Raw genomic sequence first — 54,449 nt, forward strand, 5'->3', positions numbered from 1 at the left:
TCTCCGTGATCGGCCTGTTCGGCCTGGCCGGGCTGGCCGGGGCACTCGCAGCGCAGCGGGCGGGACGCCTCCACGACCGGGGTTGGTCACGGCCCGCCACCGGCGCAGCTCTGGCGCTGGCGCTGATCGCATTCGGCATGGCCGCCACAGCCCGCCACTCCGTCGTGCTCGTGATCGCCGTCGTCGTCGTGCTCGACGTGGCCGTCCAGGCATTGAACCTGCTCAACCAGGCCCGGCTCCTCGCCGTCTCCCACGAGGCCCGCAGCCGCCTGAACACCGCCTTCGTCGCCTGCAACTTCATCGGCGGTGCCGTCGGATCCGCCGCGGCGAGCCTGCTGTGGGCACACGGCGGTTGGAACAGCGTCTGCGCCGCGGGCGCCACCCTGAGCGTGCTCGGCCTCCTGACCTGGGCTGCGGGCCGCCATGCACTGAAGACACCCCCCAGGGGATGACGGCCGAGGGTCCGGGAAGGGATTCGCCGACCCAGGCACTCACCCCCTGCACACAAGGAGCAATCATGCGATATCGCACACTCGGCAGCTCGGACCTTCAGGTCTCGGAGATCTCGCTCGGGTCCTGGCTCACCTACTCCGGCGGCATCGAGGCGGAGGCCACCCGCGCCTGCACCGAGGCGGCCTTCGACGCCGGCATCAACTTCTTCGACACCGCCAACGTCTATGGGCAGGGAGCCGCCGAGACGGCGTGGGGCGAGATCCTCTCGGCCCACGCCCGCGACTCCTACGTCCTGGCCACGAAGGTCTATTTCCCGATGTCGGACGACCCGGCCGACCAGGGCCTGTCCCCGGCGCAGATCGCCAAGCAGATCGACGCCTCCCTCACCCGTCTGAAGACCGACTACGTCGACCTCTACCAGGCCCACCGCTTCGACCCCTCCGTCCCGATCGAGGACACCGTCGAGGCCTTCCAGAAGGTCGTCCAGCAGGGCAAGGCCCGCTACCTCGGCTTCAGCGAGTGGACGCCTGAGCAGATCCGGGCCGCGATCGACATCGCCGGCCCCGATCTGTTCATCTCCTCCCAGCCGCAGTACTCCATGCTGTGGCAGGCACCCGAGGCCGAGGTCTTCGGCCTGTGCGCCGCCAACGGCATCTCCCAGATCGTCTGGTCCCCCCTCGCCCAGGGCGTCCTCACCGGCAAGTACAAGCCAGGGCAGCCCGTACCCGAGGGCAGCCGGTTCGCGTCCGCGGACATGGCGGTCTCGAAGGACCTCGTCTACAGCGACGCCACCCTGGAAGCGGTCCAGCGACTCGTCCCCATCGCCGAGGAAGCCGGGATGAGCATGCCTACCCTGGCGCTCGCCTGGATCCTGCGCCGCGCCGAGGTCGCCTCCGCGATCACCGGGGCCTCCCGCCCCGAGCAGGTCCACGCCAACGCCGCCGCCTCCGGTGTTCAGTTGTCCGACGACCTGCTGACCGCCATCGACCAGGCCCTCGGTGACGTCCCCGTCACCGAACCCACCCTCGCTCCCGGCGCCCAGGCCGGCATCAAGCACCGCTGACCCGGAACCGACGCCGTCAGGCCGGCGTCTCCCTCACGAGGACCTCGGCTCCGCCGGGGGACGGGGACTTGGCCCGCGACACCTTTGGCCGCGGTTCGGCGCAGCGAGCGAGTCGTGGGACGGTCACGGGGGAGGGGGCGGCCGTCGACGGTCCAGGCGTGACCGCCTCCGGCCGCCTCCAGGCGTCTATGTGAGCGCCCAGCCGCTGAACTCTACGGTGCCGCGGGCCCCGCTACCGCCGTTCGTCGCCGTCATGAACAGGCCCACGTCCTGCGCCGCAGCCGCGCCGGGCACCGACACCGTCGCCACGGTCTGCCACGTGGCCCCGCCGTCCGTGGAGCACGCACCGGTGTACGCGCCGCCGGCCCGGCTCAGCCGCAGCAGCACGGGTGCCTTGATCCCGGTGATCCGCTTGTAGGTGTCCAGCGTTCCGTCACCGTTGGTGTCGTACGACAACACCACCCCGTTCGACGGGGTCACCGACAGGTTCACGAAGCCCGGCGACCCCGGCACGTCGAGACGGTCGCGGACCACGATCCCGGCCCGCGCCCACGCGCCCGTCACCGCCTGCGCGTCCACCCGCAGCACCACCGACGCACTCTCCCGGAAGGCGCCCTCGCGGTACGCGGTGCCGAACTCCGTCGTGGCCTTCCACAGGTCGGCGCCACCGCCGTCGATCGCGAACCGGTCCGCCAGCTGTCCGAAGACGGCCTCGTTGTTGCTGTACGTCCGCCAGCCCTCGGCCAGCGGACCCGCCTCGAACAGCGTGCCCCGGTGCTGGGTCGTGACCCGCCTCTCGCCCTGCGGCCCGTACCGCACGTCGATCGTGTACGGCAGCGGGCGCAGCGGCTGGTCCAGCGGCGCGGCCGGTGCGCTCGCCTGCCAGGACACCGTGCCCTGGCCGGCCGCTGCCACGCGCGGCAGGGTCGTGCCGTGCTCGGGCGCCGCGTCGACGCCCTTGAGCATGAAGTCGACACGGCCGGTCGCTCGCAGCCCGTTGACGTTGTGGAAGGTGGCGGCCAGGCGCGCGTGACCGCCCGGCGGGAACGCGGACGGCTCGGCCGTCACCGTCACGGTGCCCTGGTAGGGAGCCCGGGCGAGCACGTCCCGCACCCGCGAGGCCGTCCGGTACGCGTCCCCGTACGGCCGCAGTGGGTAGTCCTTGCGCTGCCGCGTCCACGGCTCCTCGATCGCGAACCAGTCGACGGCCTGCGGCTCGCGCCCCGAGGAGAGCGCGTCCTGCAGCTCGTCCAGCCACTTCTGCCAGCGCGGCAGGTAGAAGTCACCCATCAGGCCCTGCCACTCGCGGTTGGCGTACTCGTGCAGATTGCCCGCGTCGGCGACGGACCGGTCACCCCACACCGTGATCAGGACCTTGGCGCACCGCTCGAACTCGGCGCGCTCGGCATCGCTCGTGCCCATGGTCCGGGCAGCGTGGATCCACGGGCCCAGCAGGAAGTTCGGGTCGGTGCCCGTCACCTCGTCCGACAGCCGCATCAGCGTCAGCCACAGCGTGGCGAGCTCGTTGAAAGCGGCCCGGTCCTTGCCGTCGTACGCGGCCCGCAGCTGGGGCAGCAGCTGGCGGCTGCGGTTCGCCAGAGCCTGCCGGGCCACGTCGACCAGATCGTAACGGTATGCGGTGCTGCGCCTCAGGTCCCCGGCCACCTCGAGCAGTCCGCTCAGCGCGGCGTCGAAGCGGCCCGGGTCGAAGGTGAGGGCGCGCGGCCCCCAGTAGTTGGCGCGGTCCGTGGTGAGGTCGGGACGAGCGGCGAACAGCGAGTCGTGCGGGTCGGAGTGCTCGACCGCCGTGTGCTGGTACGCCGTCTCGTACAGCGCACGCCAGGCGGCGCGGGCACCTTCGTCGCGCCGCCCGTAACGGAAATCGGCGTACCCGGCGAACCAGTCGGCGCGGTCCACCGTCCGCTCGGTCCAGGCCAGTTCGGACCACAGTTCGAAGGCGGCCGGATCGCGGTGCGTGGCCTCCGGCATGTAGGCGGTGCCCACGAGCGCGCTGCCCGGCTTGTCGCGCCAGGCGAAGAACTTCTCGTTCCAGATGTGCGCGCGGGCACCGATCGTGGTGCGCCCGCCGAAGTTGGGGATGGTGCCGATCGCGTACGGGGTGCCGCCCCAGTCCCTCTCACGGTCGGTCACCGACGCGTAGCGGTCGGAGACGCCGTCGACGATCAGCATCTTCTTCTTGTCGACGGCGTTGAGCAGCGCGGGCAGCGGGTTCGTCTGCCAGCCGAGGATGACCCAGGTCGCGCCCGGCCGGTTCTTCTGCAGGGCCGCCTCCACGCCGCGCGCGGCGCCGTCGATCGGCACGTCGCCGGCGGTGCCGCCCTCGTGCAGCAGATCCATCTTGAAGGCGTCGATCTCACCGAACAGGTCCCGCTGGTGCCCGTAGAACGACTCGGCGACCCGCGCGAAGGACGTGGTACGCGGATCGAGCCAGTCGGGCCGCTCGAACCCGCCCGACCAGGTGCCCTGCGGCACGACGTGCGCGTCGCCGCCGTTGCGTTCCACGAAACCTTTGGGGACGTGGCCGTAGTAGCCCGGCAGGACGGGTCTCATCCCCAGCGCCCGCAGCCGGTCGACGATCCTGCGGCCCAACCCGGCGCGCTCAGCGATCAGCTCGGGCGAGAGCGGGCCGCCGTAGCCGTACAGGTTCTGCAGCAGCCACCAGGGCTGGTGCGTGGGGGCCGGGAGCCAGGCGCGCGCCTCCGCGTCGCTGTACCCGAAGTCCTGCAGCACGCGGTGGTAGACGGCTTCCGCGCCCGGGGTGATCAGCACCTCGTTGCAGCCGTGCAGCGCGAGCACGTCGATCATGCGCTCCCAGTGGGCCCAGGTGGCGAACGGCGCCGTGTAGCCGTCGTTGGTGTCGTTGAGCGCGAACCGGTGGGGCAGCGTCGTCGACCGCTCCAGGGTGCGGCTCGGCGCGGGCAGCGTACGCGGCAGCTCCAGCTGGCTGCCGGTCCAGGAGATGTGCGCCCCGCACACGTACTTCAGATACCAGTGGACCCCGGTGAGCAGGACCGCCGGGGTCGTTCCGTACACCTCGACGCGGCCCCGGGTTCCGGATACGCGGAAACGGTCCGTGCCGTCGTTCGAGTCGATCAGGCTGAGCTGGAACTGGTCTGCGTGGTAGGGAAGTTGCCTGTCGAGCGCGGCCAGAGCCTGGGCCGTGTCGAAGCGTGTGCCGGAGTGTGCGGCGGGAACGTCCAGGGCGCCCAGCGCCGTGCCGAGCCCGAGGGCGCCTAACGTGCCGATGACCGTGCGTCGCGTCGGTGCGGACATGTGTGTAACCCCCATGCGTCGCGGATGGTGCGGCGCACGGTATCCGGGGGGCCTGCTTCCACTCAACGGTGCGCGGCTGTCGGCGAGGCGAACGGCAGCTGACCGCGGGCCCGTCAATGCCCCGCCGGACGCGATGGCGACGCTTGACGCCACGCGCTGGAGCAGCCGCTACGGCGCGGTCGCGTCGCCCGCCCATGGGCGCCGCTGGGGAGCTGGAGCACTCCGCCGGCACCCACCACGGTCGGCGCGGCACCGGGGTCCATCTGATCGTCCCGGCGGCGAGGGAGCACGACGCCGTGCTCCCGAACCCGCCCGTGTGTGGACCGTCGAGCTCCTGGTGCGGTTGCGCAGCGACCGTCGGTGATCCGGCGCGAGCGGCCTCGCCGCGGGAACACGTCCGGTCAGGGCTTTTCGGGCTTGCGGGCCAGCAGGCAGGCGTGCGGTCTGTTCGCCCGTCCGCCGGGCTCCTGCTCCAGCCTCGCGGTGACGACGAGTCCGGCCTGCTCCAGCAGGCCGATCATGCGGTCCAGGGGCAGGAGGTACGACTCGTAGGACACCGGACGGCCATAGCCCTGGGTCGGTCGCAGCCGTTCGTCGCCGACATAGTCCCCCCAGAGCAGGTAGCCGCCGGGGGCGAGCGTGCGGTGGAACTCGGCGAACACCACCGGCAGCCACTGCGGGGGCGTGTGGTGGGTGGAGTACCAGGCCAGGATGCCCCCGAGGTCGTCGTCCCTCATCTCCAGCGCGGTCATCGAGCCCTCGGTGAACCGCAGGTGCGGATAGGCGTGCCGGGCGAGGCCGAGCATCTTCGGTGACAGATCGACGCCGAAGGCGGGCACCCCCAGTCCGGCCAGGTGCGCCGTCACTCGGCCGGGGCCGCATCCCAGGTCCGCGACCGGCCCCGGACCGGCCGTCCGCACGAGTTCGGCGAACCCGGCCAGCATCGCGCGTGACAGCGGGTCCATCGCGGCGGGAGGCGGGACGCGCTCGACGTAATCGGCGGCGACCGTGTCGTACGACTCGCGGACGGCGGTCAGAAAGGAGGGCTCGGCCATGCGGGCGACCCTAGACCAGAGGACTGACAGGCCCTGCCATGACCCTGAGTTGACCTGCGCGAATCCATTGCCGCAGACGCTCGGCCATCACGGCGCTCCGGTGAGCGAGCGCTCCGGCGAGGATGCTCTCCCCCAAAGATGTGGACGGGGCGTTCATATTCTGGTTATATGGACTCAGCGTTCATATCGAGCGGAAGAGAGAGGCCCATGACCACCACCTCCAGCACCACTGTCCGTGTCGCCCTCGTCACCGGCGCTTCCGGCGGCATCGGCAAGGCCGTCGCCGAACGGCTCGCCAAGGACGGATTCGCCCTCGGCGTGCACTACGCCGGCAACAAGGCAAAGGCCGACGCCGTCGTCGAGGAGATCACCGCATCCGGCGGGCAGGCCATCGCCGTCGGCGGGGACGTCGCCGACGAGCACGCGATGGAAGCGGCTTTCGACGCTGTCGAGACCGCGTTCGGCGGCGTCGACGTCGTGGTCAACGCCGCCGGGATCATGGTGCTCGCCCCGATCGCCGCGCTCGACCTGGACGACCTGGACCGGATGCACCGCACGAACATCCGCGGCACCTTCGTCGTCTCCCAGCAGGCCGCCCGCCGCGTCCGTCCCGGTGGCGCGATCATCAACGTGTCCACCTCCGTCACCCGCACCCAACTGCCCACGTACGGCGCGTACGTGGCCAGCAAGGCCGCCGTGCAGGGCATCACGCTGATCCTCGCCCGGGAACTGCGCGGCAAGGACATCACCGTCAACACCGTCGCCCCCGGCCCGATCGCCACCCCGCTCTTCCTCGAGGGCAAGGACGAGGCCACCATCGCCAACTTCGCCAAGGCCACCCCGCTGGAGCGGCTGGGCGAGCCCGAGGACGTCGCCGAGTCGGTCGCCTTCCTGGCCGGTCCCGCCCGCTGGGTCAACGGCCAGGTCCTCTACACCAACGGCGGCCTCGCCTGACGGCCCGGAGCCGGAACCACGACCACCACCCCGCGACTCGAAGAAGCCACCTCTGAAGGGAACCTCCCATGTCATCCGTCGTTCTCATCACCGGTGCCGCCACCGGCATCGGCAACCTCACCGCACGTGAGCTCGCCGCCGCCGGCCACACCGTCTACGCCAGCATGCGCGACGTCCGTGGCCGCAACGCGGGTCACGCCGAGGAACTCCTGGAACTGGGCCGCCGCGAGGGCCAGGACGTCCGTGTCGTAGAACTCGACGTGCAGTCCGAGGCCTCGGCCGAAGCGGCCGTGGCGACCGTCCTCGCCGAGGCCGGCCGGCTCGACACGGTCGTCCACAACGCCGGGCACCTCTACGTCGGCTACGTCGAGGCGTTCACCCCCGAGGACATCCAGCGCCTGCTGGACGTCAACGCGGTCGGCATCCAGCGCGTCAACCGGGCTGTCCTGCCGCACATGCGCTCACGCCGCTCCGGCACTCTCCTCTACGTCGGCAGCACGACCTCGGTGGTGGTGCCGCCCTTCCTGGGCCCTTACGTGGCCTCGAAGTTCGCCGCTGATGCGCTCGCCCAGGTCACGGCGTACGAGGTCGGTCAGTTCGGCATCGAGACGACGATCGTGATGCCGGGGCCCTTCACCCAGGGAACGGAGCATTTTCCCAACGCCGGCCACGCCGGAGACAGAGACCGCACCCGCGCCTATGCCGCGCTGGATGCGATGGTGGCCCGCAATGAGGAGGCCACGGAGGCACTGTTCCCGCCCGGGGTGGACGCCCACCCGCGTGCCGTGGCCGAGGAGATCGCCCGTGTTCTCGCCCTTCCGCCCGGCACTCGCCCCTTCCGGACCGTCGTCGACTTCAGCCAGGCCGGTGTCGAAGAGGTCAACGAGGTCATGCGCCGGGCCCAGGAGCACTTCGTCACCCGTCTCGGCTTCGGTGAACTCCTCCACGTCAAGGGAGCACTGTCCTGACTGCTGACGAACGGCTTTCTACACTGATCCGGTCCGAGAACGACCGAGGGAGAGACATCGTGACGAAGCAGGCCAAGGGCGCCGACGAGCGCCCGGCCCGCGGGCGCGGCCGCCGCCCGGCCGACGAGGTCCGCGCGGACGTCTTCCGCGTGGTCGGGGAGATCCTCCTGCGGGAGGGAATCGCCGACCTGACCTTCGAACGGGTGGCCCGCCTGTCCGGTGTCAGCAAGACGACGCTCCACAAGTGGTGGCCCTCCAAGGGCTCCCTCGCCCTGGACGGCTACTTCCACGCCGTCGAGGAGACCCTCGCCTTCGAGGACACCGGTGACATCCGCGCCGACCTCATGAGCCAGCTTCGTGCCTTCGCTCGCATCATGACCCGCACACCGGCCGGCCGGGTGGTGACCGAGCTGATCGGCCAGTCCCAGACGGACGAGAACCTGGCCACTGCCTTCCGCTCGCTGTACTCCTCCGAACGGCGACGGCTGGCGGGCGAGCGACTGCGGCGTGCCCAGGAGCAGGGCCAGATCCGGGACGAGGTCGACGTCCAGGTCCTCGTCGACCAGCTGTGGGGCGCGGTCTACCACCGCATGCTGATCCCGGACGAGCCCGTGACCGACGACTTCGTCGTCGCCCTGGTCTCCAACCTCATCGACGGCATCACCCCCTCCGCTGGGGCCTTTTGAGCGGGTGCCAGCCGGCTGCTGCCGTTCGGCCCGGGGTGCACACCGTCCTCGCGCCGACCCGCCCCAGCGCCCGGCCGAAGAAGCTCGTCCGCTTCTCCGGCGCCCACCGCCGCCGCCACGGAATGATCGCCCTCACCAACGTGTTGCCCACGGGTATGAGCGAAGCAGTAGTGGCGAGCGCATACGGCGGTCCCGAGGCCCTGTCGGTGATCGACGTCGAGGTTCCGGAACCCGGGCCCGGCGAGGTGCGCATCGCGGTCCGAGCGGCCGGTGTCAATCCCTTCGACCACAAGATGTACAGCGGCGCCTTCGGAGCCGATCCGGCGAAGCTGCCGATGCGGCTGGGTGCCGAAGCGGCGGGAGTCGTCACCGCGGTGGGCGTCGACGCGACCGGTCCGGCAGGTCCCGTCCGGGTGGGCGACGAGGTGATCGCCTACCGGGCGCCCGGCGCGTACGCCGCGGAACTCGTCGTACCGGCCTCGTCCGTGGTGCCGAAGCCCGCCGAACTGTCCTGGGAACAGGCCGGCGGGCTCATGGTTGCCGGCGCGACCGCCGTACACGTCCTCGAAGCGATCGGACTCGGCACGGGCGATACGGTGTTGATCCATGGGGCCGCGGGAGGGGTCGGCCTGGTAGCCGTCCAGCTGGCCGTGGCACGCGGCGCCGACGTCGTCGCGACGGCAAGCCCGGCCAAGCACGAACTGCTGAGGGAACTGGGCGCGATCCCGGTCGCCTACGGGCCGGGACTGGCGGACCGCGTAAGGGCGGCGGCGCCGGAGGGGATCCACGCGGCGGCCGATCTGGTGGGCACGGACGAGGCAGTTGACGTCTCTGTGGACCTCGTGACCGAGCGCTCCCGCATCGCCACCATTGCGGGATTCGAGCGCGGCGCCAAGGCCGGCATCAAGCTCCTCGGCGGCGGGCCCGGCGCCGACCCCGGCACCGGGATCAGGCAGGCCGCCCGCCTGCAGCTCACGGAAGCCGTGGCAGCGGGACGTCTGCGCATCCTGATCGCATCCAGCCACCCGCTGCGTGCGGCCGCCGCGGCCCATCGCGAGAGCATGGCCGGTCACACCACCGGGAAGATCGTCCTGGTGCCGTAACCCATCTTCGATCAGCCCCTAACGGCCCGCAAGCCGACTACGACACAGCGGACTTCGCGGTTCAGCGGCGTGGAGGAATTCTTCCGCAGCAGGGCGACGGTGGTCGTCCACGGCCCTTGCGGAAGCAGCAGAAGGAGTTGACGGGGCCAGGTCCATCCGTCGGGAAAGAGCCTGGCCTGACGCGGTGGGGGAGGCTAGGTTCAGACGATGCGGATCTTGCATCTCTCTGACCTCCATCTCGACGAGGCGGGTGCCCCGGACGCCGACGGGGCCGACGGCACTGCGGCGCTCCGTCTTCTGCTGGGCGAACTCCGCTACCTGGACGACCTCGACGTCGTGGTCGTCACCGGTGACGTTGCGGACGACGGCTCCCGGAAGGCATATGCGCGGGTGCACGAGCTCCTGTCCGAGTACGCCGGTCGGCGAGGGGCCCAGGTCGTGTACACCACGGGAAACCACGACGACCGCAGCGCGTTCCGCGAGGTACTCGGCAGTGGCCATGGGCAGCCCGAGGCCGTGTACGAAGGAGTGGCGGGCGAGCGGGCGGCGGTGACCACCGTGGGTGGGTGGCGGTTGATCACGCTGGACACGCTCGTGCCGGGCAAGGGCTACGGCCGCCTGGATCGCGGTCAGCTCGACTGGCTGCGAGAACGGCTGGCCGAGCCTGCCCCGTCGGGCACCGTCCTGGCTTTCCACCATCCGCCCGTCGCTCTGGATGTCGAGGTCCAGCAGGTACTGGGTCTTGAGAACTCTGCCGACCTGGCCGCGGCGATCCGCGGGACGGACGTCCAGCTGATCTTGTGCGGGCATTTCCACCTGCAGATTCTGGCGCGGCTGGAGCATGCGACGGTGTGGGTGACCCCCGGGGTCGTCAGCCGCATCGATCTGACCGCTCAGCCGGGCACCGAGCGTGCGGTTCATGGGCCTTCGGCGTCACTTGTCCGTCTGGGGGTGCCGCATGGGCCGCTGATCCATACCCTTCACGCCCGCGATCCGCGCATGGGCCAGACGGTTTACGAGGCCACCGAGGCGGAGATGCGTGACGTCATCCGGCGGCTCGGTCCTGCGCAGCACTCCTGAATCTGTGGTCGTGGAAGTCGTCGCGGATGCGCCGGGGCCGCTGCAGGCCGGCGGGCGTACCACTTGGCCAGACAGCGGCGGGCGACTCGGCGGCCGCGTTCACGGAGAGCCCTGGGATCTCAGGGCCTCCGCGTGAGCGGTTGTGCGTGACGTCAGCGTGCGAACTTTTCGATGGCCGCCGGGGTGACCGGGGTGAAGAAGTTGACGAGGTTGCCGTCGGGGTCGCGGAACAGCAGCGACCGGTTGCCCCAGGGCATGGTGGTGGGCTTGTTGACGAAGTCGGTGACGAAGCCGGTCAGGTTCTGGTGGACGCGGTCCACGTCGTCGACGAGGAATTCGGTGATCACGCTGTGGTTGTCCGCCGGGCGGGCAGAGCCCGGGGCGAACAGCGGGACCGTGCGGGTGCCGGCGATCGCGAGGGTGGCGCCCGCGGTCCTGAGTTCGGCGAAGTCCTCGGTGGCCCATGTCGCCCGCGCCCCGGTGGCTCGCTCGTAGAAGTCGACGAGGCGCGCCACGTCGCTGGTGATGATGCGGATCGAGACGAAGTCCATGGGAATCTCCTTGGCTGTGCTGGAGGCGTGCACGTCGCAGGCTAGGAGAAATAGTGGACAGAATCGGTCCTGTATTCGCGTTAGGCTGCGGACATGCCTCGACCCACCGGCCGCGTGCTGACACTCCTGGAGCTGCTGCAGTCGGGCGGTACGCGAACGGTGGCCGAACTCGCCGAGCGGCTCGGCGTGGAAGGGCGCACCGTGCGCCGGTACGTGGACCAGCTGATCGAGCTCGACGTGCCCGTGGAATCGGTGCGCGGCCGCTACGGCGGCTACCGGCTCGCCCCCGGGTACCGCTTGCCTCCGCTCATGCTCAGCGACGACGAGGCGCTGGCCGTGCTGCTCGGTCTGGTCGCCGGCCGCCGGGCAGGGCTGACGACGACGGAGCGCACGGCGAACGAGACGGCGTCGGCGAAGATCCGGCGGGTGCTGCCCAAGCACATCGCCCGTCGGCTCGACACCCTCCTGGAATCTCTCGCCTTCACGGATGAGCCGGGCGAGTTCGACGCCCCGGACGCCGGGGTCCTCCTCACGATCGCTGACGCCGTGCGCCACCACCGACCGGTCTCGATCCGCTACACCGACCGTGACGGGCGGCGCAGCGAACGCACACTGCACGCGTACGGGATCGTCGCCCATGCGGGCCGGTGGTACGTCACGGGCAGGGACGTCCAGATCGGCGAGGACCGGACCTTCCGGCTCGATCGCATCGCGGACACGCGGACGCTGCCTGGCTCATTCGAAGCGCCGGTGGGTCCCGGACCGGCACAGCGCGTGTTGTCCGGGTTCGCCACGGCCGAGTACCGGCATGAAGTGACCTTGCGGATCCACGGGACGGTTGAGCAGATCCGCGCCCACCTTCCGGCCGGCGTCGCGAGCCTCGAGGAGCACGCGTCCGCGGCCGGTGAGGACCAGGCGACCGAGCGCTGGCTGCGCGTCGAGCTGCGGGCGGAGCGGCTCGACTGGTTGCCTCCGGTGCTCGCCGCACTCGACCGGCCGTTCGTCATCGAGCGCCCCGATGAGCTCCGCGACCTCGTCAGCGCGCTCGCCGATCGGCTCACGTCCTACGCCCGCCGAGCCTGACCGCGAGAAGCGAGCGACCGGACCACCAGCCGATCACGCCTCCGACAGCCGAAGATCATTCGTGGGACCGTCCGGCCTCGTGGTCGCGAAGGTCTCCACGTGGTCGATGGCCGTTTGCAACGCATCCTTCAGCGGAGAGATGTCCCGGGCGACCTGGGCGAGGAGCATGCCGCCCTGGAAGGCGGCAAGGAGCAGGTTGGCCAACTGCGTGGGATCCGCTTCGGTGCTCATGCGGCCGAGTCGCTGCATGCGCTGGATTCCGTCGCGGAAGATGCCTCTCCACTGGTCGAACGAGCTCGCGAGTTCATCATGAACGTCGAGGTCGGTCTTGATGATCTCGCTCGCGAGGGAGCCGAGGCTGCAGCCTTCCTGGTACGCGCGTTCGTAACCGACGTAGAACGCCGCCCACTTCCGGAACGTGTCGAGGGTGTCGAAGCCGGAGAACTGCTCACTGCGATGGAGCGCCAGCACGCGCTCCGCCTGCCATGCGATCACCGCCAGGACGAGACTCTCCTTGGTCGGGAAGTAGTGGTTGAGCTGTGATCCGCTGACGCCGGCGGCGCGACGGACCTGCTCGTTGTTCGTGGCGTGGACGCCGTTGGTGTAGATGAGCTCCGCGGCGTGCTCCAGGATTCGGGCCCGCGTGGCCTGTCCCTTGTCGGTGAGCTTGCGAGGCTCCCGAGCTCCCTTCGTGGGCTTCATGCTTCACACGATACCGACATTGGGCTTGACAGCCCAGTCTGGGGCAGTGTTCACTCTAAAAGTGGGCTGGCTAGCCCAGAAAATGCCGACAGGGGTTCGCGGACACCACAGGGACCTGGACCTGGACCTCTGAGGCAGTAAGAACCGACCTGGGCTCGACGCTGACCCCTCAGACATTCACCGGAGGTTGATTCGCCATGTCACGACTGAACGTTCCCTCTTTCGACGACGTCCCCGACGGGGCGAAGGGCGTCCTCGACAACGTCGGCGCACAGTTCGGCTTCGTCCCGAACATGTTCGCGACTCTCGCGTCGAACCCGACCGTCCTCGACGTCGTCATGACACTGCAGGGCACCTTGAGCCGGGTTCTGGACGCCAAGACGCGGCACACCATCGCGCTCGCCGTGTCGCAGGCCAACGGTTGCGACTACTGCCTGGCGATCCACACCTACGTATCGTCCGAACTCGGTGGCATGTCGAGCGACGACATCGACTTGGCCCGGGCCGGGAGCTCGATCGATCCCAAGCGCGCCGCGGTCGCTCGTTTCGCTCAGCAGGTGGTGGAGAGCCGGGGTCGGGTGAGCGACGCCGACCTCGCGGCTGTGCGAGGCGCCGGGTACACCGACCCGCAGATCCTGGCCATCGTCACGGTGGCGGTGCAGGTCCTGCTGACCAACTTCATCAACAACGTCAACCAGACCGACATCGACATCCCCGCCGTCACCGCGGCCGGTACGCCCGGCTGATCGCCGGGACGCCCGTCGCCGCCGCGTACACAGCCGGTAAACCCCTCACCGCTCCAGAACGATCACTCGGGAAAGGTTCGCTATGCCGGGCTCCGAACTCTATGAGACGTTCATGGCACTGCACACCCGCGACGGTGGCCTCGTCATGCCCAACGCATGGGACGGCCTCTCGGCGCTCATGCTGGCCGATGCCGGCTTCGAGGCGATCGCAACGTCGTCAGCGGCCCTCGCCGCCACGCTCGGCCGGTCCGACGGGCGTCACAACATCACCCGCGACGAGCACCTCGAGCATGCGCGGCTGCTCGCCCGGCTCACCGGGCTGCCCGTCAACGGAGACTTCGAGGACGGCTACGGCACCACGCCCGAAGACGTCGCGGCGACCGTGGAGGCCGCCGTGGCGTCCGGCCTGGCCGGTATCGGGATCGAAGACACCTCGGGCAACCCCGATCAACCGATCCGCGACTTCGACGAGGCGGTCGACCGCATACGCAGCGCCGTCGGCGCGGCCAAGGGACGCATCGTCGTCACCGGCCGCACCGACAACTTCATCCAGGGGCGGCCCGATCTCGACGACACCATCCGGCGTCTGACGGCCTTCGCCGAGGCCGGCGCGGATGTGGTCTACGCCCCTTACCCACCCGACCTCGACGCACTCGTCGCGATCGTCACCGCCGTCGCGCCCACACCGGTCAACGTCCTCATCTCGCCGGCGGACAAGGTGCTGACCGTCGCTGAACTGCGGAAGGCCGGGGTCAAGCGCATCAGCGTGGGTCCAGCGCTCTACACCCACGCCATGGAGGCACTCCAGCAGGCCACCAAGGCTCTCGTCGAGGGTGACCTCACCACCGCGACGACAGGAATCGGCTTCGAGCGCATCAACGACCTGCTCGCCCGCGGCACGAACTGATACGAACCCTGCGCACCACGGTTCCTCACCCGATCAACGCAAGAAGAAGGCAGATTCCCATGAACCTCGACAAGCTCATGAGCAAGCACCTCACCAGGTATTTCGACCCCGGCAAGACCATTCCGGAGGAAACCCTCCAGCAGCTGCTGAGGTTCCTGCGCTCCACACCGACATCGGTGAACGTACAGCCCAACCACTTCTACGTCCTCGCCACGCCCGAAGGCAAGGAGCGGCTCGCCGACAACCTGGGCGAACGATTCCGGGACAACGCCGAGAAGGTCCTGAACGCGTCGCACACCATCATCCTCACCACCAGGGCGGATCTGCCCGACACCCACCTCGATGCGGTGTTCGCAAAGGAGAGGGCCGACGGCCGGTTCCCCGACCCGTCCAAGCAGGAGCTCTGGGAATCCATGACCCGGGACTTCCTCAACCTGCGCACCTACGGCTACAAGGACCTGAACCACTGGATGGAGAAGCAGACCTACATGGCGGTGGGCCTGACCATGATGGCGGCCGCCGAGCTCGGCGTCGAGGCCACGCCGCTCGAGGGGTTCGATCCGACCAGTGTCGACAAGGCGTTCAAGATCCGCGAGACCGGACACAGCACGACGGTGCTGCTGACCCTCGGCTACCCCGACCCGAAGAGGGTGTACACCACCCCGATCTCGCGATTCGACACCGACCAGCTCTTCACCTTCATCTGAACACCCCTTTCATCTGAACACCCCTTCCATCTGAACACCCACCCGGAAAACAGATGTCAGGGCACTCGGACCGACAGAGGAGTTGATCACCTTGGACGGACAGGAGCTGCAGAAGGTCGCCGCCGACTGCACTGTGGGACTGCCCGGTACCGACCTGGAGCATCGTTTCGACCCCGACTGGGAGGTCTACAAGGTGCGCGGCAAGGTTTTCATGCTCATGACCGACATGCCGGGGCGTCCCGTCGTGATCCTGAAAGCTGATCCGGACGACGCCGCGGCCCTGCGTGAGCAGTACACAGACATCACCCCCGGCTACCACATGAACAAGAAGCACTGGATCACGGCGGAAGGCGGGGGCACCATCGACGAGAAGCTCGTGAAGGAGCTCGTGATCGAGTCCTACCGTCTCGTCGTCGGCGGGCTTCCCAAGTCCGAGCAGCCCGTGGATCCGCGCACCTACGGCCGCCGCGCCTGACCTTCGTCATGCCCGTCAGCGGCGAGAGGCTCCAAGACACAGCGCGCGACACGGCACTGGCGCTCGGCCACCGGCCGGCGCAAGTACCCGAACCGCCACGCACATACCAGGAAGGGACATCTCGATGAAAGCCATTGTGGTAACCGACCAGGCCGCGGGAACGGCCGGGATGACGCTGACGGAGCGGCCTGAGCCGTCCGCGGCGATCAACGACGTCATCGTTCAGATCCACGCATCGGGCTTCGTCCCGACAGAGATGGAGTGGCCGTCGACCTGGACCGATCGCGCCGGCCGTGACAAGACACCGTCGATCCCCGGCCACGAGCTGGCGGGAGTGGTCACCGCCCTCGGCTACGGCACGACGGGGCTGTCGGTCGGGCAGCGGGTGTTCGGCCTCGCCGACTGGCACCGCGACGGCACCCTCGCGGAGTACGTGGCGATCGAAGCACGCAACCTCGCACCGCTGCCCGGCGACGTCGACTTCACGGTAGGCGCGTCCCTGCCCATCTCAGGCCTGACCGCGTGGCAGGGGCTGTTCCAGCACGGCCGCCTTCAGGCCGGCCAGACCGTCCTCTCCCATGGCGCGGCCGGAGCGGTCGGGACGATGGTGAGCCAACTGGCACGCGAGGCCGGCGCCTACGTCATCGGCACCGGACGCGCCGCCGACCGTGAGAAGGCGCTCGACTTCGGCGCACATGAGTTCGTCGACCTCGAGAACGATGCCTTGGCAGACGTCGGCAGTGTCGACCTGGTCTTCGACGTCGTCGGCGGCGACATCCAGAGGAGCTCCGCGGCTCTGATCAAGGCGGGCGGGACCCTGGTGTCGGTCGTGGGCCCGGTCGAGGCCCGCCCCGCTGATGGCCTGGCGATCGATTTCGTCGTCGAGGCCGATCGCGCCCAGTTGGGTGAAATCGTGCAGCGAGTGCGGGACGGGCGGCTGCGTACGAACATCGGCGCCATCGAGTCCCTGGACAACGCGGTCGCAACCTTCAACTCGACCGAGCGACGCAAGGGGAAGACAGTCATTCGTGTACGCCCGTAGGGAGTGAGGGCCGGACGGGGGCCGACCGATTACGGTGCCGCATGCGTAACGACCTGGACCGCGCACGCCGGTGAGTCGCGGGGGGCAGTCGACGCGGCACGGCAGGCACGCCGTGCCGCCGGAGACGCGCGAGCCCGGGCCGGACGGCCGTCTGACCGGCTACTGCATCAGTTCGGTGTGGGGGTGCTCCGGCGAAGCCGGGCAGACGTAGAGCTGCTGTTTGTAGCCGCTGCCGATGTGGACCGCGGTCGGCTGTCTCGGGACCGGGTCGGTGACGGGCGGCGTGGCGCGGGTTTCGCGGGGGACACGACCACGGGCGTGCACCTCAATGCCCTTGGCTCGGAAGAAATCGATGACCGCCTGACCCTCCGGGCGAGTATGCGCGGAGGACACCCTGTCGCGGGCTTGACCTTCGTCGGGGATCCAACTGCGGTTGCCGGCGTCCCACTCGAAGCTGGCGATGGTCAGCAGCGGGTCCATCTTGGTGTCGCAGGCGGGGCAGAACCGGGGGTCGGGGTCGGTGGGGCCCCAGGGAGCCCAGCCGCCGACTTTCCAGCCGGGTGCGACGGACAGGTTGTTGCGGTAGAACTCCTCCGGACAGTTCGCACTGGAGCTGCCCGCACCCGCGTCGACCGCCTGCCGGGCGCTCCAATCCCCGAGCTGCTTTCGCACCCCTTCGCTCAACTCCATGGGGTCGGGGCACTCGGTGATCTGCTCCGGGTCGAGCAGGCACGGCTCGGGCAGATAGCTGTCGGACTTCACCGCGGGCGGTTCCGGGGGCGTGGTGAGGATGTCGGTCACCGTGGCTGCCGACCGCCAGAACAGCGCGGTCCGGGGCATGATCGGGTGATCGAAGGGGCACCACAGAACCTGCAGCAGGTCCGCCCCGGCCGGCGTGTGCAGATCGGGAACATCCCGCGCGTACAGCTGGGCGACCGGCACCATCGCTATGGATCCCTCATACCGCTGGGCGACCGACGGTTGTGGCGGAAGCTTCCGCCGGGGACGGATTCGGTCGAGGGCCTCTCGCTCCTGGGGGGTCAGGCTCCTGCCTCGCGCGGCGGCACGGATCCGTCGTTCCAGCCGCACATCCGCCGGGGACATCGCCGGTTTCAGTCCGTTCACTTCATGAGGGCCGTCGCAGTGGGGCCACGGCTCGTCGGCGGGCCACAGGAGCGGCCCGCCGACCGAACTGTCGCGCGGTGACGGAGCGCCGGGGCGAGGGTGCAACCGGGTCGCTGTGCGTGCCAGCGAAGCCAGTTGGGGGAAGGCCGCGGTGACGTCGACCGGACGCGGCGGGGTGGTACGGATGACGTTCATAGTGGCGATGCTGCCATCAGCCGCTGACAATGGGATCACCGATCCGCGTACGGCTGACATTGGACACGTATCGCGGGCGGAGGCCGCCCTAGGCGGGATAGTCGCCGGCGGCGAGGTCGTCGATCAGGCTCGGGTGGGTGGGCTCCCAGCCGAACCGTTCCCGGGTCAGTGCACTGGACGATGGCATGTCAAGGGCGAACACGCGACCGATGACGCCGAAGCGCTCAGCCGGCACCGACTCGACCGGCATCGCGAGAACGCCGCCGATGGCCTCGGCCAGCGACTTCATGGTGTCGCCCTCGTCGGCTACCGCGTGCAGGACCGTGCCCGGCTCAGCGTCCTCAAGTGCGATGCGGAACAGCGTGGCCGCATCGAGCCGGTTGACCGCCGGCCATCGCTGCGTGCCGTCGCCGACGTATGCTGACACGCCTGTTTCCCGCGCGGCGGCGATGAGCACTGAGCAGAAGCCGTATTGCAGTCCGCGCTGGTGTACGGAGCGCGGCAGCCGCACGACGGAGGACCGGACGCCCTGGGCGGCCAGGTCGAGCACCACATCGGAGGTGCGGCCGCGGCCACCGACCGGACCGTCGGTGGTGTTGGGGTCCTCCTCGGTGGAGGTATGGCCTGGCATCATCGGCGTGAGGCCGGCATGCACGAACGGCTTGTCGCTGCCTGCGAGTGCGGCCGCGAGGGTCTGCACGGCGCGTGCTTCCTCGTCGATGCCCTGCTGCAAGTTGCTCCAGTCGTTGCTGAAGGCCAGGTTGATGACACCGTCGGCCTGCGCGGCGCCGGTACGGAGGCTGTCGAGGTCGGTGAGGGTGCCGCGGAGCGGTGTCCCGCCGGCGGCGGCGACGGCGGTAGCCGCGGCATCGGAGCGGACGAGGCCGAGGACCTCGTGACCGGCGGCGATGAGTTCGGGAACGACAACTGAGCCGATGCTGCCGCTGGCGCCAGTGACGAACACGCGCATGGAAGGCTCCAGATGACTGCCGCGACGCTGCGTCGCAGGAACTGGGGGTCCGGGCCGTTCGAGCGCCGCCCGCCGCTGGAACATCCCCGACGAGGCGACAGCATCTTCTCAGCCCCGAACATCACGCTATCAGTGCGAACATGTCGCGCTGGGAACCGGACACGCGCGAGCGAGTCGTTGTGGCTGCGCTTCAATCGTCCTCCGAGCGGGCGGTCGCTGACCACCGCCACCGACGCGCACGTACGGCCCGCCGCCATCGCCGCGCTGTGGCCCGTCGACGGTGACCTGGCCCAGGTCATGCCACTCCTGCTCGTCCTCCCCGACGACCAGATCACCTTCCAGATCGGTGACGCGGCAGCACGAATGATCGCTGGCCGTTCGCCCGGAGCCGTACCACGCAGCGTGATCACGAGGCTGATCAGACGGCTCACCGGAGCGATGCCAACGGCAACAAGGAACACGAGCGGATCGATGCTGGAGAGGAAGCCCACAGCAACCCCTTCAGCCTCGTCCAGCTGAAGGGTGAGAACCTCCCTCTGAGCAGGAGCCTCTCGATCTCCAACCGAACCAGGACATGACTGATCGGTTGAAGGTCTCTCCCGCCAGCGATGAGAGCTGACCAGCGGCGCCGGGGAAAGCTACTCAGACCCGTGATGACGACACCGCTGCGAAGGGATACTCCCCCACGAGGTCGCGGGAGGCGCCTACAGACCGGTTTGCCAGGGCTGAACGGAGAGCCAGGCAGGGTGGAAGCGATGGCCGGGCTACTGCGCTGAAGGAGCGCGCTGTGCGGTGAGCACGGGCTGGTAGTACCTGCTGGAGGCAGGACTGTGCCAGGTGATGTCGGTGAAGCCGGCTTCGGTCACGAACTCAGTCAGCTGCGCGGGTGTCAGCGCCCAGCAGGTGCTCCGGCGGACTCGGACATGCCAGGTGTTCTCCGCGGGGATGAGCTGGAAGTGCTCCAGGTCGTAGCGCTCGCCGTCTTCATGCCAGTGCCACAGCTGGAAGGTGATCACTTGGCCGTCGCGTGTCTCCGAGACCTGGGGAGGTGTCGCCGTGGGTCTGGTCCGGCGCGTCTCGGCGTAGGCCCGGACAGTGATCATCAACAGTCCGTCGTCTCGGAGCACCCGTCTCATGCCGAGGAGTGCCGCCCGGAGATCTCGCCCGGAGAGTAGGTGCGCGAGCGAATTGTCCGCGCACAGGACGACGTCGAATGACGTCTGTCTGAAAGGCAGTTGGCGCATGTCAGCCGCAGCGGCTGGAAGCCGGCCGCCCCGGGCCGCCGCCTCGGCGGCGGCGCGCGCGGCGGCGACCGGGCTCAGGTCACTGCCGACGACCTGGTGTCCGGCCAGGGCCAGTCCGATGGCTTGGGTGCCGATCCCGCACGAGCAGTCCAGGACGGTGTGTGGTCCCGAGCCGAGAGACTGGCGGACGAGCCCGCCCAGTACCTCGGCCTGGTAGGCCATGCTTGCGTCCCAGTCCCGGAACATCAGGTGGTAGTCGCGGGCCAGATCGTCGTAGAAATCCCGCACGGAGGGCTCGGACATGTATCCCACCGTAGTGCGTGGCGGTCGGGGAGTGCGGGCAGTTTCAGGCAGCGGCTGCCTGACTTCGGCCGTCCCGGCGGATGCCCTTGTCGCTGCGGATACGGGCGCGTTCGCGGCGTGGGGCGGCCGGCCGGCACGTCGGGGTGCCGGACGTTCGCGTTGCGCCGGTTGACGCCCCGGAGCGTGTCGTCGCCGGCCGAGTAGCAACCGTGAAAGTAGCGCACCCCGTGAGCGCGGTGACAGGTCGCGGGATGTTGCTCGGGCCGCCCCTGTACGGCCCAGCACGACCCGGCGGTGGGTTTGATGCCGAGCGGGCCGAACTCGTCGCACGCCAATGAGGCGGTCCGGTTCTTCCGGTCCGCCTGCTGACTCAGGCAAGCTGTGTGGTGTCAGCTGACGTGGATCGTGACACCCATTGTCAGACGCTGCTGGCAGCATCACCGTTATGAACGCCATATTCACCACCCCGCCGCGGCCAGTCGATGTGACGGCCCTCTTCCCTGAGCTGGCTCCGCTGGCGCGCACGGCGACCCGGCTGCACCCGCGCCCCGGGTCGCCGACCGTGCACGACAGCTCCGTCGGCGGGCCGCTCCTGTGGCCCGCCGACGAGCCGTGGCCGTACTGCGACGAGCCGCACGACCGGCACGCGTCGCTAAAGATCCTCTCCCCGAACGACATCCGGCTCCTCCGCCGCGACCGCACCGCGGCGGCCGAGCGGCTGCGCCATGATCCTCAGGCGCCCGAGTGGACCGCCGAGGAGCTGGCGACATGGGAGCGGATCAAGGTGGGCCGCCCGTGGTTCGACGGTCCGATCCCCTTCCTTCCGGTCGCCCAGCTGTACGCTCGCGATGTTTCCTTCCCGCGCCCGCCCGACGCGGACCTCCTCCAGGTCCTGTGGTGCCCCTTCGACCACGAGATGGCCCACCCCCGGACAGCCCTCTTCTGGCGCTCCTCGGCCACCGTCACCGACGGCCTCGACGTACCGCCCGAGCCGCCCATCGTCCAGCGGGACTGCTACCTCCCGGAGCCGTGCCTGTTCTCACCGGAGCAGGTCACCGAGTACCCCAACCCCTCGGAATGAGCAAGGAACTTCGGGACCAGCTGGACGACATGAGCCGCTGGGAGACGATCGACCCCGCGCGGTACAACACGTACGCGGACGACCCGGGCGAGCTCTACCTGAACAACCTCTCCACCGCCCCCGGCTGGAAGACCGGCGGCTGGACCCGCTGGAGCCCCACCGACCCCAAGCCCCGCCCCTGCCCCGAGTGCGGCACCGAGCAGGTCCCGCTCCTCACCATCGCCTCCTGGGAATGGGACGGCGGCGGCGGGACCTGGATCCCCGTGGAGGAACCGATGCCCCAGCCCCCGCGTCCCGTGGGGGAACCGGACAGCAACTTCACCAAGATCGACATCACAGGCGGCAACAACCTGCAACTCCACGTCTGCCCGATATCCCCGGACCATCCGCACATCGAACTGCTCCAGTGACCCCTCGCGGAGGCCTCCGCGCCACCGTGTGCGCCACATGATGCTTCGCCCGGCAGACCGTGTTGACGCATGTCTTCCCGCGGTCTGCCCGGTGATCCGAACGAAGCCGCTCAGTAGCTGTCGTAGCTGGGCTTACCGTTCGGCCGGTAGACGCCGACGACGGTGCCGCCCTTCGTCGTGGAGACGCTGACCGGCTCCAGCGCGGTGGGGATCGCTCCGTCGGCGAACAGCCGCTTGCCGGTGCCGATGATCACCGGATGGATGGTCAGCCGGTACTCGTCGACGAGGCCGTGCTGCATGAGGGTCTGGGCGAGGTCGCCGCTGCCCACGACGTTGATGTTGCCGCCGTCGGAGGCTTTCAGCTTGCGTACGGCGTCGACGACGTCGCCCTCCAGCAGCGTGGAGTTCTGCCACTCGACGGATGTCAGGGTCCGCGACGCCACGTACTTGTGCATGCTGTTCATCCGCTCGGTGAACGGGTTGCCGGGATCGGCGGTCGGCCAATACGACGCGAAGATGTCGTACGTCTTGCGGCCGAGCAGCATCGCGTCGGAGCTCTCGTACCAGCCGGCGATGGCCGCGCCGACCTCGTCGTCGTCCACCGGTTTCTGCCAGCCGCCGTGCTCGAAGCCGCTCTCGGCGTCCTCGTCCGGCCCGCCCGGCGCCTGCATGACGCCGTCCAGCGTCAGGAACGTGCAAACGATGATCTTGCGCATGGTGCGCTCCCTTCGTCGACGGGTAGACCGCGCAACCGCCGGAAACTCATCGGCGGAACTTCCGCGGCGCCTGATCCTGATCCGAACGACGGGCCGTACCGGCCGAAGCGGCGTTTGGTCGGCCACCTGATCCGCACGCGTCCGTCGCATGCGAGGCGCGTCCGTCGCATGATCGACGCTGGTCTTCTACCCAAACAGATCTGGGACCGCCTCTACGACGAACACGGTGCCGCTGGGCACGGTGACGTTCTTGACGGCCGGGGCAGTGCTTTGAGCGTGATGCACCGTCAGGCCTAGCGGCAGCCTCTCGCCTCCACCGAACGTGAGCGGCTTCAGCCGGGCCCCGGGACCAATCGGGCTTCAGACGCGCCCAGAGCGAAGGCGCCGTCACATCGACCGCTCAAACTTGGGTGAGGAGTGGCCGAAGGCAGGGGTTGACCTTGCCTCAGGGGCAGACCTGATCCTTCTGAGCATGCATGGTGATGACGATGCCCTCCTGGCGGAGCAGATGGCCTACTACCGCGCGGCGTCGGCCGAGTACGACCGGCCCTATGCGGAGCTGGAGGAGCTGCAGCGGTTGCTGACCGTGGTCGACGAACTTCCAGTCAGCGGGGATGTGCTGGAGCTGGCCTGCGGGACAGGCCAGTGGACCCGGAAGCTTGCCGCCCGGGCCCGATCGGTGACAGGTGTCGACGCGGCAGCCGAGGTGCTGGCCATCGCCCGTACGCGCACTCCCTTCCCCCATGTCCAGTTCCGTCAGGCTGATCTGTTCGAATGGCAGCCGTCGCGGCGCTACGACACGGTGTTCTTCGCCTTCTGGCTCTCCCATGTTCCGCCGAGGCGGTGGTCCGACTTCTGGAATGCCGTCGCTGCCCTGCTCGCGCCAGGCGGCAAAGCGATCTTCATCGACGATGGCCCAGCCGCTGCTGCGAGCGAGAAGGGCGTCGTGGACGAGCCCGTTCCCACGGTCCTGCGCCAACTCGACGACGGCACCCGGTACCGGATCGTGAAGGTGTTCCGCGACGCTCAGAGACTCGCCGACGACCTCACAGCACTGAAATGGGTGGCTCGCGTCCGGGCCATGGACGGGAGCATCATCGGCATCGCAGAACCGCCGGCCGGCCCCGCCCAACCGCTCGCTCCACGGCATCAGTAATCGATGGCACACGCTCAAGTTTCGCTGCCACAGGACAGCGAGGTTGACCTGCCGCAGTGAAGGTTGGGCATTCTCACCGAAGATGGAGCGCCGTCGAGCCGAGTTCTGCAGCGGCGGAGGACCCGCCGGAGTGCACTCGGGCCAGGACTTGGTCGGCCAACTCCCGCGGAGTCAGTCCGGCGTCCAGGAAGGTCGTGTCGCTGGGCAGCGTGCCGGCCGCGGCCATGCACGAATCGATTTGGTCCTTGCACCAGCGCCGAACCCGTTCGTCCTGATCCGGCCTGTCCGGGGTGAAGCTCCGGCCGTCGATCCGCGTCTCCAGAACCTCTCGGGACGCCTTGAGGAAGAAATGGTGGACGTCGATATCCGCGCCCTTCAGCGCGCCGAAGATCTCACTGACGTAGGCGGGGTTGATCAAGGTCATGGGGACCAGGACCGGGCGGCCGTACTCCTCCACCAGACCCACCGCCAGATCACCAACCTGGCGCCGCCACAACCTAAGGTCCTGAAAGTTACCGGTCGGCACCTCCACGATCTTCCGCAGCACGAATCCGACCATCTCCGGGTCGTAGACCAGGGCCTCGGGCCAGCGCGGCCGCAGTTCATCCACCAGCGTGGTCTTCCCACTGCCGAAGGCACCGTTCACCCAGACGATCAACGCGATTCCCCCGCTCCGCTGCCGGGCCCGCAGGTCAGGCCCGCATGCCGGGATCAGCATGCCGCGCGCTCTGGGCGGAGCCAAGTCCCCTTACCCGATCACGCCTGACGGCAACGACTTGCGCCGGCACTCCTCGGAAGCTGTTGGTTTTTCGATCTTGAGCGGTGACCCGCTAAGGTCACGCCTTTAGAGGTGGACGAGTGCACGGTCTCGGGTAAGTGTGTGCGATCTTGGCGGAATAGGGTTGTGGGGGCGATGAACGCCTTCTTGAGCAATGCCGGCGTCGTGCTGGCCGCCCTGGGCGGCGTTCTGCTGTGGGGGACGACGGGAAATCTGTATCCCCAGTGGAAGCTGCGCCGACTGCAGCGACATGGCATCGAGGGCGAAGCGGAATCCGTGCTGGAGGAAGGCATCCGTGGCGGGCCGCGCATCACCTACGTCATACGCCTCCCCGACGGTGAGGCCGTGGCCCGGTTCATGGAGACGGGCGTCCCGTCCCGCGGGCCCGTGGGCACGGTCGTACCCGTGATGTACGACCGCCACAAGCCGTCCCGAGCCCGCACGGGCACACTCGCGGACATCGACCCCACAGAGGACGGCCTCTACTTGCGCTTCTTCTGGGGCACTGGCCTGGCACTCATCGCCGTGGGCGTCGTGCTCGGCCTGGTGTTCGGCTGAGAAGCTGTTGCTTCCGATCTTGAGAGGTGCGCGTCGAACGGGCGTCTCGATCGGGTGATCGCAGCTGGTTCGGTCCGTGATGACGTGCGCGAGTACGTCGTCGAGCATCTGTATGACGATGCCGCGCCTCGGTCAGGACACCGTCTTCGCGACCAAGCCGGATCTGGCCCGTGGGACGACCGAACGGTTCCGGGACGCCGGACATCACGTCGGCTGGGTCACCGGGGACAAGGTCTACGGCGGTCACCCAAGACTCCGTACGGCTCTGGAGGAACGCGGCATCGGCTACGTCCTCGCGGTGGCCTGCGCGGCCGAAGTTCCCACCGGCGCCGGCAAGTTCCGCTCCGATGCCCTGACGGCGAAGGTGCCCAAGCAGGCCTGGCAGAAGCTCTCGGCCGGGCGCGGCGCGAAGGGACAGCGGTTCTACGACTGGGCCGTCATCGACCTCGCCGAGCCGACCCCGAGCCGGCCCCGGACCACCTCCAGCTGCTGAGCAGCCGCGACCGCAGCCGGTGAACTCGCTTACTACCGCTGTCACTCCACCACGTCGGCATCCTTGGCCACCCTAGTCAAGGTCGCAGGTTCCAGATGGCGGGTGGGGGAGACTTTCCCAACCGAGAGTGAGCGGCATGGGGTCAGTATCGGCGGCCGTCGTACCGCAGCGCCGGTCGGCGCAGGATCTCGCCGAGCCAGTCGGTGGCGAAGGCTGCCAGGTCCTCGACGGGTCCGCTCCGCTCGCGCGGCACGACGTCCGGGCGCTCCTGCGTCAACGCGAAGTTGCAGATGTGCAGTTCACTGCACCGTACGGTGTCCTCCTCCAGGGAGGCACCGAGCGCAAGGAAGCGTACGCGGTGGTGGCTGAGGTCCACCACCAGGCGCATCTCATCGTGCTCCGCGGTGTTGCCGCCCTCATCGAGTTCGTCGCGGGGGAAGAACAGTACGTAGGTGTCGCTGGCCCGGCACGGCCATTCCTGGGCGCCCTCTCGAACCAGGCGCAGGAACTCGCGCTGGGACGGGTCGCAGTTTTCCGGCGTCTTGTCGTGTTCGTCGAACTCGAACCAGAGCGGGCGCATGGGCGTCATCGTACGTTCGGGCAACCCTGCCATTCGACGGAGTTCCGGACCGTGATGCTGTCGGTCCAGCCGGGTCCACCTGCGCCATCGGACGGGACACGAGCCAGGCCCATCGCCCCGGCGGCCGAAGCGCTCAACTCGAAACCTCAGCTGTGAACTCGCCAACTGAGCCGTGCGCAACCGCGACCGGCTCATGGCCAGCCTCGAGGCCGCGTGAGAATCCGCGACGCTCAACCGACTGAAAGCAGAATCTCGAAGCGGAGGGCCGGCGCCTCAACCCGACCCCCAACCGAGAGGAAGCCGCCGCAGCCTGGGCCACCGCGCGCCACGCCGGCAGCAAGGAGGACCTGGTCCTCCTCCGGGACGGCCGACGCCGGTCGTCCTGGATTTGCCACTCGCCCCCGGAAGGCAGAACACGCCCATGCATCAGACCGCCAACAACCCTGCCGCCAGGCGATCGCCGCGCTGTGCGGATCCACCAGGTACTGGGAGCAACTCGCCGGAGCCAACCGCACGCCGCGCCCCGGACATCATCGCCGGCTTGGCTGCACCTCACCTGGTCCGGCCGCCGCCCGGCCGCCGGACCCCGCAACGTCGCCGTGCAACGCGCGGACGGCAGCACCGTCGTTCCGCCCCTCCGCGGCCATTTTTTGAGGCTGTGCGGTGAGTTCGGTGGGCAGGACGGTCTCGTCGGTCTCGATTCGATCGGGTGGAGCCGGGCCTTGGCCGGCAGTTCCAGCCTTATGTAGCGGCGGGCTTCGGTCCACTCGTCGTTCTGCTCGGCCAGCACCGCGCCGACCCGGCGGATCAGGGCGGTGCGGTCGGGGAAGATGCCCACCACGTCGGTGCGGCGGCGGATCTCGTTGTTCAGGCGTTCTTGCGGATTGTTCGACCAGAGTCGGCTACTGGGCGATGAGCGAATCGTGCCGGTCGGCGACGGGGCGATCCCGCCCCCGTTCACCTTCATGCTGGGGCCGCACCAACGCAGAACTCATTGCCCTCCGGGTCGGCCATCACCATATGGTGCCCCTCGAACTCCTCCAGGACGACTGCGCCCGCCTTCGCCAGCCGCTCGGACTCCGCCCTGATCCGCGCCCACTTCTCACCGGGGCTGCCGTGTCCCGGCACCCGGATGTCGATATGTAGTCGGTTCTTCGCGGTCTTCGGCTCGGGGACCTTGAGGATGCAGAGCCGGGGGCCGGCGCCGTCAGGATCGCAGAGCCACGCGCCGTCGTCCGCGAAATCGTCCTCCGGAAGGTCGAACTGTGCGAGCCACTCCTCGCGCGTTCTGAAGGGAGCGGGCGGCGGCTCGTCCACATACCCCAGGGCCGTCTTCCAAAACTCGGCGAGGAGCTTCGCGTCTGCGCAATCAAGGGTCAGATCGATTCTGGCTGCCATAGCAGGACCGTATAGCGCACCTCTGACAGTCGCGGCTGAGTCGGAGGAAAGACGGCTGCTGATACGCCGTGACTGGTGGGGCACCGCCACTTGTCCGCTGGCTCCGATCGAGAACAGATGGCCTCGCCGTCGCTGGCGAAGACCAGCGCGATCAGTTCGCCGTCGATTTGCTCCACAGCGCGGCCGATGAGTTTGTGGCTCCCGTCCGGTCCAAGCTCGTGTCACCCCAGGAAAGGACACCGCCATGTCGGAGCTTCTCGTCGACTTCATCACCTCCCTCGACGGCTATGCATCGGGGGAGGGATGGCCCGGGTTCTGGGGCCTCGAGGGCCCGGAGTACCTCGCATGGCTCGGCGAGCAGCCCGAAGCCACCTACCTGATGGGAGCGAACACCTACCGCCTGATGTCGGGCTTCGCCGCAGGCGAGGTCCCCAATGACCAAGACGAGTTCAGGCCCGAAGAAGAGGCGTCCGTCGACGAGCTCACGCAAGCGTCCAAGGTGGTGTTCTCCTCCTCACTCGAGGAGCCACTGACGTGGGCCAACTCCACGCTCGTCCGCGACGACGCCGTCGAGGCGGTCCGCGCCATGAAGTCGAGTGGCTCGGGGCTCCTCAGCACGATCGGCAGCCTCAGCCTGTCCCGGTCCCTGCTACGAGCCGGACTCGTCGACCGCTTCCGGGTCGTGATGTTCCCGGTGATCACCGGGGCCACTGGCGAAGAACGCATCTACGACGGCTATCCGGACGTTGCCCTCGAGATGATCGAGCACCGCACCTTCGACGGCCGCATCCAGCTGGTCGAGTACAAGCCCCGCGTGCTCGAGCACCCGCCGCTCGGCGTCCGTGCATGACGTCGCCCCGCCGGCGCCGGTCTGGACGGCCGCCAGGTCGGCGCCGGCGGGGCGCGGAGCAAGACCTAATCGGGGGCGAACGGCCAACGTTAGGACGCCCGTTCCATCGCCGCTGCACGGCGGGAGTTGACGCCGCAGCAGAACAGGCACGGAGCCAGTGATCATGTTGGTGTCGAAGCCAGCTGATCACGAAGAGGTCCCGTGCCTGCCCGCTCATCTTCGCCCATCCTTGCTGTCCTGACCGAACTGGGTCCGCTCGACGAGCGCGGCATCGGGCGTCTGCGCGCCCATCGCGAGCGCGTCCCTGACCCACGCTCGCGCCGCTGCTGTTTATATCCTTTGGTCAGCGTGCTGCTGATCTGCTCGTGCGCGGTGGTCTCCGGCGCGCGGACCATCGAGGAGATCGCCGAGTGGGGCTGGCGCGCCGCCGTCGGCCTGCTGGCACGGATGGGCGTGCGTCGCCACGCCGCTACCGTGCCCCCTCTCACCCCACCCTCACCCGGATCCTGGCCGCCGCCGACGGCGACGCCCTGGACACGGCCGTGGGCGCCTACCTGGCCGATCACGACCGCGGCGACGTGCAGGCCGCGGCCGCGCCCGGGCGGGCGATCGCGGTGGATGGCAAGTCGCTGGCCGGCTCCGCGCACCTGGTCCAGCGCCACCGGCACCTGCTGTTGGCCGTCAGCCATGCCCCTGCCGCGATCACCCTCGCCCAGCGGGAAGTCGGTGCGAGACGAACGAGACGGTCGCGTTCCGCCTGCTGCTTGAGTTGCTGGACCTGGCCACGGCCGTGATCACCTTCGATGCGGATGCACAGCGTCAAGGAGCAGGTCCGCTGGCTGGTACAGGACAAGGACACCCACGACCTCACGGTCATCAAGGGCAACCAGCCGACCGCGTTCGCGCAGCTGACCAACCTGCCGTGGGACGAGGTGCCCATCGCCCACACCGCCTCACAGCCCGGACACGGCCGACGGGAATTCCGCTCGCTCAAAGCGCTCACCCTCGCCGCGTCCACGGGCGGGCTGGCCTTCCCCTACGGCAGGCAGGCGCGGCGGGTGCACCGCCGCCGCCAGGAGACCGGGCGCAAACAGTCACGCGAGGCCGTCTACGCCGTCACCAGTGGCGATCCGGGACCTACCTACCCGAACACGCCGCATGGATCATGAGGAGTGCGGCTGGCAGCTCACCCCCCCGCACCGCCTACCTGCTCCACACGGCCCTGACCCTCCTCGCGGACCAGGCCTACGACGACGCGCTCCGACTGGGGGACCAGTTCCTTCCCGACACCGACTCCACCGGCTGGCAAGTCTTCGGCCGGCTGCCCCGCTCACCTGGACGGCCGCCGATGGCGGCGACGCATGGCACGCGCCTTCGACGACCTGGCGAAGACCTGGCTCAGGGCGGATGGCCTGAACCTACCTGCAGTGCGGAGGAGATGGCCCTGCACCTGGCCATCGAGAATGCCCCCGAACTACCTGCGAGACCGCCCTGACACGGACGCTCACCACACTCTCCCCGAACACGGCGACGACTACAGCTAGGACAGCTGTTCGGATCTGCTATTCCAGGACCACGACGTCCTGATGCTCTTCCGCCCGAAACTCAGCGGCATCGCGGATCCCGAGGACCCGGCGAACCCGTCCATGGGCGTGGGCGACCTCAGGGCGACCGCCTGGTTCGCGCCGTTAGGCAGCCACAGCATCAGGGATCCCAGGCGAGGCTTCCGCCGATAGAACGCCGCTCGCTACAGAGAACCACAGGCCTGGCAGGAGCGTCGTGGCGTCCTGCAGAGTTACTCGGGCCGCACAGGCGGCGGAGACGGTGGGGGAGCGGGCTGGCGGCGGGTGCCTGCGGTGGCCCAGACGACGACGATGCCGACGGTGATCACGCCAGGGGCGATCGCCCAGAGGGTTCCGGCGACAGCCAGCCACACGGCCCCGGCGAGAGTGCCGGCAAGGGAGAGCGAAAAGCTGAGCCGCTCGCCGGGCAGTGATCGGTAGATCTCTGCCATCCTCGCGTCGATACTTGCGTTGACCTGGGCGAGCGAGCTGGCCTGGTCCGTGTAGAAGCTGCTGGGTTCACGCAGGTGGGCCTCGACGGCGGCCTCTGTCCACGGGTGTCGCGGCGTGGGGCGGGGTGCGGGAGCGCTCATGGTGCCAACCCGGCGGTGAGAAGGTCCGCCAGCAGCAGGAGCTGACGGATGTCGCGATCGCTGAACTCCGTCACCCCAGTGGACCACGAGGAGCGGTCGGAGTCGACGGCCAGGACCCCCAGCGGGGCCGGGCCCACGCGTACCGGAACGATCGCGACGGCGTCCGGTGAGACGGGCGTTGTCCCGGAGGTGACGTTGACCTTGAATGGCGAAGGCAGCGTCCCGCCATTGAAGACCAGATTATCGTCGACCGCTCGTTTCATTGCGATATGCCCTGCGTCGGATGGGCGGATCCGCTGCCGGGACCCTCCGGGCCACTCCGAGGCGAGAGTGAAGACTCCCGAGCCCGGGTCGTACCGGTAGAACATGCCGCGGGAGGCTGGCGCCACGCCGGCCGCCGAGACGGCCACCGACTGATCGAGCCGTCCGCGCTGTGCGTCGACGGGGGCGGAGGCAACGGTCAGCCCGGCGATGGTCGCCACATGCTTCGTGCTGGGGACGAGGCCCGAGACCAGCAACTCGTAGCGGGCTTCGGCGTCCCGTGCGAGCTGCTCGGTAGCCGCGCGGAGTTTGTTGGTCCGGGACTTCTCGGCCGCGGCTACGACCAGCGTGATCGCCGTACTGATGATTCCAGGGATGAGCAGCGTCCAGTTGATGCCCTCGGACTGGCCGGCGACGACTGACAGGGCGAAGGCCACACTGCCGAAGACGACGGCAAGGCCCGTCAGAGTACGGTCGATGACCTTGTTCTTCGTCTCCGGCGTCATTCCACCCGTTCCTGCCCAGCGAGCACAGATCCAGGGGCTGAGAGTAGTATCAAATGCCCGCTCAGTGGCCTGAGTTGCACATGCTCGCGCAAAGACGCGGCTCCGGGTCGATCTGCTGACGCGTCGCGACAGACGAGGCCGGAGGCGGGAGCAGTCACAGCGGGTGAAGGCCATTCGGCATGGAAGGGCATGGACCGGCAACGCCGCGCCGTCTTCGACCCCCATCGACGGACGAGAACGGCGTTTTCATTGCCGCCAGTCCACACCAGCCCGTTCGCCCCGCCTCATCGTCACTGTCGATTCGCGCTGGCCTCGACCTCGTTCCGCGGCCGACCCTCATCCTTCGCGTGCTCGGTGATCGCGGCCTGGACGTCGCGGGCGAGGTCGCGCCAGACACGCCACGCGGCCTCGCACGTGGCGGTCTGCTGCTCACTCCACGGCTCGTGGGGGGGAGGGGGAGGCCCGTACTGATCGCGGAGCTGCTCGACCTGGTCCTGCGTTCCGCTGCCTCGAACCGGTCCAAGGCGGGCCAGGATCCCTCGACCTGGCTGCCGCTGGCAGCCAACTACCGGTGCGAGTACGTCACTGACTGGGTGGCCGACAAGACCCGTTTGGGCCTGAGCATCGACGCCATCGAACAGGAGGCACTGGAGCGGACGTTGAGCGGCTGCGCGGATGTGTCCATTACCGTGAGCCTGGCCTGGTAGGACCGGCCTCGCGGCGCTTCACTCCGGGTGCATGACATGGTGCCGAGCATTCCTGCCCCAGCAGCCCGTCCCCGGCCTGCCGTAGCACCAGCCGGGCCCGTCGTAGAGCTTGGGCATGGCTGACCTCCTGCCTTCAGTAGCTCCAGCGCCAGGCGCCGGAGCTGTAGCGGCAGGTGATGGGCGTGCCGGAGGCGGTGGTGGTCGAGGCGCCGTGGTCGCTGTTGCGGCAGTACTGCCCGGCCCGGTAGCAGTTCCCGGCGTTGGACGTGATGGAGCAGGTGCCCGTGTGGGTACTGCCGTTGCTGCTGTCGTCGCTGCTGCTGTCGGAGCCGGAGTAGCTGTCGCTGCTGGAGGCCTGCTCGGTCTCGGTGACGGTGACGGTCGGCGCGGGCTTGGGTTTGGCCGTCTTGGTGACGGTGACGGACGGCTGCGGCGTGGCGGTGACGGTCTGGGTGGCCGTGGTGGTGACTCTCACCGTCGGTACGGCGACCGTCTTGTCCGGGGCGTCCTGGCCGCTGGCGCCGATGCCGGAACCGACGGCCAGTAGCAGCACGGCCCCGGCCCACACGCGCTTGCGCTTGTAAAGCGGCCGGGCGTCGGCCGGGCGCGGCGCGGGGGCAGGAGTGTTCGGACGGTTGTTCATGATTCCCCCTTGGGATGAGAGAGTTGTGATGGGTTGCCGGTCAGCAGGATTCGTCGAGCTTCACGGAGTAGATCGCCACGCGCAATGTGGTTGGGTGGTAGCCGGGGCCGGGCTCCTGGCGGCATACCTTCCAGTTGCTGTTGTCGAGGATCCAGCGGTCGCCGCTGGCGTCCTCCTCGTTGACCATGAAGCCGCTGAGGTGCAGCAGATGCAGGGCCTCGGCGTGGTTCATGCCGACGACGTCGGGCACCGTGCCCGCGTCCCTGTCGGGGTTGTTGGCCTCGGCGGACTTGGACGCCTTGTCGATCTGCTTCTGCAGATCCTCGTGGTCCTTCGTGTTGTCGTCCTGCGGGTCCTTCAGCGTGTCGTCGGCCGATGCCGATGCCGATGCCGATGTCGGGGTCGGTGTCGGTGTCGCGGTGACCGTCTTCACTGGCGCCGGGGTGCTGGCCTTGGCGTCCTTGGAGTCGCCGCTGCCGCCCGCGATGGCGCCGATGACGACCAGGGCAGCGAAACCGCCGAGCCAAGTCCGCTTCATCCTGTACCAGGGCCGGGACGTCTTGGTCGGCTGCTGCGGGATGTTCGGGTCGTACATGATCCCCCCTTGGATCAGAAAGTGACGGTTGGTTGGAACGGGTCAGGACTCGGCGGCGACCAGCTTTTTCAGCGCGGCCTCCAGCTCGACGCGCCGCTCGCTGGAGGTGAGCTTTTGGTCGCGGGCAGTGAAGGCGAGCGCGAACCGGCCGACCTGCCGCCAGTCACCGTGCTGGCGGACTGATGAGGAAAGCGACGCCCAAGACGAGCCGGTCAGGTCGCAGCGTGTCTCCACGGCGCACCCCTCGCGCAGGAACTGAGGTTCCAGGCCACCTCGACCGCATCACCGGCCGGCGCCACACGGCGTACGGGCTCCGTGACCCGGGCGCGGTACCAACGGGCACCGTGGACTTGCCGACCACAAGGGCACGCCAGCGCAGATGCGCCACCTGGCTCCGCCGCCGCGCTGTCGACGTACTGCAGGTCCGCCGCGCTAGAATCAGGCCGCTGCGGCGTGCTCACGCAGATGAAGTGCACGTCACCGAAGTCGCAGGCTTCGGCCGAGCTCGAGGTGCAACGCAACCGACCGGAGTCCAGCGATTTGGTCAGCAACTCGGCGACACCCGGCTCGAAGAAGGGCACCTGTCCTTCGTTGGGCCTGTCAATCGTGCCCGTCCACATCGACGTCCAGGACGTGCAATCGGCGAGACGCGGCGTCGGCTCGCCACCTGCGGGTATCGGGACATCACTGACTGGCATACGAAACTCCATTACGTCCCCCCCAATTCAGCGGGAACGAGCGGCGCCACAGTTCTGTCGCTGCCCGGGCCGAGCCCGGCACCAGCAACACGGATGGCTACACGGCAGCGCGGTGGCACAGACAGGTAGGCGGCAGGCCCATGCATGGATCGGCAGGCCTCCACCTGGCAGTACCTCGTCCCCCTTGATGTTGAAAGCTGCATCAAGTTAGCGCATCAACCCGAGATGTGTGAAATACGTGAAGGCATGTGATCGGTTTGTGGTCTCCGCGACCTTCGCCGGCTGCGCCCGGCACCGCTGCTCTCACGACCTGTGCCAGCGGGACTTGGCAGGGCCTGCGCTTGCAGGGCCACATTGCAGCCGGCGGCGCCTGCCCCCTGCGGTTCCGCTGCCTGAGCTGCGACCACTACTCCACTGACATCTCCTACCTCCCCGAGCTTGGCGCCTACCTCGACGGTCTACTGCGGCAGCTGGAAAGGCTGCGGTCGATGACCGAAGCCGACGAGTGGGCCCGCGAGGCCACCCCGCCCGACGAGGAAATCGCCTGCGTCCGGCGGCTGATCCGCGTCACTGAGGAGGTCGACAACTCACCGACGCCGAACGCGCCGAGATCCAGCGGACTGCGGCGATGGTTCGCAAGACCCGCCAGGGCTTCCTCGGTATGCCCTGCATCCCCCAGCCCCTGTACCACCACAGCGGGGACTGGAAAATGATCGTGTCGGCCCAGAGCAGCGTCTCCCGCTCGGCGGGGACGTCCGCGGTGAGCGCCCCGGCGTCGAAAGCCCGGCCCGAGTCCAGGGCTCAAGACCTTCAGCGGTCCTGAGGCGTTGGGGCCGTAGTCCGCGGCGTCCGCGACCGCCTTCCAGTTCATCGAGTACAGATCGCTCACCCGTACCTCGTGCCCGGCATTCTCCAACGTGGACACCGCGAGGTCCTTCAGCCAGCTGTTGAGCGACGTCGGCTCCGGGGGGGGGGAGATGATCAGCGTCTTCATGGGAGCTCCTTCGGATCGGATGCCTTCGATCCTGGGCTCTGCGGCGCCCGGCGTTCAGGGAAGCTGTTTCCATCGGACGGGACTTCCTGGTACTGGCAGGACCACCGACCACCTTCACGGTCGTACCGCGGCCATACTGGGGGCATGGACGATCTTGCTGGGTCTCCGCGGACCCGGCGTTCCCGGGTCGGCCCGGCGGCCGCAGGCATCCCCACCGACAGTCGCCGCCGGGTCGAAGGGCTGCGCCGCGAAGAGGTCGCGCACCTGCCCGGAGTCAGCGTCGACTACTACGTACGCCTGGAGCAGGGCCGGGCGACCCAGCCCTCCGAGCAGGTCCTCGACGCGCTCGCCCGCGTCCTGGGCCTTGACGAGACCGAACGCGGGCACCTCTACCGACTCGCCCGGCAGCACAGCCGCCGTGCGAAGGCGCCGGGCGGGCGGGTCCGGCGGAGTTGCTGCGTGTCCCTTCGGCCTGGTCGCCGACGCACCCGCGCTGATCATGAACCACCGCCGGGACGTACTTGCCGGGAACCGCTTCGCGGGGCTCCTCTTCGGCGGGTCGATGCCGGGCGTGAACACCGCCCGGAACATCTTCCTCGAGGAGGCCGAGCGCGGTCTGTACGCGAACTGGGAGGCCATGCACCCTCGACGTGGTCGGGCACCTGCGCCTGGCCGCCGGGAAATACCCCGAGGACCCCGGCAGTCGAGCTGACCAGACTTACTTCGGCAGCGGCCGCGCCCGCAATACCTGAGCGTCATCCGGCCCGTGAGACCTCGCCGACCGCCCCGCCGGCAGTTCACAACCCTGGAGTCAATCACCTGCAGCAAGGGGCGTGGGCCTGCGCTGCAGCCACTGCCAGAATGTCCGACGCGGGGGCCGCACCACCACCTTGCCGTGGGCCTTCTGGCCGACCAGTTCCACGCGCAGCGTGACCGGCGTGTCCGGGGGCGTCCGCATGCGGCGGTGTCTGAGCTTGCAGTGGACCAGGGTCAGTCCGTCGAGATCGACCTCGACGCCCGGCCTCGTGACCAGCGTCAGGCCCTTCCCCGCCATGGCCACATCGATCCGCAGGGTGTCCTGCGTGATCACGGCCTCGGTGAAGTCGAGCGTCACGTCACACCAGGTCACCGCGAGCTCCAGCCGCCGCGGCAGCACCCAGCGGCCCGTCCGCTCGACCGCGCCGCTGAACACCTGCTCGATCCGGACGACGTCTTTGGGCTCTGCGAGCTCTGCCGCAGTACCGTCCGCAGTGGTCGACACGGCCGGCAGGTCGGCTGTGAGCACGGCCAGTTCGCTCAGAGTCCGCGCCGACAAGGCCGTTTCCAGACGCTCGTCCAACTCGTCCGCGGTCAGCAGGCCGTCCCCCGCCGCGATACGCAGCACATCCACCACCCGGTCGCGGTCCGCATGAGAGGCGCGCAGTTCGGGCGACGAGCCGGTGCCGGAGTGCTTCTCGGTGGGCGAAATCTCTCCTGACATGCTTCCGTCCTGGTCCTGTCGAACGTCTTCGCGCGACGCAGGCAGCGACGCAAGGAGCAGACTAACGCTATATCGCGACATGGATCCCGGCGGGGCTCATCACAGAGAGGCGATGGTCAGCGGCGATTCACAGCATGCGGCACCCGTCATGCCGAGGCCCGGGTACGACAACAACCGCCCAGGGGCCAATTGAAGCCGCCCTCTGGGTCCGCCTCAAGACGCCCGGCCTTCACCAATCATCGGCGAAGTGGGGCCAGTGGGAGTCGACTTGGTGGGGGCCACTGAACGGGTCTGGCACAAGTTCCGTCACCCGTCACGTAGCGTTACGATCCGAAGATCGACGGGAAAGGCCGGCATGGCCTTCTCAGGGCCGTAGGCTGTGTCAATCGGTTCGCCGCCTGGGCACTGTGCCGCGATCAACGCGGCGGCGGCAACTGCCTCTTCTGCTTCCGTGAGGTAGCCAGTCGCGTTGACCGTTCGGGCGAGGACACCCCGGATCAGGAATTCGCGTTCTTCGGGCTTCGCATTGTCAAGCGATAGCGAAGTCCGCGGCCGTGTCGTTGTCGAAAGGGCCGGTGTCCCAGGTACCCACGATGATCTCCTTGACCGGTTGTGCGGCGATCCCCGCATCGGCCACTGACAGCACGATCAGGTGGCGAGCCGGACTCGCTTGCGCAGAAGACCAAAGCCGGCGCGGCCGAACATTTGCCGTTCGAGCATCTTGATCCGGTTGACTGCTCCTTCGGCCGGGCCGGAGTTCCAGTCGGTGGTCAGCCCGGTCACCGCGTCGAAGTCGCTGTGCAGGCCGACGGCGAAGCTGCTGATCCCGGCGGGTCAGTGGTTGAAGGCCAGGAGCTTGGCGATGCCGTTGCGCTGGATCTCGGACGTGCCGGTGAGGACGCGGAACATCCGGATCTTGCGGAAGAGGTACTCGATCTCGTTGCCCTGGGTCAGGCCCTCCTTGCCGTGGATCTGCACGGCCTCGTCGAGGATGCGGAAGGCTGACTCGGCGACGAACAGCTTGCACATGAAGGCTTCCGCGTGTGCCTCGCGGCCCTGGTCCAGGGCCGCGAGCGCGGCGTAGGTCATGGAGCGGGCCGCGTAGAACTCGGTGGCCATGTCCGCGACCTTGTGCTGGATGGCCTGGAGCATGAGGAGCGGCTGGCCCCCCGCCACCTTGCGGGTTCGCGTGCGGTCCAGGGTGAGGGCGAGGGCGCGGCGGGTGGCGCCGAGGACGGTGGGACAGTGCAGCAGCCGGTTCGTGGTGACCCGGCCGAGCGCGATGCGCATGCCCTTGCCCTCCTCGCCGAGGAGGTTGGCGGCCGGCACGTGGCAGTCGTCGAGGACGATGTCGCTCTCGATGTGCTCTCCCGACATGGGGGTCGCCCCGTCCTCGACCCGGCAGCCGGGGCTGTCCAGGTCCACCAGGAAGGCGGAGAACTGCGGCTTCTCGCCCTCCTGTTCACCGGTTCCGGCCATGCGGGCGACCACGATCGCGAAGTCGGCGAAGGGGCCGGCCGAGGAGAACACCTTGTGCCCGGTCAGCCGGTAGCCGTCCCCGTCCCGCACCGCGACCGTGCGCATGGAACGGACGTCGGAGCCTGCGTCGGTCTCGGTGAGGGAGAAGCAGCAGGCACGCTCACCACGGATCAGCGGCAGCAGGTATTTGTCCAGTTGGTACTCGGTTGCGTGCTTGAGGATGTCGCCCGCGCGCAGCGGGCCGCCCATGTCGCCGAGCACGCTGTGCGCGAGGACGCGCCCGCTGGCGCCGATCTCCTCCTTCAGGGCGGCGAGTTGGGTGTAGGTGAGGTTCTGGCCGCCGTACTCCTCAGGCAGGTGGATGCCGTAGAAGCCGAGCTCACGGCTGCGGCGCCAGATCGGTTCGAGGTCGGCGCGGGTGAGGCGGCTGGCGTGGGTGAGGCCGCGTTCCCTTTCGTGGTCGGCGAGTTCGCCGTCGAGGTAGCCGCGCAGGCGGTCGACCAGCTCGGCGGTGCGCGGGTCGTCGTAGGTGGGGCGAAGGGAGAAGGTCACGGAAGGCTCCGACTGGTTCAGTTGACGCGGCGGGCAGCGCCCGCCCAGAAGGGTTCGCGTACGGCCTTGCGGTCGAGCTTGCCGTTGCGGTTGTGAGGCAGCTCGGGCACGAAGTCGACCGACCGGGGCTTCTTGAAGCGGTCGAGGCGGCCGGCGCAGAAGGCGATCAGGTCGTCGGCCGTGACGGTCGCACCGGCGTGGGTGACGACGACCGCCTTGACGGCCTCTCCCCACTGCTCGTCGGGCACGCCGACTACGCAGGCTTCCTGCACTCCCGGGTGTTCGTACAGGGCGGCCTCGACCTCGGTGCAGTAGATGTTGAAGCCGCCGGAGATGATCATGTCCTTCTTGCGGTCGACCAGGAAGAGGTAGCCGTCCTCCCGCATCCAGGCGAGGTCCCCGGTGTGCACCCAGCCGTCGCGGAAGGTCTCCGCGGACAGCTCGGGCTCCTGCCAGTACTCCCGTACGCAGTCCGGGCCACGCACGATGACCTCGCCGACCTCGCGCGGGCCCAACTCGCGGCCTGCCTCGTCGACGACACGGATCTCGGTGTCGTACGACGCACGGCCGCAGGACTGGAGCAGCTCCGGCTCCTCCTTCACCGCCCGGGCGATCTCCTCGCTGCTGAGGCCCGCGACAACACTGGTGGTCTCTCCGAGCCCGTAGCCCTGGGCGACGACCGGCCCGAAGAACTCCACGGCATCGCGCAGGCGCTGGGGCGAGATGGGCGCCCCGCCGACGCGCACGCTCGTCAGCGAGGACAGGTCATGGTCGGCGGCGCCGGGGTGGGCGAGCACCGTGTTCAGCATGGCCGGCACCAGAAAGGTCGCGGTGATGCGCTCCCTCTCGACCGTCTCCAGGAAGCCCTGCGGGCTCCAGGTCGGCAGTACGTACGTCGTGGAGCCGCCGAACACCCCGGCCAGCAGGCCCATGCCGGTGGCGTGGGTGATGGGGCCGCAGGCGAGGTAGCGGGTACCGGGGCGGGGACGGGACTCGTCGGCCATCAGCTGTTTGCGCATGTTGGCGAGGCGGTTGCCGACCGTCTGCACGGCGGCCTTGAGCGCGCCGGTGGAGCCGGAGGTGAAGTTCAGGACGCAGGCGGCGTCCTCGCCGACCTCGACGCGGACGGGTGCCTCGTCCCCCTCGGCCAGCAGGTCACTGTAGGAAACCTCACCGGGCTGTGCGCCGTCGAGGCAGACGGGCAGGCACCCGGTACCCGCCGCGGCGATCGCGGCGAGGGCGTCCTCGCGGTGGGCGGCGTCGTAGACGAGGACGCGTACGGGGGCGTAACGCAGGATGTGCTCGATCTCGCCGCGGCCGAGCCGGGCGTTGATGGGCGCACGCGTCAATCCGGCCTTGTACAGGGCGAATTCGACCTCCACCAGCTCGCCGCGGTTCCACGCGAGGGAGGCCACGGCGTCGCCAGGGCCGAGGCTCCGGGCAGCCAGGGCGGAGGCCAGACGGTCGGTCGCCCGGTCCAGCTCGGTGAAGGTCCAGGAGCGGTCCCCGCAGACGAGGGCGGCGGCCTGGGGCCAGTAGCGAGCGCTGCGCGACAGATAGATGCCGAGGTTCATGAGGGCCTACTCAGTAGATGACGTCCGAAGACGAGTCCGTAGTCTTACATCGTGCTCAGTTCCAGACAGCTTGTTCATTAATTTCTGACGTGTCAAGAGTCTCCTAGACTGAGCGCGCACGCAGCGCGACGGCCGTGCGCGGCAATCGAGGAGGAGTGCATGGCAGAGGACAGGCGGACCAGACGCTCGCGACGGGTCCTGGGAACGGCCCTGGTGGAGCTGGTTCTGGAGCGGGGCTTCACCGCGCTGACGGTGGAGGACATCACCGAGCGCGCGGATGTGGCACGTGCGACCTTCTACGCGCACTTCCGGGACAAGGAGGACCTGTTCGCGCGCGTGACCGCGGACTTGCTCGCCGAGCTGTCCGAGCGCCTGTCGCCCGCGGTCGCAGACAGTGCGATCGGCTTCACCGGCAAGCCGGTCCTGGAGATGCTGCGGCACGCGCGTGAGGAGCGTGATCTGTACCGGATCGTGCTGCGCGGCGAAGGCGACGGCAAGCCACTGCAGATGTTCATGGACGCCTGCGCACGGGCCACGGCCGAGGAGTTCCGCGCCCGCGCCGAGCGCAACGCCGTCCAGCCGCGCATCGACCCCGAGCTGCTGGCACGGGTGTGGGTGGGGGAGCAGATCGCGGTGCTGCGCTGGTGGGTCGAGCAGGACGCCCCGGCGCTGCCGGCCGAGGAGGTCGTGCGCATGCTCCTCGACCTGGCGCTGCACGGCCGCTACTGGGCCAGCGGCTTCGAGCCGCCGGCCTGAGCCGCGCACTCCCTCGTTCGGTTCAGCTCGTCCGGCTCAGTCGCCGTGCGTCCCGCTCGGGCCGGATCGCGGTCAGGGCGACCAGTCCGCAGACCAGCATCAGGGCGGCGGAGAGCAGGAACGCATGGGTGTATCCCGTGCCCTGTGAGGGCGCCGAGTCCAGCAGGCGTCCGGTCAGATACGGCGCGATCAGCCCGGGCAGGGTGCCGGTCGCGGCGACGATGCCGAACACCGCTCCGCGCTGCGCGGGCGGCACGACGGCGGCCGTCGTCATGTAGTGCAGCGGAAAGGCGATGGCGTGCGCGCCGAACGCCACCGCGAGCAGTGCCAGCAGCAGCGCCCGGGCGTCGGCGAGGGGCAAGGCCGCCATGGCCAGCCCAGCGGCGGTGACCGCGACCCCTTGCGGGGCGCCGCTCGACCAACGGCTGGACACCCCACGCCGCTTCAGCGCATCGACCAGCGGCGACACCGCCAGCAGCAGGACGAAGCTGAACGCCGAGACACCGCTGATGAGTGTCGCCGCGCGGCCCGGTGACATGCCGAGCTGAGTGCGCAGGTAGGCGGGCAGCCACGCCTGGCTCAGGGCCAGGGCCCAGGAGGCGCCGAAGGCCCCCGCGATGCTCCCCAGCACCGTGCCGTTCAGCAGCAGCCTGCGGTACGGGAGCCGGGTCGCCGGTCCGGTGTCGGGCGCGGTTCCGTGCCCCGGCTCGTGGCCGTACGGGCCGTCGTGCCCCGCCCGCCACCACAGCAGGCTCCACGCCACGCTGGTCGCGGCGAGCGCTGCGAAGGCCGAGCGCCATCCGAAGGCGCTGATCAGCCAGGTCACGACCGGCGCGGCGATCAGCGTGCCCAGCGCGGCGCCGCTGATCTGCAACGCCGACGGCAGGCCGCGCCGGTCCTCCGGGAACCACTTGTACAGCGCGTGCATCGACATCGGTGCGGCCGGCCCCTCGGCCGCACCCAGCAGCACGCGCCCGGCCACGAGCACCGGCACGGACGCCACGAAGAGCACGGGCAGCTGTGCCACCGCCCACACAGCGGCCAGAGTGGCCAGGAGTACTCGGCTGGAGACCCGTGCGGAGGCGAACCCGACGAGCAGTCCGGAGAGGCTGAACAGCAGGGCGAAGGAGCTGGAGATCAGGCCGTAGGTGCTGTTGCTGATGTGCAGCTCGTCCATGATCGGCACGGCCGCGAGTCCCAGGACGGACTTGTCCGCGTAGTTGACCAGCATGAACGCCACGATCAGCGCGGTGACCACCCAGGCGTGCCGCCGGCCGGTGCGCGGATCCGGTGGCGGCCCGGCGACGTCCAGGCGAGGGGCGGTTCGGGGCTGCGGCTTGACCATCGGACACTCCTACGCTCTGGAGTATTGAAATGAAAGTATGTTCCCGTACAAGCTGTCTGTTAGTGATCGATTGATTTGGCAACCTAGGCGTCTGATCGCTCCAGGTCAACGCCTCGAACAACAACGCGCGCGGAAACACCCGGCGCGAAGGAGTGAGCCATGCCCGAGACAGCCCCGCTGAGTGATCTGCTGTGGACCCGCGGCTACACGGATCCCGCCTGGATCCGCCGCTTCACGTCCCAGGGCCGCGAACTCTCCCCCAGCCGACGGGTGTGGCGAGGCGAGGCTCCTGCCCGCCACCTGCCGCGCAGTGAAGCCGACCTCGACGCTCTCGACCTCGTCACCACCGACGCGGGCGCACTCAAACTTCCGGACATGTTCGCCGCAGCCCAGACGGACGCGTTCCTAGTGATGCATCGCGGGCAGGTCGTCTACGAGCGCTACCTGCACGGTGCCGACGCGCACACCCCTCACTTCAACGCCTCGGCGGCCAAGTCCTACCTCGGCCTCGCGGCGGCAACGCTGGCACACCAGGGGATGCTGGACCGTACCGCCCGGGCCTCCTCCTACGTCCCCGAACTCGAGGGAACGGCCTTCGGCGATGCCCGGGTCCAGGATCTGCTGCACATGGGTACCCAGGTGAGCTACGCGGGCCGCCGCCTCGACAAGGCGATCGAGGCCCAGCGGTACTACGCGGTCGTCGCCCCGCCACTGCGGCCGTTCGGCTACAGCGGTCCGACCAGCATCCGCGAGCACCTCCTGACCGCCCGCGCCACCGGGGCCCCGGGAGAGGAGTTCCGCTACGAGAACGGCAATGTGGAAGCACTGGCCGAAGTCCTCCGCCGGATCACGGGCTTCACCACGTCGACCCTGCTCAGCGACCTTCTGTGGTCCAAGGTGGGGGCGGAGGAGGACGCGTATTACATCCTGGACAGCGACGGCGTCGAAGCCGCCTGCGGAGGCTTCAGCGCGACAGCACACGATGTGGCCCGGCTCGGCGAGATGTTGCGCTGCGGCGGGGCGGTGGGGGACCGGCAGGTGGTCCCGGAGGAAGTGGCCGGCACGATCACCAGCGGCGTGCCCGACGGCTACCCTCGCCGGGTCCGCTTTCCTGCCGCACCCCCCGCCTCACCGGCCACGCTCTCCTACCACGACCTGTGGTGGATCCTGAACGACCCCTACGACTCCTACATGGCCAGCGGCATCCACGGCCAGCGGCTCTTCGTCTCGCCGGGTCTGGACCTCGTCATCGTCCACTTCGGCTCGCAGGTCGTCTCACCCGCGGTACCGTCGGCCCCGCTGGTCCAGGCATTCGTACGGATCGGCGTCCACCTCAACTCATCAAGCGTGCGCTGAAAACACCGGAGCCCGTGACCAGGTGACGGCCACGGACTCCGGTTGGCTCATAGGCGGCGTTCTGTCACTGCCGGTCGCGGATTCGGCGATCGCTGTGGCACCACTTGGTGAGACAGCATCGTGGTCCGGTGACCACGGGGTTTCCCCTGGTCACCGGACCGGACACAGCGGAACCCCCTCGGTGGTCAGGCGCCCGCGATTCGAGCTTCGAGGTCGACGATCTGACGGTCCTTGAAGCGCAGCCTGGAGCGCGCGGCCTTGCGGCCGCCCATCGAGGGCACGGTTGCCGGCCGTCAGTTGGCGATGGTTCAGCGGGTGAGAGCCTCACGGACGGTGCCACCGGTCAGCGCGCACCACGTGCTGAGGTCGACCTTGCCGTTGGGGTGGAGGCTGTGCAGGCGTTGCATGTCCTGCACAGCCTTCATGGTGTTGTCGTCATAGGTGCCGGTGATGCTGACGGTGTCGGCGTAGCCCTTGATGGTGAGCAGATACTGCACGGCTTGGACAGGCAGCCCGGAGGCGTCCTTGTCCAGGGAGGGCGCGAGTGCTTCCCAGGTGGCGGTGTCGAATGTGGCGTCGGGAGTGACGGCAACACCGCGGCTGGTCTGGAAGTCGGCGACGACGGTGTTCATCTCGGTGCTGAACACGCCGTCGATGGGCAGGTCGCTGTAGCCGGCGTCGACCAGCAGGTACTGGGCGACCTGGACCACCTGGCTGTCGACGAACCGCCAGATGTCCGGCCAGCGCCGTGCCGGTGCCGCGGCGGGCGACACGCCCATGGAATGCAGTACGCGCCTGCGAATCTGGGGGAAGAGGCGGTAGAAGGCGATGCCGGGGCAGTCGGTGCCCAGGCGGAAGTCCCAGTGACCGAAGATGTCCCACGCGTTGAGGTGGAACTGCCGGCACACGGAGGTGCACAACGTCACCAGCGAGTCCAGCAATGCCGCCGGCGGGGTTTCGGTTATGTACGTGCCCTCGTTCTCGATCCCGATGGCGTTGCCGTTCTCCCCGGGGCAGTGGGCGGACACCACTTGATGCTCGCCGGCGGCGAGGGTCTCCAGGCTGCGGTGACGGCCCTCGAGAACGTAGCCACCGCGGCTGACGGTGAAGTGCTGGCCGGTGTCCGCCCAGCCGTTGGTGTCCATGTGCAGGTCCTGGCAGTCACGCGCCAACTGCATGGCGTGTTCACGTGAGTAGTCCGTGACGTTGGGGAAGGCCATATGGTGCAGGATGATCTTGTTGGTGGTGTTGCCAGTGATCTGGATCGGGCTGGACGGCGGTCGTGCACCCCAGGTGTCGCAGTCGATGATCCAGGGGAACTGAGGCAAGGGGGTCGCCCCGGCAGCGGTGGGGAAGGCCACCTCCGTGCCGACGACAGCGGCGACTGCCGTGCCGAGGCCGACCCGGAACAGGGTGCGGCGGTCGACTTCGTGCTCGTACATCACCATGGGGACTCCCAAGTGAGGGGAAACAGCGGGGCCGAGGGGCGGCCCGTCGGAGACTATGCGGCGAACATCCCGCCCGCCAGGCGTAGTTCACGAATTTCTCGGTCGCCGGCCTTGTCGTCGCTGAGATGATCGGGCGACTGAGGACCCGACCGGCTTCGACTAGTGGACTAGACCATTTTGTGGTTGCCGCCAAGGAGGGAACGGGCCATTATCGGCGGTCCGTGATGGGAGATCAGGAGGCGCACATGGAGAGACTCTCGCGTAGAACCTTCACCGCCGCGGCCGCGGGCACGCTCGCCGCCGTGACCCTCCCGGCCGGCGCACAGGCGGCAGATACACCGGCTGCGGGTGCCCGGACGGAGCACGCGCCGTCGACAGCCGGCGGCCACGGCGCCGGGAACAGGCAGATGCGCGGCATGTGGATTGCCACCGTGGCCAACACCGACTGGCCTTCGGCGCCGGGCCTTCGCCCGAGGAGCAGCGGCAGGAGCTGTGCGACCTGCTGGACGTGGCGGTCGAACGGCGCCTGAACGCCGTGATGTTCCAGGTACGGCCGACCGCCGATGCCCTGTGGCCCTCGCCCTACGAGCCGTGGTCTCAGTACCTCACCGGCGTCCAGGGGCGCGACCCGGGCTGGGACCCGCTGGGGACGGCCGTGCACGAGGCGCACCGCCGGGGCCTGGAACTGCACGCCTGGTTCAACCCCTACCGCGTTTCGCTCACGACCGACGTCACCGCGCTGACGCCCACACACCCGGCCCGCCTGCACCCGGAGTGGATCGTGTCGTTCGGCGGCAAGCTCTACTACAACCCGGGCCTGCCCGAAGTGCGCCGCTTCGTCGAGGACGCCATGCTCGACGCGGTCCGCCGCTACCCGATCGACGCGGTCCACTGGGACGACTACTTCTACCCGTATCCCGTCGCCGGGCAGACGTTCCAGGACGACGATGCATACGCCCGCTACGGCACGGGCTTTCCCGACCGCGACGCATGGCGCCGCAACAACACCGACCTGCTGGTGCGGGAGATGGCCGAGCGCATCAAGCGGATCCGGCCGCGGACGCGGTTCGGCATCAGCCCGTTCGGCGTGTGGCGCAACGCGGGCACCGACCCGTTGGGCTCGGCAACCACTGCCGGTGTGCAGACCTACGACGATCTGCACGCCGACACCCGCAAGTGGGTTCAGCAGGAGTGGATCGACTACATCGTTCCGCAGGTGTACTGGAACATAGGATTCGCCGCCGCCGATTACGCCGTGCTGGTGCCCTGGTGGTCCAGCGTCGTCTCCGGCACCCGTGTCCAGCTCTATGTGGGCGAGGCGTTGTACAAGGCCGGTGTGGCCGGACAGCCCGCCGCGTGGCAGGACCCGGCCGAGCTCTCCCGGCACCTCGACTTCGACACCACCTACCCACAGGTGCGCGGCAACGTCTACTTCTCGGCCACGCAGGTCGCCGCCGATCCGCTGGGCGCGATGAGCCGGGTGGTCGCCGACCACTACCCGACTCGCACACGCACACCATGAGTTGAGCGCGCGGCCGACTGCACCCTGTGCGCCGACGCCATCGTCGACGCGGGCACCGAGCCCGGCCTGGCAGGGACGCGCCTGGACGCAGCCCGCCGCCCGCCGCGTCCGCGCGCACCTGAGCTGGTCGCACTGGCGGTGCCGTGCACGGACCTGCGGTGCGCTGCCGAACGACCGTCGGTGGATGGCGGCCGGTCCAGGTCCGCAGCTCGTGCGGCTCCCGGACCGGCCGCCGTTGGGTCAGCGCTCCGAGGAGAAGGAGGAACTCACCCAGCTGCGGCGCGAGGTGCGCGAACTGCGCCGGGCGAACGAGGTCCTGCGGACGGCCTCGGCGTCCTTCGCCGCACAGCTGGACCCGACCCGGCCCACGTGACGGCGCTCATGGACGAGCACCCGCACCTGAGGGTCAGCTGCACATCCCCTCCTCCACCTACCACCGGTGGCGGCGCGCGGAGAAGGAGCCGAGCGAGCGCATCCGCCGGGACGCCGAGCTGACCGGCAGCATCCGGTAGGTCCACGAGGACTCCGGTGGCATCTACGGCTCCCCGCGCGTGCACGAAACGGTTCCGGTGAGCGGGTCTACAACGTCAGCCAGCCCCTCGCCGTCGCCTGAACCCCGGCCTGGAAGCGCGTCTGCGCGTTCAGCATCTGCATCAGGCGGGTGATGCGGCGGCGCACTGTGTGGACATGGACGTCCAGGCGGCGCGCTATGGCCTCGTCCTTGAGGCCCGACGCCAGCAGGGTCAGCAGTTCCCGCTCCTCCTCCGTGACCTCCTCGTCGGCCACCGAGCCGATCGGCACCGCCCGGTCCCACAACGCCTCGAAGAGCGGTACCAGCGCGTTGCCGAGCAGGGCGTCGCTGATCACCAGGGCCGACGCCGTCGGGTCCGCCGCGTCGGTCGGGGGGAGCAGGGTGATCCGGCGGTCGACGGTGACGAGTTTGGTCGGCAGGTCCGTTCCGACGCGGATCTGGACGCCCTGTCCGGAGAGGTCGTTGAGGCCCCGGGCCCGGCCGTGGAATGTCAGCCCCTCGCGGTCCACCACAACGCGCACCCGCACCCCGCGCCGCACGGGCTCGGCCACGTCCAGCGGGGCCGGCATGCCGTCGGGCTGACTGGCGGCATAGGGCGGGCGGTCGAGCAGCGCCACCTCCTCGCGCGCCGACACCAGCAGTGCGGCGACACGCTCGGCGATGGCCAGGCCACCGCGGACCGTCTCGATGCCGATGGTGCGCGGATCCTCCGCGGTGCTCAGCAACTGCGCGGCGATCCGGTCGATCGACCCGGTCAAGGCCTCCAACTCTGCTGATCTGCGAAGAAGTTGGGCCTGATGCTGGTGGAGCAGGCCGCGTAGCGCCGTGGCGGGGGCCACCGGGACCGGCAGGGCCGCCGGGTCGGGGCCGGGCCGGGTGAAGCCGTGCTCGGCGAGCTCGTCGAGGGCGGCCGCGGCCCGGCGCACCGACAGACCGAGGGAGTGGGCGAGCGCGGCGCGGGAGGCGTGGGCGGGCAGATTCAACAGGGCCTCGTAGACCTGGAGCCCGTCGGCTCCGAGTCCGAGAGCCTGCCACTGCGCATCCAGATCGGTCAGTCCCACGCGGCGATTTTCGCCTGGTTCGCGCAGGCCACACAAGTGTGCATGTCCACAAGTCGGCACCGTGAACGCATTGTTCACACACCTGTCCCGGCACTTGCATGTCCGCATCCGAAACGTGTTCAACCGGCCAAGGCAGCGAAGGGACATTCGTGCGGACCTCACCACGCAGGAGAGCAGACATACCGGGCGGCACAGCCGTCGGCCAGGGGGTCGCGGCGTTGCTCGCCGCCGCTGGACTCCTGGTCAGCGGCATGACGGTGGCTCAGGCGGCGGACACCGCCCCAGCAGCCGCCTCGACCACCACCCCGGGCCTCGAGACCGACACCCCGTCCCTGGTGACCGGGCTGCACGAGGACGCTGCCGGTACCGGCAGCGCCGCCGACGCCGCCCGCGCACACCTCAAATCCAAGAAGGGCCGCTACCACATCGCCGACACCTCGGCGAAGGACCTGTCGACGGTCAGCATCGACAGCGAGGGCGGCAAGGAGACGGTGCGTCTCCAGCAGAAGTACAAGGGCGTCGACGTCCTCGGCGGCCAGTACGTGGTCCGCATGACGAGGATGAGCGGCAAGCGCACCGTCACGGGCACCTCCGGCAACTACTTCACCAAGCTGAGCCTCGACTCGGTCACCCCGAAGGTCTCCGAAAAGACCGCGATCGAGCGCGCGATCGGCGCCGTCACCTCGCAGCTGGGCCCGGCCCCGCTGCACGCTCCGGCCAAGGGCGAGAAGCTCGACGGCAGCCCGCTCACCGGCAAGGCCGTGGACGTGACGATCCTGCCGCAGGGCACCGGCGTGCTCACCCGGCACATCACCGTCACGGGCACCGACCCGGCCGACGGCACGGCGGTGAAGCAGGAGGTGTACGTCGACGCCCACTCCGGCTTCCCGCTGCTGCAGTACAGCGGCATCCAGACGTTCGGCTCGACCGACGCCGCCGCCGGCGCCACGGACGGGGCCGGGACGACTCCTGACGACGCCTCCACGCCGGCCGCCCCGTCGTTCGTCGTCAAGGGCTCCGGCACCCGCTACAACGGCCACAAGGTCGACCTCAACCTGTACAAGGGTGCTGACGGCACCTACCAGATGTACGACTACGGGTTCCGGGACGCCGCCACTGCGTTCACCGGCCCTCTGCTGCAGACCTGGGACGCCCGTGGCATCGACGTCTCCGCCGCCTCCGGCGTCTGGCCCAGTGGCGCCAAGATCTTCACGTCGGACACCCCGGACCTCGGCGCGGACTTCACCACCTCCGGTGCGGTCGACGCCCATTGGGCCGCCAACAAGGTGTACGCGTACTACAAGAACCACTTCGGCCGTAAGGGGATCGACGACAAGGACGGGTTCATGTACTCGCTCGTCGGTGTCACCGCCAACGGCGGGCCGTACGACAACGCCTTCTGGGACGGCTCCAAGATGGTGTACGGCCAGGGCGGCGGCGACTACCGTACCTTCTCCGCGGACACCGACGTCGTCGGCCACGAGATGACCCACGGCGTCACCCAGCACACCGCCGGCCTCGTCTACGCGGGCCAGTCCGGCGCGATCAACGAGGCGATCTCCGACTACTTCGGCAACGGCATCGACCTGGAGGCCAACGGCCAGTCCATGGACGACCCGGACTCGGGCCTGCTCGGCGAGGACCTGTGCACCACGCTCAGCCCGCGCGAGTGCGCCCTGCGCGACATGAACAACGACATGACCACGTCGAAGGACTTCATCGGCGTCAGCTACCGCGGCGACAGCGGCGGCGTCCACCTCAACTCGCCGATCTTCTCCGGCGCGCTGTGGGACATCCGCAAGGGCCTCGGAGGCGAGTTCGCCGACCAGATCATCTACCGTGCCCTGTCGGCGTACATGACTCCGCTGGACGGCTTCACCGAGGGCCGCGCCGCGGTCATCGCTGCCGCCCAGGAGCTGGGCGCCACCAAGGCCCAGGTCAAGACCGTCGAGGATGCCTTCGCCCGGCACGGCATCGTGCCCGGCTGGGAGACGAAGCTCGGCACCGACACGGACACCGTCCTGTCCAAGGTCAATGTCTCCGGCACCGGCGTCGCCGCGGGCGGCGGCACCTACGCGCTGTCCCGCTCGAACGAGGACGGCAGCGAGCCGTACTCGGTGTGGGCGGGCGACAGCAGCAGCAAGGGCACCCCGCAGCAGATCAGCCCCAACAACGGCAACTACAACGTCGACGCCGCCACCGACGGCAAGAACGTGGCGTGGGCCGAGTTCGCGTATGACGCGGTGAAGATCCACGTGCGGCCGGTTGGCGGCGGAGTCGACAAGACCGTCGACGGGATCGGCGCCAACGTCACGTCGGTCCACCTCGACGGTGACGTCCTCGTGTACACCTACCTGAACCCGAGCAGCGGCTTCGAACAGGCCCGCTACGTCAACATCAAGACGGGCGAAGTCAAGGAACTCGCGCCCAACCCCTTCACCGTCACGGGGCTCGCGTCGGTGCACGACGGCAAGATCGCGTACGCGAAGCTGTGGGCCGAGTCCGACGGCTACAAGCTGGGCGTCGAGGTCTACGACACCGCCACCGGCAAGACCCAGCTGATGCCGGTCGACAAGAACACGGTCGCCGGCATCGGCCAGACCGCCATTACCGATGACGGCGTCTTCTGGGTCGAGGACGGCGACGGCACCGACTCCGGCCAGGCCGCCGTGATGCGCGCCGACGTCGACGGCACCAACCGCACCACGGTCGTCCCGGAGTCGGGCGACAAGGCACTGTACGCCTACCAGCTGACGGCTTCCGACGCCGCGGTCACCGTCCTGACGCTGCCGCCGGCCACGTCGTGGGCCAACGAGACGCTGCCGAAGCTGTACCAGGTGGCGCCCGACGGCAAGGGCGGCGCGCAGCGTGTGTCCTGCAACCGCGGCGACCAGGTCTACCCGGCCGCCGACACCGGCGAGCGCGTGCTGTGGCTCGACGGTATTACCGGCTCTACGAACCTCGTGAAGCGGGACCGCCCGGCGGGCAAGTGCTGAGCCCGCTGAGCTGACGGTTCGAACGACGCGGCGGCCGGACTCCCGAGGGGGGAGGAGCCCGGCCGCCGTCAAGTGCGCATGGCAGCGCTCAGCCTCCGCCCAGCCTCTGCTCCGCCCACACCGTCTTGCCGATCCGGTCGTGCCGGGTGCCCAGCGGGTGGCGACGAGCAGGCCCCGGCCGCCCTAGTCGCACATCCGGGCGCGCCGCGTGTACGGGGTCGAACCGCTGGAGTCGTAGGCCTCCCAGATCAGGGTGGAGTCCTGGTGGATGAGCCGGAGCCGGATGGGCGCCGACCCCAGCGGATGGCGTTGGTGACCAGTTCGCTGACGATCAGCTCGGTACTGAAGGCGGCCTCGTCCAGCCCCCAGCGGGCGGCGAGGGCCGCGGTGTAGAGGGCGGCGTGTCCGGCCTGCGAGTGTCCGCAGGCCACCCAGTCGTCGCTGAGCCGGGTGGAGAGCTGGTGGGCCGCGCGGGTCAGATCGGCGGCCGCCCGCGCCTCCGCCTCACCGATGAGGTAGCTGTGCGCCCCGTCCGTGCCCAGGCCCTGGTAGTCGGTCCTGGTCACCGCGTAGCCGCGCGCGACGATGGGGGCGGCTCGAACGCTGTCCGCATGCGGTGTGCCGGTCACGTCGCGAGCGGTGCCACGAAAGTACGTCGACGGCGCAGGCGCAACCGCACCAGCCGCAGGCGGCGCGACTCGCGGGAGCACAGCGCCACTTCGTCTGCGAAGCGGCGGTCGTTGTGCTTATGCACCTGCGCGAAGAGGCACCCGGCTTCGTTCATCGCGTCCACCGCCTTATTCTTGCTTCCCTGCGCTTCGAGGTGGTGGGCGTAGTCGAACAACGCCCGTGCCAGTTCGCGTTTGTGCCACAGGCTGTGCGGAACCACTTGCCGGTATATCTCGACGGCCATCCGCATGTTCTCGACCGCCTCGGCGTAGCGTCGGGCCGCGTAGTCGACCCTCGCCTTGTTCGCGTGCGATTCCGCCTGCGTTACCTGGGCCTGCAACTGCCTCCTTTCCGCCTCCTCGATCCGCGCGGCCTGCCGGGTGAGGTCCTCCGCCGCGAGAGGCTGGGAGGTCACGTCGGCCGGGCCGCGGCCGGCGAGCCGGTCGATCACCGCCTGGCGACCGGCCGCCACCTGATCGGCCTTGGCCGCGTACCGGTTGCTGAACCGTGCCAGCTCCCGGAAGGTTTCGAGCGCCACCTCCGCCAGCCGCCGCGCCTCGGTTCCTCCGGTCGTGGACTGGTGTTGGGCGATGAGCCTGGCCAAATTCAACTGCGCGTCCGCAGTCTGAGCATACAGCCACGCGAATCGGTCCTTGAGCGGACTGTGCCCGGCTGGGAACAGTACCGAGTCGTCACCCAGCCGACGGGTGACCCGCTGAGGATTGTTCACCTCGCGATCGAGTCTCGAGTACACGTCCAGCGCCTCTCGTGCCGCGGCCAGGGCCTCGCCGCCGTCGCCGAGCGAATCATGGATCTGGCTTTTCATGGTCAGAGTCTGCGCCAGCAGCACGACGTCGTCGTCGTGGTCGGCTATCGCCACCGCCTCTTCGGCCGCGGCCACCGCGATCTTGCTGTGTCGCAGCGCCGTGTCCCAGCGCTCATTCCCCACGGCGTCCGTCGCTTTCGCCTGCGCTCGGGCTGCCCGCGCACGAGAAGCTGCCGCTGACCTCTGCTCCATCCTGCCTCCTCCACGACCCTCCACCGATGGTCTACCGCACTGGCTTGGCAGTCCACCGCGCCTCGGCCCTGTCGCGGCCAGGGCAAGCCGGACGCGAAGGACGCGTACGTCATCACCGACCAGGAAGGAGACCCCTGGTTCTTGATCACATGGCTCAACACCACGTCGATCTACCGGAAGTCCCTTTCCTCGTCGCCAGCGGCTTGGTGAACGACCGCCCCGCCAAACGCAACGGCGTTGAGCTCCTGGTGGGCAGGCGATCTCGGTCGCAAACGCGTCTACAGGAGCTTCTTGACGTCCAGACACCGCCCCCTCCACCCCGACTACCCACACATGTGTTTGGTCACGGTCCAAGGCCAGCAGATTCGTGCGGTCGAGGGCAGGCTGAGCCGTAGGGGTGTGCATGAGTGAAAGCCAGGTCACGATCAAGCTCACCAGTGACGAGGCACTGGTGCTGTCGCACTGGCTGGAGAGGCTCCAGATGACGGGCCTCAGCCGCGTTGTCGACGATCCGGCGGTCTGGGCGCCGATCCATCGGATCGCCGGAACGCTGGACAAGGCGCTTCCTGAGCTGTTCGCGCCTGACTATGACCAGCGGCTTGAGGCCGCTCGTCAGCGGCTTCGGCCGGAGGACTGACCGAGCGGTCTGGACTCCTCACCTGGGCCGCAGCCGGTTGGGGCTCGCAGAAGGTCCCGTCGCGGAGCGTCGCGAAGAGGACGTCGGCCCGGCGTCGGGCGAGGCAGAGCAGGGCCTGGGCGTGATGCTTGCCCTGGGCGATCTTCTTGTCGTAGTAGGCCCGCGATGCCGGGTCGCCCAGAGCGGCGAACGCGGAGAGGAAGAAAGCCCGTTTGGGCTGCTTGTTTCCTCTCTTGGAGGGTTGTACCCCGGTTTGAGGGCTGGTTGTGCGTTTGCTGCCAACGAACCACAATCCACTAAAGCTATTTTAAATAAGGTGGAATCATACAATTATCCTTATACGAAAAAAGTGGTCATTTTAAATTGTCGATCTGACAGAATCGATAGAACACAACTATTTGTTGATAATTTCTTAGAAGATATTGATTACGATACGTTGATTTGTACCGGAAAAAGTACACAGATGGTATCAGATTTAATGCATCGTTTACCAGACAAAAGATATTTGAACTTTGAAGGACAAGATTTTACAGAAATTGAAAAAGCTATTATGAAAGAATCGGACAATGCACTTGTCTTTTGTGTAGGTAATATCCACGGCCCAGGTGGAAGAATAGCGGAATTCATAGAAGGGATAGAATAAAACCCGGACGCGTTCGCCGCCGCCGTGCTGCGGCTGCTCGGCGACCCCGAACGCCGCCAGGCGCTACGGGACCTGGGCGCCCGCCAGGCGGCCACC

At 68.8% G+C, this 54,449-nt stretch carries 49 protein-coding genes and 11 pseudogenes; 29 read left to right on the plus strand and 31 right to left on the minus strand.

The window, feature by feature from the left end:
• Positions 1–452 (plus strand): annotated as a pseudogene (locus tag ABZ484_RS20185) (MFS transporter); the annotation flags it as partial.
• A gap of 65 nt (positions 453–517) precedes the next feature.
• On the plus strand, positions 518–1,516 hold the full coding sequence (locus ABZ484_RS20190) for an aldo/keto reductase family protein (protein WP_358867261.1): 999 nt from the start codon (positions 518–520) through the stop codon (positions 1,514–1,516).
• 186 nt (positions 1,517–1,702) lie between these two features.
• Here the strand turns inward: ABZ484_RS20190 and ABZ484_RS20195 are convergent, their stop codons facing one another.
• Complete coding sequence (locus ABZ484_RS20195) at positions 1,703–4,810, minus strand: alpha-N-acetylglucosaminidase (protein WP_358867262.1); 3,108 nt, start codon at positions 4,808–4,810, stop codon at positions 1,703–1,705.
• Positions 4,811–5,211: 401 nt separating this feature from the next.
• Positions 5,212–5,865: a class I SAM-dependent methyltransferase gene (locus ABZ484_RS20200; protein ID WP_358867263.1), complete on the minus strand. Its 654-nt coding sequence runs from the start codon at positions 5,863–5,865 to the stop codon at positions 5,212–5,214.
• 207 nt (positions 5,866–6,072) lie between these two features.
• Between ABZ484_RS20200 and ABZ484_RS20205 the strand changes: the two genes are divergently transcribed.
• From ABZ484_RS20205 to ABZ484_RS20225, 5 genes are all read left to right on the plus strand, one after another.
• Positions 6,073–6,819, plus strand: a complete 747-nt coding sequence (locus tag ABZ484_RS20205; protein WP_358867264.1) for an SDR family oxidoreductase — start codon at positions 6,073–6,075, stop codon at positions 6,817–6,819.
• A gap of 68 nt (positions 6,820–6,887) precedes the next feature.
• Positions 6,888–7,787 (plus strand): SDR family NAD(P)-dependent oxidoreductase, encoded by a 900-nt coding sequence (locus ABZ484_RS20210; RefSeq protein ID WP_358867265.1) that lies wholly within the window; start codon positions 6,888–6,890, stop codon positions 7,785–7,787.
• A 59-nt stretch (positions 7,788–7,846) separates the two neighbouring features.
• Complete coding sequence (locus tag ABZ484_RS20215) at positions 7,847–8,473, plus strand: TetR-like C-terminal domain-containing protein (RefSeq protein ID WP_358867266.1); 627 nt, start codon at positions 7,847–7,849, stop codon at positions 8,471–8,473.
• Positions 8,474–8,643: 170 nt separating this feature from the next.
• Complete coding sequence (locus tag ABZ484_RS20220) at positions 8,644–9,576, plus strand: NADP-dependent oxidoreductase (RefSeq protein WP_358867304.1); 933 nt, start codon at positions 8,644–8,646, stop codon at positions 9,574–9,576.
• Between the two features lie 207 nt (positions 9,577–9,783).
• Positions 9,784–10,656, plus strand: a complete 873-nt coding sequence (locus tag ABZ484_RS20225; RefSeq protein WP_358867267.1) for a metallophosphoesterase — start codon at positions 9,784–9,786, stop codon at positions 10,654–10,656.
• 152 nt (positions 10,657–10,808) lie between these two features.
• On the opposite strand, the gene ABZ484_RS20230 is transcribed toward ABZ484_RS20225, so the two are convergent.
• Positions 10,809–11,207, minus strand: coding sequence for a VOC family protein (locus ABZ484_RS20230; RefSeq protein ID WP_358867268.1), 399 nt, complete (start codon positions 11,205–11,207; stop codon positions 10,809–10,811).
• Positions 11,208–11,300: 93 nt separating this feature from the next.
• Between ABZ484_RS20230 and ABZ484_RS20235 the strand changes: the two genes are divergently transcribed.
• Positions 11,301–12,290, plus strand: coding sequence for a YafY family protein (locus ABZ484_RS20235; protein WP_358867269.1), 990 nt, complete (start codon positions 11,301–11,303; stop codon positions 12,288–12,290).
• Between the two features lie 33 nt (positions 12,291–12,323).
• On the opposite strand, the gene ABZ484_RS20240 is transcribed toward ABZ484_RS20235, so the two are convergent.
• Positions 12,324–12,992 (minus strand): TetR/AcrR family transcriptional regulator, encoded by a 669-nt coding sequence (locus ABZ484_RS20240; protein WP_358867270.1) that lies wholly within the window; start codon positions 12,990–12,992, stop codon positions 12,324–12,326.
• Positions 12,993–13,189: 197 nt separating this feature from the next.
• Between ABZ484_RS20240 and ABZ484_RS20245 the strand changes: the two genes are divergently transcribed.
• The 5 genes from ABZ484_RS20245 (at position 13,190) to ABZ484_RS20265 (ending at position 16,869) form a co-directional block, all read left to right on the plus strand.
• Positions 13,190–13,738 carry a carboxymuconolactone decarboxylase family protein gene (locus tag ABZ484_RS20245; RefSeq protein ID WP_358867271.1) on the plus strand — a complete coding sequence of 183 codons (549 nt, stop codon included), beginning with the start codon at positions 13,190–13,192 and terminating at the stop codon, positions 13,736–13,738.
• Between the two features lie 112 nt (positions 13,739–13,850).
• Positions 13,851–14,645: an isocitrate lyase/phosphoenolpyruvate mutase family protein gene (locus ABZ484_RS20250; protein ID WP_358867272.1), complete on the plus strand. Its 795-nt coding sequence runs from the start codon at positions 13,851–13,853 to the stop codon at positions 14,643–14,645.
• 59 nt (positions 14,646–14,704) lie between these two features.
• Positions 14,705–15,352: a nitroreductase family protein gene (locus tag ABZ484_RS20255; protein WP_358867273.1), complete on the plus strand. Its 648-nt coding sequence runs from the start codon at positions 14,705–14,707 to the stop codon at positions 15,350–15,352.
• A gap of 91 nt (positions 15,353–15,443) precedes the next feature.
• Positions 15,444–15,827 (plus strand): MmcQ/YjbR family DNA-binding protein, encoded by a 384-nt coding sequence (locus ABZ484_RS20260; protein ID WP_358867274.1) that lies wholly within the window; start codon positions 15,444–15,446, stop codon positions 15,825–15,827.
• Between the two features lie 124 nt (positions 15,828–15,951).
• Positions 15,952–16,869 carry an NADP-dependent oxidoreductase gene (locus tag ABZ484_RS20265; RefSeq protein ID WP_358867275.1) on the plus strand — a complete coding sequence of 306 codons (918 nt, stop codon included), beginning with the start codon at positions 15,952–15,954 and terminating at the stop codon, positions 16,867–16,869.
• Between the two features lie 159 nt (positions 16,870–17,028).
• Here the strand turns inward: ABZ484_RS20265 and ABZ484_RS20270 are convergent, their stop codons facing one another.
• The 4 genes and pseudogenes from ABZ484_RS20270 to ABZ484_RS20285 form a co-directional block, all read right to left on the minus strand.
• A complete protein-coding gene (locus ABZ484_RS20270) occupies positions 17,029–17,814 on the minus strand; it encodes a hypothetical protein (protein ID WP_358867276.1) in 786 nt (261 codons plus the stop codon).
• A 463-nt stretch (positions 17,815–18,277) separates the two neighbouring features.
• The gene (locus tag ABZ484_RS20275; protein WP_358867277.1) at positions 18,278–19,159 is read right to left on the minus strand and encodes an SDR family oxidoreductase; all 882 of its coding nucleotides are present in this window, start codon (positions 19,157–19,159) and stop codon (positions 18,278–18,280) included.
• 764 nt (positions 19,160–19,923) lie between these two features.
• Positions 19,924–20,706: a class I SAM-dependent methyltransferase gene (locus ABZ484_RS20280; RefSeq protein WP_358867278.1), complete on the minus strand. Its 783-nt coding sequence runs from the start codon at positions 20,704–20,706 to the stop codon at positions 19,924–19,926.
• Positions 20,707–20,749: 43 nt separating this feature from the next.
• Positions 20,750–21,038 (minus strand): annotated as a pseudogene (locus ABZ484_RS20285) (hypothetical protein); the annotation flags it as partial.
• 113 nt (positions 21,039–21,151) lie between these two features.
• Between ABZ484_RS20285 and ABZ484_RS20290 the strand changes: the two are divergent.
• Positions 21,152–22,197: pseudogene (locus tag ABZ484_RS20290) on the plus strand (hypothetical protein).
• A 110-nt stretch (positions 22,198–22,307) separates the two neighbouring features.
• Here ABZ484_RS20290 and ABZ484_RS20295 read toward each other — a convergent pair.
• Entirely contained in the window at positions 22,308–22,913 is a 606-nt protein-coding gene (locus ABZ484_RS20295; RefSeq protein WP_358867279.1) for a dihydrofolate reductase family protein, read from the minus strand.
• A gap of 472 nt (positions 22,914–23,385) precedes the next feature.
• On the opposite strand from ABZ484_RS20295, the gene ABZ484_RS20300 reads away from it, so the two are divergent.
• On the plus strand, positions 23,386–24,069 hold the full coding sequence (locus ABZ484_RS20300; RefSeq protein ID WP_358867280.1) for a class I SAM-dependent methyltransferase: 684 nt from the start codon (positions 23,386–23,388) through the stop codon (positions 24,067–24,069).
• A gap of 73 nt (positions 24,070–24,142) precedes the next feature.
• Here the strand turns inward: ABZ484_RS20300 and ABZ484_RS20305 are convergent, their stop codons facing one another.
• Positions 24,143–24,727 (minus strand): AAA family ATPase, encoded by a 585-nt coding sequence (locus ABZ484_RS20305; RefSeq protein ID WP_358867281.1) that lies wholly within the window; start codon positions 24,725–24,727, stop codon positions 24,143–24,145.
• 255 nt (positions 24,728–24,982) lie between these two features.
• Here ABZ484_RS20305 and ABZ484_RS20310 point away from each other — a divergent pair, with 255 nt between their 5' ends.
• Both ABZ484_RS20310 and ABZ484_RS20315 read left to right on the plus strand, forming a co-directional pair.
• Positions 24,983–25,405, plus strand: coding sequence for a DUF3592 domain-containing protein (locus ABZ484_RS20310; protein WP_358867282.1), 423 nt, complete (start codon positions 24,983–24,985; stop codon positions 25,403–25,405).
• A gap of 127 nt (positions 25,406–25,532) precedes the next feature.
• Positions 25,533–26,021 (plus strand): annotated as a pseudogene (locus ABZ484_RS20315) (IS701 family transposase); the annotation flags it as partial.
• 19 nt (positions 26,022–26,040) lie between these two features.
• On the opposite strand, the gene ABZ484_RS20320 reads toward ABZ484_RS20315, so the two are convergent.
• The 3 genes and pseudogenes from ABZ484_RS20320 to ABZ484_RS20330 form a co-directional block, all read right to left on the minus strand.
• The gene (locus ABZ484_RS20320; RefSeq protein ID WP_358867306.1) at positions 26,041–26,478 is read right to left on the minus strand and encodes a hypothetical protein; all 438 of its coding nucleotides are present in this window, start codon (positions 26,476–26,478) and stop codon (positions 26,041–26,043) included.
• A gap of 715 nt (positions 26,479–27,193) precedes the next feature.
• Positions 27,194–27,382, minus strand: a pseudogene (locus ABZ484_RS20325) (transposase); the annotation flags it as partial.
• Positions 27,383–27,441: 59 nt separating this feature from the next.
• Entirely contained in the window at positions 27,442–27,876 is a 435-nt protein-coding gene (locus ABZ484_RS20330; protein ID WP_358867283.1) for a VOC family protein, read from the minus strand.
• A gap of 244 nt (positions 27,877–28,120) precedes the next feature.
• Here ABZ484_RS20330 and ABZ484_RS20335 point away from each other — a divergent pair, with 244 nt between their 5' ends.
• The 3 genes from ABZ484_RS20335 to ABZ484_RS20345 all read left to right on the plus strand — a co-directional run bounded on the left by ABZ484_RS20335 (position 28,121) and on the right by ABZ484_RS20345 (position 29,895).
• Entirely contained in the window at positions 28,121–28,726 is a 606-nt protein-coding gene (locus tag ABZ484_RS20335; RefSeq protein ID WP_358867284.1) for a dihydrofolate reductase family protein, read from the plus strand.
• A gap of 410 nt (positions 28,727–29,136) precedes the next feature.
• On the plus strand, positions 29,137–29,520 hold the full coding sequence (locus tag ABZ484_RS20340; RefSeq protein ID WP_358867307.1) for a hypothetical protein: 384 nt from the start codon (positions 29,137–29,139) through the stop codon (positions 29,518–29,520).
• A gap of 15 nt (positions 29,521–29,535) precedes the next feature.
• Positions 29,536–29,895, plus strand: coding sequence for a hypothetical protein (locus ABZ484_RS20345; RefSeq protein ID WP_358867285.1), 360 nt, complete (start codon positions 29,536–29,538; stop codon positions 29,893–29,895).
• Between the two features lie 626 nt (positions 29,896–30,521).
• On the opposite strand, the gene ABZ484_RS20350 is transcribed toward ABZ484_RS20345, so the two are convergent.
• Together ABZ484_RS20350 and ABZ484_RS20355 are read right to left on the minus strand one after the other, a co-directional pair.
• Positions 30,522–30,881 (minus strand): hypothetical protein, encoded by a 360-nt coding sequence (locus tag ABZ484_RS20350; RefSeq protein ID WP_358867286.1) that lies wholly within the window; start codon positions 30,879–30,881, stop codon positions 30,522–30,524.
• A complete protein-coding gene (locus ABZ484_RS20355) occupies positions 30,878–31,648 on the minus strand; it encodes a hypothetical protein (protein WP_358867287.1) in 771 nt (256 codons plus the stop codon). The genes ABZ484_RS20350 and ABZ484_RS20355 overlap by 4 nt, the downstream gene beginning before the upstream one ends.
• Before the next feature lie 347 nt (positions 31,649–31,995).
• On the opposite strand from ABZ484_RS20355, the gene ABZ484_RS20360 reads away from it, so the two are divergent.
• Positions 31,996–32,355 (plus strand): hypothetical protein, encoded by a 360-nt coding sequence (locus ABZ484_RS20360; protein ID WP_358867288.1) that lies wholly within the window; start codon positions 31,996–31,998, stop codon positions 32,353–32,355.
• Positions 32,356–32,488: 133 nt separating this feature from the next.
• On the opposite strand, the gene ABZ484_RS20365 is transcribed toward ABZ484_RS20360, so the two are convergent.
• The 5 genes and pseudogenes from ABZ484_RS20365 to ABZ484_RS20385 form a co-directional block, all read right to left on the minus strand.
• Complete coding sequence (locus ABZ484_RS20365) at positions 32,489–32,998, minus strand: hypothetical protein (protein ID WP_358867289.1); 510 nt, start codon at positions 32,996–32,998, stop codon at positions 32,489–32,491.
• A gap of 40 nt (positions 32,999–33,038) precedes the next feature.
• Positions 33,039–33,593 carry a PASTA domain-containing protein gene (locus tag ABZ484_RS20370; RefSeq protein ID WP_358867290.1) on the minus strand — a complete coding sequence of 185 codons (555 nt, stop codon included), beginning with the start codon at positions 33,591–33,593 and terminating at the stop codon, positions 33,039–33,041.
• Between the two features lie 42 nt (positions 33,594–33,635).
• Positions 33,636–33,827 (minus strand): hypothetical protein, encoded by a 192-nt coding sequence (locus ABZ484_RS20375; RefSeq protein WP_358867308.1) that lies wholly within the window; start codon positions 33,825–33,827, stop codon positions 33,636–33,638.
• Complete coding sequence (locus ABZ484_RS20380; RefSeq protein ID WP_358867291.1) at positions 33,806–34,303, minus strand: hypothetical protein; 498 nt, start codon at positions 34,301–34,303, stop codon at positions 33,806–33,808. The genes ABZ484_RS20375 and ABZ484_RS20380 overlap by 22 nt, the downstream gene beginning before the upstream one ends.
• A gap of 672 nt (positions 34,304–34,975) precedes the next feature.
• A pseudogene (locus ABZ484_RS20385) lies at positions 34,976–35,285 on the minus strand (NAD(P)H-dependent oxidoreductase); the annotation flags it as partial.
• Between the two features lie 144 nt (positions 35,286–35,429).
• Between ABZ484_RS20385 and ABZ484_RS20390 the strand changes: the two are divergent.
• Positions 35,430–35,983, plus strand: a pseudogene (locus ABZ484_RS20390) (helix-turn-helix domain-containing protein); the annotation flags it as partial.
• A 113-nt stretch (positions 35,984–36,096) separates the two neighbouring features.
• Here the strand turns inward: ABZ484_RS20390 and ABZ484_RS20395 are convergent.
• From ABZ484_RS20395 to ABZ484_RS20415, 5 genes are all read right to left on the minus strand, one after another.
• The gene (locus ABZ484_RS20395; RefSeq protein ID WP_358867292.1) at positions 36,097–36,765 is read right to left on the minus strand and encodes a DUF1707 domain-containing protein; all 669 of its coding nucleotides are present in this window, start codon (positions 36,763–36,765) and stop codon (positions 36,097–36,099) included.
• A gap of 306 nt (positions 36,766–37,071) precedes the next feature.
• A complete protein-coding gene (locus ABZ484_RS20400; protein ID WP_358867293.1) occupies positions 37,072–37,395 on the minus strand; it encodes a DUF4259 domain-containing protein in 324 nt (107 codons plus the stop codon).
• 18 nt (positions 37,396–37,413) lie between these two features.
• Positions 37,414–37,548 (minus strand): hypothetical protein, encoded by a 135-nt coding sequence (locus ABZ484_RS20405; protein ID WP_358867309.1) that lies wholly within the window; start codon positions 37,546–37,548, stop codon positions 37,414–37,416.
• A 51-nt stretch (positions 37,549–37,599) separates the two neighbouring features.
• Positions 37,600–38,796 (minus strand): acyl-CoA dehydrogenase, encoded by a 1,197-nt coding sequence (locus ABZ484_RS20410; protein WP_358867294.1) that lies wholly within the window; start codon positions 38,794–38,796, stop codon positions 37,600–37,602.
• Positions 38,797–38,813: 17 nt separating this feature from the next.
• Positions 38,814–40,370: an AMP-binding protein gene (locus tag ABZ484_RS20415; RefSeq protein ID WP_358867295.1), complete on the minus strand. Its 1,557-nt coding sequence runs from the start codon at positions 40,368–40,370 to the stop codon at positions 38,814–38,816.
• A gap of 159 nt (positions 40,371–40,529) precedes the next feature.
• Here ABZ484_RS20415 and ABZ484_RS20420 point away from each other — a divergent pair, with 159 nt between their 5' ends.
• Positions 40,530–41,126 (plus strand): helix-turn-helix domain-containing protein, encoded by a 597-nt coding sequence (locus tag ABZ484_RS20420; RefSeq protein ID WP_358867296.1) that lies wholly within the window; start codon positions 40,530–40,532, stop codon positions 41,124–41,126.
• A gap of 22 nt (positions 41,127–41,148) precedes the next feature.
• Here the strand turns inward: ABZ484_RS20420 and ABZ484_RS20425 are convergent, their stop codons facing one another.
• Positions 41,149–42,471 (minus strand): MFS transporter, encoded by a 1,323-nt coding sequence (locus tag ABZ484_RS20425; RefSeq protein ID WP_358867297.1) that lies wholly within the window; start codon positions 42,469–42,471, stop codon positions 41,149–41,151.
• Between the two features lie 159 nt (positions 42,472–42,630).
• On the opposite strand from ABZ484_RS20425, the gene ABZ484_RS20430 reads away from it, so the two are divergent.
• Positions 42,631–43,827, plus strand: a complete 1,197-nt coding sequence (locus ABZ484_RS20430; protein ID WP_358867298.1) for a serine hydrolase — start codon at positions 42,631–42,633, stop codon at positions 43,825–43,827.
• 308 nt (positions 43,828–44,135) lie between these two features.
• On the opposite strand, the gene ABZ484_RS20435 is transcribed toward ABZ484_RS20430, so the two are convergent.
• Positions 44,136–45,269 (minus strand): N-acetylmuramoyl-L-alanine amidase, encoded by a 1,134-nt coding sequence (locus tag ABZ484_RS20435; protein WP_358867299.1) that lies wholly within the window; start codon positions 45,267–45,269, stop codon positions 44,136–44,138.
• A 251-nt stretch (positions 45,270–45,520) separates the two neighbouring features.
• On the opposite strand from ABZ484_RS20435, the pseudogene ABZ484_RS20440 reads away from it, so the two are divergent.
• Positions 45,521–46,797 (plus strand): annotated as a pseudogene (locus ABZ484_RS20440) (family 10 glycosylhydrolase).
• Positions 46,798–47,044: 247 nt separating this feature from the next.
• Positions 47,045–47,137, plus strand: a pseudogene (locus ABZ484_RS20445) (XRE family transcriptional regulator); the annotation flags it as partial.
• 239 nt (positions 47,138–47,376) lie between these two features.
• On the opposite strand, the gene ABZ484_RS20450 reads toward ABZ484_RS20445, so the two are convergent.
• Entirely contained in the window at positions 47,377–48,390 is a 1,014-nt protein-coding gene (locus ABZ484_RS20450) for a LuxR C-terminal-related transcriptional regulator (RefSeq protein ID WP_358867300.1), read from the minus strand.
• 251 nt (positions 48,391–48,641) lie between these two features.
• On the opposite strand from ABZ484_RS20450, the gene ABZ484_RS20455 reads away from it, so the two are divergent.
• Positions 48,642–51,386, plus strand: coding sequence for a M4 family metallopeptidase (locus ABZ484_RS20455; RefSeq protein ID WP_358867305.1), 2,745 nt, complete (start codon positions 48,642–48,644; stop codon positions 51,384–51,386).
• Between the two features lie 88 nt (positions 51,387–51,474).
• Here the strand turns inward: ABZ484_RS20455 and ABZ484_RS20460 are convergent.
• A pseudogene (locus ABZ484_RS20460) lies at positions 51,475–51,757 on the minus strand (ATP-binding protein); the annotation flags it as partial.
• 254 nt (positions 51,758–52,011) lie between these two features.
• Positions 52,012–53,073, minus strand: a complete 1,062-nt coding sequence (locus ABZ484_RS20465) for a hypothetical protein (RefSeq protein ID WP_358867301.1) — start codon at positions 53,071–53,073, stop codon at positions 52,012–52,014.
• 403 nt (positions 53,074–53,476) lie between these two features.
• On the opposite strand from ABZ484_RS20465, the gene ABZ484_RS20470 reads away from it, so the two are divergent.
• Positions 53,477–53,710 (plus strand): hypothetical protein, encoded by a 234-nt coding sequence (locus tag ABZ484_RS20470; RefSeq protein ID WP_358867302.1) that lies wholly within the window; start codon positions 53,477–53,479, stop codon positions 53,708–53,710.
• Between the two features lie 37 nt (positions 53,711–53,747).
• Here ABZ484_RS20470 and ABZ484_RS20475 read toward each other — a convergent pair.
• Positions 53,748–53,945: pseudogene (locus tag ABZ484_RS20475) on the minus strand (IS110 family transposase); the annotation flags it as partial.
• Between the two features lie 81 nt (positions 53,946–54,026).
• Here ABZ484_RS20475 and ABZ484_RS20480 point away from each other — a divergent pair.
• Positions 54,027–54,353, plus strand: coding sequence for a hypothetical protein (locus ABZ484_RS20480; protein ID WP_358867303.1), 327 nt, complete (start codon positions 54,027–54,029; stop codon positions 54,351–54,353).
• Positions 54,354–54,449 lie beyond the last annotated feature (96 nt).

The sequence above is a fragment of the Streptomyces sp. NPDC006393 genome (assembly GCF_040628575.1).
GTDB lineage: Bacteria > Actinomycetota > Actinomycetes > Streptomycetales > Streptomycetaceae > Streptomyces.

Excerpts from the sequence above, each read along its gene's own strand:
- ABZ484_RS20190 (WP_358867261.1), top strand. The coding sequence starts at position 518 with ATGCGATATCGCACACTCGGCAGCTCGGACCTTCAGGTCTCGGAGATC.
- ABZ484_RS20195 (WP_358867262.1), bottom strand. The coding sequence starts at position 4,810 with ATGTCCGCACCGACGCGACGCACGGTCATCGGCACGTTAGGCGCCCTC.
- ABZ484_RS20200 (WP_358867263.1), bottom strand. The coding sequence starts at position 5,865 with ATGGCCGAGCCCTCCTTTCTGACCGCCGTCCGCGAGTCGTACGACACG.
- ABZ484_RS20205 (WP_358867264.1), top strand. The coding sequence starts at position 6,073 with ATGACCACCACCTCCAGCACCACTGTCCGTGTCGCCCTCGTCACCGGC.
- ABZ484_RS20210 (WP_358867265.1), top strand. The coding sequence starts at position 6,888 with ATGTCATCCGTCGTTCTCATCACCGGTGCCGCCACCGGCATCGGCAAC.
- ABZ484_RS20225 (WP_358867267.1), top strand. The coding sequence starts at position 9,784 with ATGCGGATCTTGCATCTCTCTGACCTCCATCTCGACGAGGCGGGTGCC.
- ABZ484_RS20230 (WP_358867268.1), bottom strand. The coding sequence starts at position 11,207 with ATGGACTTCGTCTCGATCCGCATCATCACCAGCGACGTGGCGCGCCTC.
- ABZ484_RS20235 (WP_358867269.1), top strand. The coding sequence starts at position 11,301 with ATGCCTCGACCCACCGGCCGCGTGCTGACACTCCTGGAGCTGCTGCAG.
- ABZ484_RS20240 (WP_358867270.1), bottom strand. The coding sequence starts at position 12,992 with ATGAAGCCCACGAAGGGAGCTCGGGAGCCTCGCAAGCTCACCGACAAG.
- ABZ484_RS20245 (WP_358867271.1), top strand. The coding sequence starts at position 13,190 with ATGTCACGACTGAACGTTCCCTCTTTCGACGACGTCCCCGACGGGGCG.
- ABZ484_RS20250 (WP_358867272.1), top strand. The coding sequence starts at position 13,851 with ATGGCACTGCACACCCGCGACGGTGGCCTCGTCATGCCCAACGCATGG.
- ABZ484_RS20255 (WP_358867273.1), top strand. The coding sequence starts at position 14,705 with ATGAACCTCGACAAGCTCATGAGCAAGCACCTCACCAGGTATTTCGAC.
- ABZ484_RS20265 (WP_358867275.1), top strand. The coding sequence starts at position 15,952 with ATGAAAGCCATTGTGGTAACCGACCAGGCCGCGGGAACGGCCGGGATG.
- ABZ484_RS20270 (WP_358867276.1), bottom strand. The coding sequence starts at position 17,814 with ATGGTGCCGGTCGCCCAGCTGTACGCGCGGGATGTTCCCGATCTGCAC.
- ABZ484_RS20275 (WP_358867277.1), bottom strand. The coding sequence starts at position 19,159 with ATGCGCGTGTTCGTCACTGGCGCCAGCGGCAGCATCGGCTCAGTTGTC.
- ABZ484_RS20280 (WP_358867278.1), bottom strand. The coding sequence starts at position 20,706 with ATGTCCGAGCCCTCCGTGCGGGATTTCTACGACGATCTGGCCCGCGAC.
- ABZ484_RS20295 (WP_358867279.1), bottom strand. The coding sequence starts at position 22,913 with ATGCGCAAGATCATCGTTTGCACGTTCCTGACGCTGGACGGCGTCATG.
- ABZ484_RS20300 (WP_358867280.1), top strand. The coding sequence starts at position 23,386 with ATGCATGGTGATGACGATGCCCTCCTGGCGGAGCAGATGGCCTACTAC.
- ABZ484_RS20310 (WP_358867282.1), top strand. The coding sequence starts at position 24,983 with ATGAACGCCTTCTTGAGCAATGCCGGCGTCGTGCTGGCCGCCCTGGGC.
- ABZ484_RS20320 (WP_358867306.1), bottom strand. The coding sequence starts at position 26,478 with ATGCGCCCGCTCTGGTTCGAGTTCGACGAACACGACAAGACGCCGGAA.
- ABZ484_RS20330 (WP_358867283.1), bottom strand. The coding sequence starts at position 27,876 with ATGGCAGCCAGAATCGATCTGACCCTTGATTGCGCAGACGCGAAGCTC.
- ABZ484_RS20335 (WP_358867284.1), top strand. The coding sequence starts at position 28,121 with ATGTCGGAGCTTCTCGTCGACTTCATCACCTCCCTCGACGGCTATGCA.
- ABZ484_RS20345 (WP_358867285.1), top strand. The coding sequence starts at position 29,536 with ATGCACAGCGTCAAGGAGCAGGTCCGCTGGCTGGTACAGGACAAGGAC.
- ABZ484_RS20350 (WP_358867286.1), bottom strand. The coding sequence starts at position 30,881 with ATGAGCGCTCCCGCACCCCGCCCCACGCCGCGACACCCGTGGACAGAG.
- ABZ484_RS20355 (WP_358867287.1), bottom strand. The coding sequence starts at position 31,648 with ATGACGCCGGAGACGAAGAACAAGGTCATCGACCGTACTCTGACGGGC.
- ABZ484_RS20365 (WP_358867289.1), bottom strand. The coding sequence starts at position 32,998 with ATGAACAACCGTCCGAACACTCCTGCCCCCGCGCCGCGCCCGGCCGAC.
- ABZ484_RS20370 (WP_358867290.1), bottom strand. The coding sequence starts at position 33,593 with ATGTACGACCCGAACATCCCGCAGCAGCCGACCAAGACGTCCCGGCCC.
- ABZ484_RS20380 (WP_358867291.1), bottom strand. The coding sequence starts at position 34,303 with ATGGAGTTTCGTATGCCAGTCAGTGATGTCCCGATACCCGCAGGTGGC.
- ABZ484_RS20395 (WP_358867292.1), bottom strand. The coding sequence starts at position 36,765 with ATGTCAGGAGAGATTTCGCCCACCGAGAAGCACTCCGGCACCGGCTCG.
- ABZ484_RS20400 (WP_358867293.1), bottom strand. The coding sequence starts at position 37,395 with ATGCGGGGATCGCCGCACAACCGGTCAAGGAGATCATCGTGGGTACCT.
- ABZ484_RS20415 (WP_358867295.1), bottom strand. The coding sequence starts at position 40,370 with ATGAACCTCGGCATCTATCTGTCGCGCAGCGCTCGCTACTGGCCCCAG.
- ABZ484_RS20420 (WP_358867296.1), top strand. The coding sequence starts at position 40,530 with ATGGCAGAGGACAGGCGGACCAGACGCTCGCGACGGGTCCTGGGAACG.
- ABZ484_RS20425 (WP_358867297.1), bottom strand. The coding sequence starts at position 42,471 with ATGGTCAAGCCGCAGCCCCGAACCGCCCCTCGCCTGGACGTCGCCGGG.
- ABZ484_RS20430 (WP_358867298.1), top strand. The coding sequence starts at position 42,631 with ATGCCCGAGACAGCCCCGCTGAGTGATCTGCTGTGGACCCGCGGCTAC.
- ABZ484_RS20435 (WP_358867299.1), bottom strand. The coding sequence starts at position 45,269 with ATGTACGAGCACGAAGTCGACCGCCGCACCCTGTTCCGGGTCGGCCTC.
- ABZ484_RS20455 (WP_358867305.1), top strand. The coding sequence starts at position 48,642 with ATGACGGTGGCTCAGGCGGCGGACACCGCCCCAGCAGCCGCCTCGACC.
- ABZ484_RS20465 (WP_358867301.1), bottom strand. The coding sequence starts at position 53,073 with ATGGAGCAGAGGTCAGCGGCAGCTTCTCGTGCGCGGGCAGCCCGAGCG.
- ABZ484_RS20470 (WP_358867302.1), top strand. The coding sequence starts at position 53,477 with ATGAGTGAAAGCCAGGTCACGATCAAGCTCACCAGTGACGAGGCACTG.